Genomic DNA, 57,671 nt, shown 5'->3' with positions numbered 1-57,671 from the left:
CTGTGAAGGCACCTTATTTGAGAATCCCTGTCCGTTCCTGGAAAGAAGGTTATTGGGTGTAGAGTGGGTTTTAGTTTTTGAAGCACGGAGGTATTGAAAAGCCCAGATGATCTCTTTGGAATTCTGCCCTGCATAACTAAACAAAGCGCCAAAGTTGTCGTGCAGGCTGTAAACATTCAGGTCCATCACCGCTTTCGCGGCATCTGCAGCTTCGGCCCACCTGCCATTGTTCAATGCGGTGCGCGCTTTTATTGCCAGTGCGGCACCTCTGCTTGCTCTTCCTACATCAGTTCCGGTATAAACTACCGGAAGATCAGGAGCACATTCCGTTAACTCCTGCATGACGTAATCTACTATCGCTGCTTTCGGAGTTTTGGCAATCTGCGCATCTTCCAGTCTTAACATATGGGTCACCAGTGGTACACCACCGAAATGGTCCGACAGGTATTGATAAGTATAGGCACGCAAAAACCGGGCTTCGGCTTTCGACCGGTTAAATATTGCCGGTGTAGTCTTATCTCTTACTTTTTCAATATTGTCAAGTACAAAATTACATTTGGCAATTACGACGTAAGCCTGGGTCCAGACCTCTCTTGCATAGAGGTTATTGCTGTCGTGATTCCCCTTGCCCAGACTTTGCAGGGCGCTGTTGTTACGGTCCCACCCGATATCAGTGCCATCATCTATCGTAAGGTTCAGGGGCATTCCATCCAGTGGCGAATAGGCAGCATACCTGTACAGGCCATTAACTGCCAGCAGGAGTTCCTCCTGGTTCACGAAAAATGTTTCATCTGAAGGTCCAGACAATGGATTTTTATCCAGGTATCCTTTTTTGCAGGATGGGCTCACTGTTATTAAAACAGCCACCAGTATAGTGAAGTATAAATTTGTTTTCATCTGTTTTATCTTTAAAATGTTGCTTCCAAGCCAAGGCTGTATAACTTAACCTGGGGATAAATACTTCCTGAGCCTACTGGTGCTTCCACATCATATCCGCTAAGAAAGCGGTCAAATGAAGCCAGATTTGAACCATTGGCAAAAAGCCTGAGGCGTTTGATACTCAGTTTTTTTGCGAGGCCGGCAGATAAGGTATATCCCAATTGGATATTTTTGATACGCAAATACGAGGCATCCCTCACCCAGAAACTGGAAGCCTGTTCATTATTCGATTCTCCGAAAGCTAACCTTGGGTATTTCGCATTGGGATTCGCCACTGACCAGCGGTCCTTGTTTTCTTCACGGATCGTCCCACCCAGTGCACCTCCAACGCTGAAAGGCTGAACACCCGGTCCATTCAGGTAACCATTAGCTTTACCCACCCCCTGCAGCAGTACTGATAAATCAAAACCTTTATAGGAAGCCCCAAGGCTGGCCGCATAAGTAAGCCTGGGAATGGTTCCACCAATGATTACTTTATCACGCTCATTGATCAAACCATCACCATTCTGATCTTTGTATTTAATATCGCCCGCCTTCACCGTACCGAATTGTTTGGCATGCGCAGCCACTTCCTCATCAGAAGAGAACAGACCTTGTGCCTCATATCCAAAAAGAGATAAACTGGAATGCCCTTCACGGTTTACCGTAAGTCCGGTCTGGTTAATTCCCTTCATGTCAGCCACTGTATTTTTTACGTCCGACAAATTGAAGCTCATATTGTAATTGAAGTCCTTCAGGCTTCCTTTATAGGCTATACCCAGCTCCCAGCCTGTATTGTCTACTGTACCTGCATTTTGATTGGGCCTGTTCAGGCCGATGATCAAAGGGATATCCAGTAACAACAGGATATCCCGGGTGCGCCTGCGGTAATAGTCGGCCGTTATGCTCAGGTGATTAAAAAGCGTCAGGTCAATACCTATATTTTTTTCTTCAGTGGTCTCCCAGGATATGTTTTTATTAGAGAGGTCATTTAACGCCACGGTGTTCACAATCTGCTTACCCATAGCTGTGGATTCAAGTACCAGTGCAGCTGTAGAAGGATAAGTTCCTATGTTCTGATTGCCAAGTTTTCCCCAGGAAAACCTCAGTTTCGCTTCATTGATGGTCTTTTTCAATCCACTGAAAAAACCTTCTTCTGAAATTCTCCATCCTGCCGAAGCAGAGGGAAAGAATCCATATTTATTGCCCTTTGAAAAGCGGGAGGAGCCATCATAGCGTGCGTTCAGTTCCAACAGGTATTTCCCTTTATAACTGTAATTGAATCTACTGAACAGTGATTGTAATGCCCATTCCTCCGCACTGCCTTTGGCCTGTTGGTTCGAAGCTGAGCCACCATCCAGCACAGGATATTCCGGAAGAACATAGGTATCCCGGTAAGCAGAAATCCATTCTGCATAAAAATCTTCTCTGGACCCACCAACCAGCAATTTAAAGGTATGGTCTTTTAGGTTTTTACTTGCAGTGAGCGTAGCCCGGAGATTGTTAAAGAAAGACTGTGTCTGCGACTGATTCAGGGAAGTCAGCGCCGGAGTACGGAAACTGAGACTGCCATTGGGCAGGTAAGACTGAATTGCTTTTCTAAAGTTCTTGCCAGAGGAAAGTGCATATTTTGGAGAATAAGCGGCTTCTGCTTCCAGCCATTCCAGTGGTTTATAATTGACAATGGCATTGATACTTCCAAATGGCGCTCTTGTTCTGTTCGTGCCTCCGTCTTTACTGGCCGACATCGGATTGTTACCATTCCAGCCTACGCCCCATTGACCGCTTTCATTAACCCCAATCAGGTTTGCGGGAAGGCCATTCATCCATTGGAAGATTTCACCGGAACCGACAGCGGGATCAGTCGTGATCGCATTAACATATTGCAGATCGATCTTTGCTTTCAGCTTGTCCGAAAAAGTAATGTCGGCATTATTGCGTATCGTATACCGTTTGAAGCTTGAATTTTCAATGATTCCTTTCTGATCAAAAAGGCCAAAAGAGCCCAGCATTCTCACTTTTTGCGTGCCTCCCTGAATGGTAAGAAAATGGCTTTGCTGCAAACCAGATCCGGTTAAGGTTTCCTTTTGCCAGTCTGTATTCGGATACAGATCCGAATTAACGCCATTCTGTTCACGGTATTTCTGAACCAATGCATCTGCGTAAAGAGGCGTACGGCCCGTATTTACATAGGCCTCATTGATCAGCAGCATGTAATCCAGGGCATTCACCAATTTTGGCATATTGGTTGGATCCTGCCATCCGATATAATTGTTATAGGAAATGCTGACCTGATCTGCTGTTGCTCTCCTGGTGGTGATCAGGATTACACCGTTCGCAGCTCTGGAACCATAAATGGAAGAAGAAGCTGCATCTTTAAGTACGGAGATGGATTCAATCAGGTTGGGATCTATATTGTTCATGGAGCCTTCGATTCCATCGATCATCACCAGGGGATTGGCGCCATTAAATGCAGTAGGATCACTGGCAGAAGCGCTTATGGTACCTACCCCCCGAATGCGGATATTTCCTCCATCAGCGCCGGGCCTCCCGGAGCTTTGTTTCACCGTAACACCGGGTGCCATCCCCTGCAAGGCAGCAGAAGTCTGACCCATGGGCCGTGCAGCCAGCTCCTTTCCGGAAACCATGGAAACTGCTCCGGTAAGGTTTACTTTTTTCTGAGTTCCATAGCCCACCACCACGACCTCAGCCAGGTCGGCATTGTCTTCCAACAGTTTTACATCAAGTGTAGCCTGACTGCCAACCGTTATTTCCTGGCTATTATAGCCTACATAGGAAAACACCAGAGCAGTACCGGCCGGAGCCTCAATTACATAACGGCCCTGCGTATCTGTCACTGTTCCTAAATTGACCTCTTTCCGTCTGATGCTGACACCAGGTAAAGGACTTCCGGTTCCATCCGTTACCGTTCCCCTGAGCTGCTGTGCCTTGTCCACATTAGCGGGTTCCGCTTTACGTTGTTGAACTGGGGCTGCTGGTGTGGCTCTTTGCAATACAATGTACTTTTCCTTAATCAGCCAGTCCAGCTGTCTGTCCTTCAAAATACGATTCATGACCGTGTTCAGCGCTTCTCCGGTAAAATCCACAGAGATGAGTTCTGAATCGTCCAACAGCTTGTTGCTGTAAAATACGGTGAATCCCGTTTGCTTCTTTATAGATTTGAATACTTCGGCCAGGCTGATGTTCCTGCCTTTAAGATTGATCTTGCTGTTACTCGTCTGGCTTTGGCCCGCTAAGGCCAGCAGCAGCAAGAAAACAACCGGCAACACAAGCCGGCCCGATCGGGTAAGTTGTTTAAGCATACATTTAGGTTTATAAAAGGTTTGCCTAATGACGCTGCACTTGCCCAAATGGGTGAATGGAATTTTAAAAAAATTTACCGGAAGGTCAGCGTCCCATTTTTAAGCTCTGCTTTAATACCTGAAGATAGCTGTAAATTAGCAATGACGACCTCGATTGGCAGTTTTTTATCGATCTCTCCGGTAAAAGTCTGTTCCGCAACTTCAGGTGTTTGCCAGGCGATCTTTACGTCAAACCAACGGCTAATCACGGCTGCAATCTCGGACAAAGGTTGTTTATGAAAAAAATAAGTTCCGTTTCTCCAGGAAAGTGCATCCTGTACCTCAAATGGTCTGGTCTGTAAGTTGCCCCGCTCAAGTATGGCTTCCTGCCCCGGCTTTAATTTAATGCTTTGATTTTTAGTCGTGGCCGACACAGAACCCGCGACCAGGGCAGCTGCAAAACGCCCCTGTTCGTAGGCATTAACATTAAAGGAGGTTCCGTGAACATGAATGTCCGGGCCGGTAGTATGCACTATAAATTCCTGTTTTGGGTTTTTCGTAACCTCGAAGTAAGCTTCCCCTGACAAATAAACCTCCCGTGCCTGCTGAGGTCCAAACTGAACGGGAAAGCGCAAACTGGAAGCCGCATTTAGCCAAACCTGTGTGCCGTCTGATAAACGAATCCTGTAGTCTTTTGCAGGGGGCACGATCAGTGTTGCCCATTCCTTATGCCCGGCATTACCGGAGGTATAGCTTAGTTCCTTTTGATTGGCATTAAAATGGGTCTGCCCTACCGTAACAATACGATCAGAGGATAGGTCAACGGCAGTACCATTTTCGGTTTTAAGGTGTACCTGTTTAGCGATTTTTTCGGGAAGCACTAATGCAGTATCTGATGGAGCACTAAAATACCATACAAAAGGAAGCGCAAATATCAATACTGCAGCTGCACCATAAAGCAGCAGCCGGTTCCGGTTAAAAAACGAATCTGACATTTCATTAAAACGAGGCTCAGTTTTATCCCATGCGGCATCCGCATCTAATCCCGATAAAAATGAACTTCCTTTGGCACTTTTCATTTTCACAAGTAAAGTTTCCCAGAATTCCCTCAGCGCGGCATCCTGCTCAATCGCTTGTTCAGCAATGAAGTTATCCTCCTCACTAATTGTCCCGGTGATCTTTTCAAATAAAAGTCCCTGTATGTATTCCTTGTTATATTCCATTACTAACTATTAGACGCATTTATTCCCAGTTCAGGTGAATGTTCATTTAAAATTGATCAGTTTTTTTTGTAAAGCCTTTACTGCAAGCTTTAAATGTGTTTTTATTGAATTCACCGAAAGCCCCATCTCGTGTGCTGCCTCCTTATATTTTTTATCTTCTATATACACCAGCTTAAATGCTTTCTGTCGTTGAACGGGCAGTTCATTAAAAGCCAGGTTAAGGTTATCCTCATTTCTGTCCGATTCAGTCTCTTCTTCTTGTATCGGCTCATCAAGGCTAAGGCTATATTCATTGAGTCTGCGTTCCGAAACCTTTCTTTTTCTAAGATACATGATACACTGGTTGTGTACTGCCCGAAGTAAATAAGCATTTAAAGAAGTATTAATGCTATGAAACCGGGCTTTTTGCCAAATGGAAACAAACAAGGTCTGAACCAGATCTTCCGCCTCCATCTCGTCGTCAAGCATAAAATAAGCTTTTGCAGAGAGCATTTTATAATACTTCTTAAATATGGCTTCATAGGCAGAGTGATCTCCATTCCTGAGCCGATCTAATAAGATTTGGTCTTCGTCCCTCATACACAATGTTTAACAATATAAAAGTTAGCGGACAAAAAAGCAAATGGAAATAAAAGACCATTCCATCCAGGACAGGCTATCCTGGATTATCCTGAAAAGGTTAAAAGTGTTGAGAGCTGGAATTTCCATATTCAGAGGTTACGCTTAACAACATCTGGCAATACATTTTGTTTAAATTACTAAACAAAAACATAAACAAATGAAACATTAGTCATATTCATTTGTTCCTTATGTAGTCAGTATTGATTAACCTGGTACAACCATCAATGCTATTTTGGATTTTTTCTCACCGTACCCTCATCGAAATCATATGAAAACTGGACCTAAACCTGGTTTAAAAAAAAACAATTCTTATATAGCGCATAAGTCGATCATTGCATTTGGATTTATAAAACTAAACAAACCCCGGATCATCCTGAATCCTGGTATTGTGAGGTCTTTGGAAAGTTTACACGCTGCAATTCAGCTGATGTTGAGTACTTCAATGAGCAATTTAAAACTCGTTCCAACCATGATGAAACTGAGCTTATTAATCGAAGGAAAATTGCCTGGAATTCTTGAATTTGAAGATAATATTAATGGGTTTATTTTCGGAAAGGGTTGCATGCTAAAAGAAAATATAGAGGGCTATGTCTGGGCCAATAATGTCTGGGATAACCAAAATTTACATGCCCTTGAGGAACATGCAGGCCATAGTGCCATTTCTAACATTTTATACGCAGAATTTAAGCTTACAAAGCTATTTGATTTCAGATATGCAAGCAATCCATTTCTGGACGTTAACAATTTCAGACAGAAAAGATAAATACATCTGTACCCTAGAATAAACTGTTTTCTGTATCTGTATCTAAATGTTGTTCCTGCCTAGCTTTGTAGTCAAATACCAGGTTATGAATAAACAAAATCATAGAAGTACAAATTTAGAATTTCGAAAAGTGTACCTATCCGACATGAGGTCGGTTATCAATATATATCAACCCACCCAAGGTAAAACCATAAAACTAACCGCAGATTTTGGCCTTCCTTTAAGTATCGTCAGTGAGGATAAAGAGGTCATCGGTTTTGCCTTTGCGACCATCAATGAACAAGATGAAGTGGTATTGAATTCCCGTGGTCTGCAACAAGAGGTTCCTTCCGATATCGGTGATGAGCTAATAGAAGAGGCCAAAAGAACGCTTTATGCTACATTTGGCGACTTACAGGATGACAATACCAAATTAAAGAAATCTATCCATAAATTAGTTGACTGGCTGAACACCTGTCAATAAATTGATATGAAAAAGGAATCCTTATACCTTAAAATTGCGAAAGTAATGGAGGAGCAGATTGCGAGTAAAACTTTAAAACTTGGTGATAAGCTGCCCTCCATCCGAACGGTGCAAAAGCTTTATAATGTAAGTCTGACGACAGTTAAACAGGCCTATCTGGAACTGGAGAGTAAATCACTTATTGAACCCAGAGCCAAATCGGGATATTTTGTGAGCAAAGCCTCGATGAGAAAATTCCTGCTTCCCTCTGTAACCGCACTAAAAACCTCAGCGCAGACAAAGGATCCCGAAGACTTGATCAGCAAGGTTTTCAATACCCTGACCAATGATCAGATTACCCAATTTTCGCTGGGTGTCCCGGACAAAAGTCTATTGCCCATCGCAAAACTGAACAAGGGCGTGATTAGTGTCGTACAGCGATTGGCTGATGGCGGGACAAGTTACGAACCGGTACAGGGCAATCTTAACCTCAGAAGATCGGTCGCCAAATGGTCCTATGTATTGGAAGGCAAAATTACTGAAGATGATATTGTAACGACCTCCGGTGCAATGAACGCTATTTTTAACTGCCTGATGGCCGTGACGAAACCCGGTGATACCGTGGCTATAGAAAGCCCGGTTTATTTTGGGATCCTGCAAATCATAAAATCATTGGGATTAAAAGCGATAGAAATCCCAACACATCCCATCACAGGGGTGGATTTAGAGGCCATAAAAAAAGTACTGCCCCGGTTAAATGCCTGCTGCTTTATCAGCAATTTCAGTAACCCATTGGGTTGTATGATGCCGGAGGAACATAAAAAGGAACTCGTAAGAATGCTGACCGAATACGATATCCCTTTAATTGAGGACGACTTGTATGGCAACCTTTTCTTTGGCGCGACAAGGCCCAAGCCATGCAAAGCTTTTGACGAGGCCGGAATCGTGATGTGGTGCGGATCAGTGTCTAAAACGCTGGCACCGGGCTATCGGGTAGGCTGGGTTGCTCCGGGAAAATATAAAGAGAAAATCATCAGGCAAAAGTTATTACAGACGATTTCCACCCCTACCTTATATCAGGAAGTGATTGCTGATTTTCTGGAACACGGCAGGTATGACCACCATTTACGGACCATCAGAAGTAAGCTGTATACCAATTGTCTGAAATACCAGGGGGCAATAGAAGCGTATTTCCCTAATAACACCAAAATCTCTCAGCCTCAGGGTGGTTTCATGTTATGGTTAGAGCTGGACCAGAAAATTGATACCGCAAAATTGTATGACCGGGCACTCCAGCAAAATATAAGTTTTGCACCCGGCAGGATGTTCAGTCAATACAACCAATACAACAATTGTATGCGACTGAATTTTGCCCTGGGATGGAACGTTAAGTTGGAGGCTGACCTTAAACGTCTGGGTAAGATTGTTAAAGCAGCGATTTAAATGCTATAAGAGAAAGAGAGAATTTCCAAAGTGAAATTCTCTCTTTCAACAGCTTCTATTGATCTAAAAACTGAGTACAGCATTTAAAAACATAAAGATCATGACTTCGGGTTGAAGATCGTTTCAAGTTTTTTGGAAAGTTCCTCCCCACGCAGATATTTCGCAATGATTTTACCTTCGGGATTAATAAGGAAATTCATTGGTATGGCTTTTACTTCGTATAACAGTCCTGCTTCGTTATCCCAACCCTTCATGTCACCAACCTGCTTCCAGCTTAATTTATCATCTTCTATTGCTTTTAGCCACTTCGCTTTATCACTGGCTTTGTCCATAGAAACACCCAATATCTCAAAGCCCTTTGATTTGTATTGCTCATATGCCTTTACCAAATTTGGATTTTCTCTTCTACAAGGCGCACACCAGGAAGCCCAAAAATCGATCAGAACGTATTTACCACGATAATCAGATAATTTCACCATCTTTCCATCTACGCCGGGCTGAGCAAAATCAGCAGCTTCAACACCTTCCAGCGTTTTTTTAAGTGTAGCAATTTTTTCAGCGACCTGCTTGCCAAGATAAGATGACCTTAGATTTTCGTTGATGGTCAGGAAAACTTTTTCCAGTGCGAGTATATCAAAATCAGGCTTTACTAATGAGCTAAGTGCCATTACCGACATATACTGATCAGGATTTTTAGTAATGTAAGACATCTTCGCCTCAAGGATTTCATTTTCAATGTCTTTTGCCCGTATCTCCAGCGTCTGGATATAAGCCTGATCTTGTTTTTTTGCCTCTGGTTGCGCATTAAATTCTGTGTTTAGCGCCTCGTATTTGTCATAGATCGGTTTTAGGTAAGCGGTTACCTTATCATTTTCCGCATTCAATGCCGAACCGGTTATCACCGCTTTTGAGATGGAATCTTTACTCGTAAGTGTAATCGTCTCATTTGAAAGCAGGATCGGTTTTACATCATAGGTTCGCACCTTGCCAGGATGGTCTGGCGTTGCATCATGTCTGACACGCAGATGAGCTTCCATTGGAGATTCCATCACCCCTTTGAATTGAAATTTCCCGTTTGTCAGAAAAGTGGAGTCGAGCTGCATTTTATCACCAAATCTCACCATCAGAAAAGCTTTTGCTGGTTTATTTAGCTTGCCAATCTGCCCATTAATTGTGTATCCCGTTTGTGCAGCAAGACCTAAAGGTGCCATTCCCGCTAATAAACATAAAATTGTCTTTCTCATTTTTCTCATTTCTTAATTTTGCAGTATTACTTCTTTTTATTTAATTTTTTAGGCTTCTCCTGCCCCTTCAACAGCCGGTTATACAAGGCCTGATCTTTCAAAACGGACACTGCGAACAAGAAACTACCATTGGCTTCATTACGCACCCTTAATGGAAAGTCTGTTCCACTGTAAACCAGTGTAGCTATCTGTGCTTTCAGCTCTACGGCAAGTACTTTACGTGCAGAGACGTCTGATTTATCCGGCATTTGAATCTTTCTTCTGCCTGCATCAGCAAAAAGCTGGTCAAGCACATCGGCAGGCGCAACGAATGCGGCATTAAATGCAGCAAAATCCGGGTAGCCTGCAAGCAAGGCCACACGATGCTGTTGTACATAGTCGAAGCTGGTTTTCGTAACCAATCCGCTATTCATAATATTACCCATCCATACACTATATTCATTTGTATCAATTGGTACAAACCGATCTGGCATAATACCACCACCGCCATATACTGTTCTTTTATTTTTCATAGTGGTATACTTCAAAGAATCAGGGAAACTAAAATGTCCTTCTTCCTTTAGCTCACCTGATGCCATCCGACGCTTAAAATCTTCATAGTAGTCGGCTTTTCCTTTAACATATGACTTTTGGATTGACCGTCCTGAAGGGGTGTAATAACGCGCGCCTGTTAACTGTAAAACAGCGCCATCGGCCATGGTGAATGGCCTTTGCATCAAGCCTTTTCCAAAGCTTCTGCGTCCAATCACTACAGCTCTGTCCCAATCCTGCAAAGCACCGGTTACAATTTCGCTGGACGAAGCGGTAGACTCATCAATCAACACCACCATATTGCCTTCCATAAACTGACCAAAACCGCCGGTCGCATAATGGTCCTTTACCCCATCATTTCCTACAGCATAGAAAACCATGGTTTCTTTAGGCAGAAACTCATCTGCAACACCTATGGCCGCTTCCACATAACCACCACCATTTCCCTGCAAATCAAGAATTAGTTTTTTCATTCCCTGTTCTTTTAGCTTTTTTAGCGCTGCATCCATCTCCCTGCGTGTAGAAGCACTGAAAATGGATAGGGAGATATAGCCAGTTTCCTTGTCCACCATATAACTGGAATGCACGGAAAGGTCTGCAATTTGCTCGCGCATAATGGTTAATCTGGCAGGAACAGTATTGCCCTGGTGCATCACATCCAGTACAACTTCTTTCCCTTTCTCCCCTCTCAACATCATCATTACCTGCTGGTTCTTTATTCCCTTTCCAAAAATACCCTGACCATCAATTGCGGTGATGCGGTCGCCTAATCTTAACCCGGCCCGCAAAGCCGGACCTTCGGGATTCAACCCAGTAACGAACGTACTGTCGTTTACCATCATGAAACTGATGCCAATGCCTGCGAAACTGCCACTCATTGCACCTTTCATTGCTTCAGCTTCCTCTCTGTTGATGTAACTGGAATGCGGATCAAGATCGCTAACCATAGCTTTAATCGCTGCATCTACCAGACGTTCGTCCTGCACTTCATCCACATAATTCTTTTGAATCAGCTTCAATGCTTCTTCAAATTTGAATTTAGGGTTCATCTGTCCCTGGGCCGAAAAAGCAAGCATTGAGCCCAATACAGATAGTGTAATTTTATATATGTTTCTCATCGTCTTTATTTTTCTGCTCTCAATATTTCTATCGCCATCGACAACTCGTCCATCAGCTGACTCGGGCTACCGGAATAACCTTCAGAACTATAGCGTACTATACCATTTTTGACAATAATCTTGCGGGGGATACCTGAAGAGTTAAACAAAGGAGTCAGGCTTTTGAATACCTGATTCTGCTCGCCTTTTTCACCAACCGCATCATGCAATAAGTTGAAACGAAACCCTTTACTCTTCACATAGTCTACCGATTTTTTCTTATAGTCACCGAATTGCATTGTGCCAATCATATAAATTGCTACTGCTGCATCATTCGCATACTTGTCTACCAGCAATTGCATACCAGGAAAAGCCATGATGCAAGGTCTGCACCAGGTTGCCCAAAAATCAATCACTACAATCTTGTCTTTCCAATCTGCAGAGTTTACCATTTTACCCTCTGCATTTTCCAATGAGAAAGGAATCAGTGGATGGCTCACCATATTTTCCATCACATGATGGCGCATGGCACTTAAGGCATCTAAAGACTTCAGTGAAGCCAGATAGTTGTCGTATCCCTGAACAAGGCCATTGTGTTCTGCCAGGTAAATCTCTTTCAGTTTATCGAACATTAATGGGGTAACCGCATTGCTTTTTATGCTTGCTTCCAGCAAAGGTTTGATTTCTTTCAGATTGCCTAATTTCTCCAGTATATACAAATGCATCTCATTCAGATCAGCATTAGCATATTTCTTGTCTTCAGGAAGCTCCTGCAAATAATCAGCGGCTTCCTGATAAGTCCCAGCAGCTTTACACAAAGAAATGTGCGTAAAAATCCTATCGCTCAACTGCTCCTTCACATTTTGGTTTATCAGCGAATCATTGCCAGCAAAATCCTCCCTGTAGGAACCATCATTTTTCCGTTCCAGCAGATAAGGCATGATCTTACTGCTTAAAGGCAAAAGTGCCTTCTTTTCCTCGTCAGATCCCATCATTTCTGTCTTTGTCAGATTCCAGCGGTAAATTTCGTTGGCCGTTTTGAAATCGATGTGCTTAAACAAGGTCAGGAATTTATCAAAATCTTTATTCTCGAAATACGCAGTCGCTAAGGCACGGTACACCGTATAATAGATGTAGGCTTGGGAGCCTGGATTTTCACGCCATTTTTCCAGTGGAAACTCTTCCAGGAAATGCTCCAGGCCAGCTACAAACTTCATCTGATCTTTTTCCTGATTCGCGCGCTGAAAACTGATGAATCTCGCGGTATTTCCTTTGGGAAAACGGGACTTAATTTCCGATTGCAACTGTTCTGCACGAAGGGTATCTTTAATGGTAAACTGATAGTAGCGCTGTATATCGGACAACTGATCTTCAGTAGGGATTGCGCCCCGAATCTGTGATTCCTTTTTCAGCAAGCGCTCCACTCTTGCACCGTCCTTTTCAGGCGTAGCAAATAGTCTTAATTCGTCTGTCGCAACACAAAGCATTGCCTCTCCCAGGTAATTTCCTTGTACCGGTTTGTTTTTAGGGCTCAGCACCTGGCTGTAAAATCCATTCCCGCCGTTATTATCGGCAGCTTCAGGCTGGTCTGCATTTCCCTGAAAAAACCTTAAGGTTAAAAAGGAAACGTCTGCAGGCAATACCAGATTGCCGGTCCAGCTTCCGTTTACTTTGCTCAGCGTAATGGGATGGGCTTTCCATTGAGTGGCATTATGAAAAAGGAGTACCACGGCCGATACCTCATCACTAAATTCAAGGTCAGTTCCTCTGGCATCATACTTCAGTGTTAATTGTTTACCCGCGACTGGTAAAGCGGGGTTCAGGTTTAATCTATGTTTACTGTCCTGTGCATAGCTAAATATGGACAGAAGGACAAATAAGGTGCTAAAAAGTGTTTTTTTCATTTATCTTGGGCTTTGTTGTATTTCAGGGTTGAGGTCCAGCACCGCAGGTGCAATTGGGTAGATGTACCGATTACTGCCTGGACTTAAAGTATATTGTTGTCCGAGGAACGTACGCACATAAGGCTTTGCAAATTCAGGATCCAGGTTTAATCTGCGTTGGTCAAACCAACGCAAACCAGTTCCCATCAGTTCCCTTCTGCGTTCGTTGATCACAGCCGGGAGCAGATCAGCAGGACCGGAAACCGACAGTTCCTGGTAATCAGCCACTTTGATTCTCGTTTTTCTAAGTTTATTTAATAGTTCCAATGTTTTCGATACATCGCCGGCCCGGGCATATACTTCTGCCCTGTTGAGCATCATTTCCGGTACAGAAAGACCGGTATGGCTGGCAAATTCATTAAACTGAGGACGGATGTATGCGGTGCCCGGCACGCCAAAAGTTGTACCGGTAAACAGTTCCCGCCTAACATCTCCGGGAGTAAACAAGTTGATCAGCTCCGGATTCAGCTGAGAAAAGAAACTTCCTGCAGAAAGCCTTGACAGCAAAACTTCCGGGTCCTCATGTCTTCTCGGAAAAGATGCAGTGTTTCCAATATACGTTTCCAAAGTGTTGAGCGAACTGTTAATCGCCAGGGCTTTATCTGCATATTCTCCCGCAAGATTAAAGTTCCTCATATATAGGTGAGTTCTCGACAATAAAGCATACGCGGATACTTTTGCAGCATGTCCATTATTGGTTCCCCTATCAGGCAATGAAGGAATAGCTTGTTCCACATCTGAAATTATCTGCTCATATATCTTTTTAAGACTACTGCGTTCCAGTTTCTGAAACAAATCAGGAGTCGTCAATAAAGGAATGCCAACCTGACTTTGCGCTTTTGCCGGATCGTAAACCTCGCCATATTGATTGGCCAGCATCAGATAGGCAAATGCCCTTTGCACCAGTGCCTCGGCATAAATTTCCTTCTTCTGTGCATCAGTCCCCTTCTGGCTGGACATTACACTAAAAATAATCTCATTACAGGTATAGATACTTTTATAGAGGTTATTCCATCCAATGTCTGATTGTGTATCACCATAAAAAGCCGAACCCCATACATATGCCGCTTTGATTTCGGCAGCCATAGAATTTTGATGGTTCAGGTCTGTGCTGGCCATGTCATCATTGGTTACCAGCGGAAGAATATAAGATTTCTCAAAGTTGCCCCGGTTGTTCACGAGGTACTGAAAGTCTTCCGTATATTTCAAAGTACGTTCACCGTACCGGTCCACCTCGACGTATTTTCTGCAGGAGGAGCTGATGGCTACGAGGAACAGGCCAAGACAGATTTTATAAGTTAATTTTTTCATTTTAAATATCTTTGAATGCGCCCGGTTAGAACGATGTGTTAATACTGATAAAAAATGCTTTCGCCGGTGCCAGGTTATTGTAATTGGTACTGGCCATATAGAGTGGGTCTACCCCATATTTATTTTTTCGCCAAAGCAGGCCCAGGTTTCTTACACTGGCATTAATTGAAGCCGATTTAAAGGGGGTACGTTTCAGCAGTTCAGTAGTTGCAATATAGCCTAAGGAGATCTGCTGTAAGCGAATGTAACTTCCACTTATCATGAGGATGTCTGCATTTTTATACCTGTTCAGGCTATTGAAACTGATGTCTTTTAAGCCGGGAACGTTGGTGAACTTTTCATCTCCGGCCTGCTTCCAGCGCAGGGCCAGGTCAGACTGCATCCCGATAGCGCCCTGATAAGGTGAATAATCCGGATAGCTCTCCACTGAAGGCTTTCTGATCACGTTGCCCATCGCATAGGAGATCCTCACCCCCATGGTGAATTGCCTGAACCTGAAATCGTTGTTAAATCCACCGAAATAAGGCGCAGTAGCCCTACCCATGTACACCAGGTCATCCGAAGTCAGCTGGTTATTACCTACGTTTGCATTCAGGATTTCACCATTCTTGTTGAATATCCGGGACTGGCCTTTCTCATCAAGCCCTGCCCACCTGTAGGCATACACGTAATCCATTGGTAAACCTACTGTAGGTAAAGACGAATTGATGATGTTGCCGGTTGTATTTTTCTTAAACCTGTTGTCGGTTACTTCGTTTGTGTTATAAGAGAAATTGAAGACGGAATTCCACGAATAATTTTTGTGGCTGATCACATTTGCACGCATCCCCAACTCGAAACCGTGGCTCTTCATACTCGCGCTATTGAACTGCAGCATTGTCCAGCCATAGGTGGAGTTATAAGGAAGGTTGTATAAAATATCAGATGTCCTTTTAGCATAGGCATCTATATTAAATGCCAGTCGGTTGTTCAGTATGCCAAAGTCAACCCCAAAGTTAAAGGATTTAACTTTTTCCCAGGAAATCTGAGTGTTTGCAGGACTTTCGATTTCGGCAGTAGTTTCGTTTGTCAGGTTGTCCAAACTGGTGTTGATCTTGACGACGCTCCCTGATCCGGTGGGCAAAGTTCCGGCAACACCGTAAGTTAGTCTGAAATTAAGTGCACTAAGCCAGTTGAGGTCTTTAACGAAAGGCTCCATTTTAGCATTCCATTTAAAACCTGCAGACCATAGTGGTTTTGCGCGCTGGTTGCGGGACGCGCCTGTAATGGTAAAATCGTCAAAGCGAAGACTTCCTGATGCCACATATTTCCCATTCAGAAAAGACAAGCCAATATTGGAATAATACGATAATGCACGACTGATATTTTTTCTGAGCGTGTTGTTATAAGTCAGTGTTGATTGCCATCCATCTACATTGTCGTACGGCACCGTTGGATTAACAATCCGATCCTGGTAAATGTCTTCATTGAAACCGTAACGTTGCTGAGAAGAATACTGGTGTCTATTTTGACGAATTTCTGCCCCACCGAGGAAAGCAATGTTCAACAGATCACCTATATTCCTATCCACATTAACCTGAGATCTCAGACTATATTCCCATCCATTATAATTGCTCAGTCCTAAAACACCTCCATATGGAATACCGGTTACCAGTTTCCCGCTACTCTTGTCTAAGGTAGTCGCGTAGTTCAACATGTCACGGACCCCATAACTGTCAACCATATCCACATTGTTCGTCTCCTCAATGTTGCGCTGCAACATTCCGGAAACTACGAAATTCACGCCATCAATAATTTTAGTATCTGCCCCCATGTTGAAACGCAACTGATTAGACTGCAGATTATAATCAGTTTTATCCAGTTCATCCAATGCCGAATAACGCCATGACAGGTATCCCTTGTTCATGAAATCCTGAACTACCTCATCTCTATAGCGGATAGCGCGGGAGATGTTGTTTCCGTTGGCATCCCGGAGTAGCTGATAGGGTCTTAAACCTTTTTCTCCAAGTCCCATTGCATCGAGAGCTGCAGGGTTATTGACGCTGTTGGAATAGTTATAGTTCAGTCCAAAACTCAGGTCCAGGCGGTCATTGAACAATTTACTGTTCAGGTTAGAATTCACAAAGAAACTTTCCGCCTTGTTACCACGGAACACAGGAATGTCTTTGGTATAATTGGTAGACAGGTAATAGCTGCTTTTGCTGGCTCCGCCGGATAGAGAAAGGTTATATTGCTGAGAAACTGCCCTTTGCAACAAAAGATCCCTGATCTGGCTCCTGTTGTCAATCTGTCCCAGGGCCGCCAGGGCCGCGTCGCGTTCTGCTGCTGTAGCGGTGCCACGGTCTACTTTAAACATCCATTCCAGGGCTTCACTCTGAGGTCTGTTAGAATTAAAACTCGCCCAGCTTGGTTTTTCGGCCGGATCTGCTATAAACCCCAAATCTTTCAGTTCGCGTTCCAGGTCAATGTACTGCGCACTGTTCATCGCCTTAATGTTGTTCAGATCAGCCGGAGCAGAAATGCTTAGGTTGGTGCCAAAACTAATTACCGGAGCTGTATTCTTTCCTTTTTTCGTTTCAATGACGATGACCCCATTTGCGGCCTTCGCACCCCAGATGGAAGCGGCAGCAGCATCTTTCAGCACCGTTATGCTCTCAATGTCATCCGGATTAAACCGGTTCAGAATGGCGCTTCCGCTGGTCCCATTACCCGAAGCCAGGTAAGATAAAGCAGGACGACGATCTTCGTTATCCATTACCGGAAATCCGTCGATAACAATTAAAGGGCTTACGCTGGTTCCTAAACCAAAGCTGTTTTTTCCGCGGATGCTGATGGTATTGTTTCTTAAGTCGACATCCAGCCCCGGAGTTAACCCTTCCAGTTTCTCCAGGAGATTAACTGAAGGCACCTCTTTCATCTCCTTCGCACTAATGACGCCATAAGCGCCGGTAGCACGTTCTTTTGGTATTTTGGCATATCCTGTAGAGACAACCGCAACTTCCTCCAGCATATTCTGCTCACTATAAAGCGTGGCATTTATCACATTGCTTTTTCCCAAGGCAATCTTTTTTGGTTGCATACCCACGTAAGTAAATACAATGGCATCGGCAGGCCCCAGTAAACGCAGGTTGTAGCTGCCATCGCTGCTGCTGATCACTCCTTGCCTAACCGCCATCCCCTCCGGAAATACGGTCACACCAATTAATGGCCTACCCTTTTCGTCGGTAACCTTTCCTGAAATGGTTCTATAATTTGGTTCCGGTATATTTTGCCGGGCAGCTTCCTGTTGCTGTTCATCTTCGCGTGTATCTCTGATGATGGTATAGTAATTTTCCTGAACGTACAGGAAAAGCATTTTATTTGGGTATAATACTCTTTTCAACACATTTTCTACCGGTTCTGAAGCTAATAATGGCAGCTTCAAACTGACCTTCACATTATTGATAAGGTCAGCCTGGTAAGAAAATTTGGTACCGTAGACTTTCTGAATCTCGGTTAATGCCCTTTGAAGTGTAATTTGCTCTTGTGCCAGCAGGGGTTGTGCAAAGGCCACAGTGAGAAATACTCCCAGGATAATCAGTAGTTTTCTTTTCATTTAGTTTGGTTTGGTTTATGGTTTAGGATTTCGGTTGAGCGTTAGGCTATCATTAGTGTGTGATCATAAGCTGGTTTTTATTTTTAATAATTTTTACATCGAATACTTTCTCTACGACAAAGAGGATATCTTCCGGACTACCGGACGGGATGGTACCCGAAAGTCGCCTTCCTGTCAGATCTGATGCGTTGATTGTAACCTGATAGCCATAAGTATCTTCCAAGATTTCAGCGATATCTTTTAATGTATACCCATCAACATGCAATTCTTTCTTTGTCCAGGATTGATTTGCCACTGCATTTTTTTGCAGTTCCTTTTGAATTTGTTTGCCATCGTATACAAAAACATCCCCTGGTTTCATGATTTTGGAAAAAGCTGACACTCCTGTTTTTTCAATTCTCAGACTTCCTTCCAGCAGAGATATTTCCGTTTGCCCACGCCTGTCTTTAATGTTAAACTTTGTGCCCAACACGGTCAGTTCAATACCGTTAACGTGTACCTTAAATGAATCTGCTTCCTGGAACCTGTTTTTAAGGGCTACATGTTTTACGGTAAATGCAGCTTCTCCCTGCAGCCATATTTCCCTTGGCTTGTCAGAACGCCAGTCGCGAACGTAATGAATCTTACTGTTCCCGTTCAATGTAGCTACTGACGCATCCGGAAGGGTAATGCTACGCAGTTCTCCGTATCTGGATTGAACAACCTGTTTACCCTGTTGCATCAGTTCGGCGACCATGAAATAGACCATCAGGACTGCGGCAACAGCCGAGGCCCACTTACCTACGCGTTTAAGCGGAATCACATATTTAACTGTGATGTGCTCATGTCTGGCAATACGTTCGCTGATTTGCTGCCATGAGGGCTCACTGCTATTTTCAGGCGTGTATACCTGCTGTGCATGCAACATCACAATCCAGTTCTCCGCTTCGTTCATATCAACGGCACGATCGGGATGTCTCGACAAAACGTCCTGCCAATAGGCTTTACTTCCTTCGTCGGGATGCAAAATGTAGTGGATAAAGTTTTCATCCTCAAAAAAATCCAGCGTATCATAGCTGCTGTAGTCAGTTGCATTCAAGTCATTCATGATTTGTTAATGATATATACACACGGGATTCAGATTTTACCCCAGTCAATTTATTTTTTTTTTGAGGGCGGTAAATTATCCACGTAAGCAGGCTACTTCCTGGAGAGATCCAGCAAATAAAGTATCACCAGGTAATCAAACCTGGGAAGATGTTGTTTAAGCGCATCGATTGCCCGATAGAGCAGTTTATAAGTCGCTTTCGTTGAAAGTTGCATTACCTCCGCAATTTCATTAAAATCCATTTCTTCAAAGTACCGCAAATGGATTACCTCACGCTGACGCGGAGTCATTTTACCAAGTGCAATAGCGAGGTTGTGTTGAATCTTAATGGTACGTTCAGAACTGATCATGCGATGGTCATGGCCCAGCTCTATTTCAAACCCGATTTTTTCTTCCGTTGCAGGAAAAGCCATAATTCTGGGGGCATAATCTAATTTTCTGATCAGTCTCCGTCTAAAAGCTTTGTAGATATAATTCTTTACAGAATCGGTGGGATTAATCCGTTCTTTGTCTACCCAAAGTTTAACAAACAGGTCCTGGATCACATCTTCTATGATATGATCATCCGGTGTAAACTTATGTCCGTAGTTAAAGAGGAGTTTGTAATAGGTATCAAATATAAACTTTAGCGCGCGCTCATCCCCGTACCTAAATTCATCCCATGCCTTTTGCTCAGTGGTCATATTATATTTTACTATTTACAAAAAATTCCGGGAAGAATGTTCAAAGATGAAGAAATGTTTTGAGGAACAGATAAAAAAGGCAAAATAAGGGTTAGTTCAATTCAATGGACACTCCGTGCATTTTCAATTATGCTTTTTATAGACCTGTCCAGTTCGTTTGCGGATGCACTCAGGTAGGTCAGCAGCTGGGTATCGGGAAGCTCTGTAGGTTTAGCACTGATGAGTGCTGTCAATGATAAAATATTTGCAAGCGGTTTTCTTACAGAATGGGATTGAGTCCAGGCAATTTCGCGGAGTTGCTGGTTCTGAGCTTCAATAGCCTCAAGATAATTGACTTCCTTAGTGATGTCACGAATAATGAGCAGAGAGGCTTGTTTACCCCCAAAAATAATGATATCGGACCGCACTTCCACACGAAATGTCTCGCCGTTCCTGCGACGATGTCTGGTGATGACTTTTAAAGGCTGACCGATGTTCAAATCTGGAATAAAATGTCGCTCCGGCGGCGTCATATCCTCTTCCACTTTAATGTCGGAGAAATTCATTGTTAAGAATTCATCCGTGTCATACCCATACTCTAACATCGCTGCTTCGTTGACCTGGAGGAACTTTAACGTATCGGGATCAAGTACAATCATAGGTAATGGACTAAGAAAAAAAAGACGTTTATAGTTTGCTTCCGATTCTTTAATCAATTCATCATTAAGCGTTCCTTTAGCTGTTTCCTGCCTTAGCAGATACTTTAATTTAAACCTGGTCGTCATCGCTTTCTCCATGTGAGAAATCATTTTGTTGATCAGGGCTGTGATCACCAAACACAGGAAAATCAGGTTGGCAATGAACGCAATCCAAATCCCGACATTATAAGGACTTGCAACTCTGGTTTCCAGCAAATTTAAGGTCCGCAGGGTTACACAGCCTATGCATACCACCAGATTCATCGCAATCGCCCAATACGCCAGATTTTTCGGCAATAGCAATGCAACCAATACACTCAGTGCCAACAGGTAAACCATCCCAAGTCCGAACAGTCCCAGATATAGCATCAATATCAGGGAAAGGCCGTAGATCATCAGAAAAACGATGATTTTGCGCATCAATAAATTCCAGCTCTTTTTTAGCACAATCATCCCGGTAGCTACAGCTGTAAATACGCCGAAGCAGGCAAATATATAATAACCTTCTACGATAGAAATCCAAATTCCGGGAACTATAGCGACAAGACAGAAAGGGAGCAGATAGGTAATAAAATTCGTAAAAAGCTTTTCCTTCCAATAAACAACATGTTCAGAAGCAAGGCTGTGATCCGTATGGGTAGATGCGCTGACAAAGGTTTTATAATTGGACCAGTAAAGCGACATCATTGTCGTAATATCTTTCAGGTACATAGGCGTCATTATTTAACGAATCTACTTCAATTCCAGCACTACCACCGAAAATGGCGGAAGTTTAATTTTCAATTTCCCCTCTTTTAAAACCGCAGCTTTAAAGGCCGCCGGTTTAATGGCTTCCGGGTTTTCGAACGTATTATGATCATCGACTTTTGCAGCAGTCAGAATACGCCCGGAAACAGATTTATAAGTTTTTCCGGCCAAGTCAATTTGTATTTCTTCTTCTTTATTTCTATTGACGTTGACCACAGAAATATGCGTCAGACCGGCGGCATCCTTTGATGCCGACACAGAAACTGAGGGCAGTTTCTCATTGCCAAAAACATAATCGGCTGTTTTAACCTCTACCGGGATTAAAGTGGCATCCTGATGTACTTTATACATTTCCATTACGTGGTAGGTTGGAGAAAGCAACATTTTTTCTCCGCTGGTCAGAATTACCGCCTGTAAAACATTGACACATTGTGCAAGATTCGCTATTTTAACACGGTCGCTATGGTTATTGAAAATATTTAACGTGGCCCCTGCAATCATCGCATCACGCATGGTGCTCTGCTGGTATAAAAATCCTGGATTTGTTCCTTTTTCCACATCATACCATCCGCCCCATTCATCCACTACCAGGCTGACTTTCTTTTTGGGATCATATTTATCCATGATTGCCGTATGTTTGGTAATCAGCTCCTCCATACGCAACGCACTTTTCATGGTATCGAAATATTGCTGCTCGGTAAATCCTGTAGCAGGACCTTTTTTATCCCAGTTCGGAACCGAATAATGGTGTAAAGCAACACCATCCATCATATTCAGCGGAATTCCCTTCATCAAAGTCTCCGTCCAATGGTAATCATCGCCATTAGCACCTGAGGCTATTTTATATAAATTTTTTCCTTCCATAAAAGTGGCATACTTACGGTATTCGCCCACATAATATTCAGGGGTCATATTTCCTCCGCAACCCCAGGCTTCGTTTCCTACTCCCCAGAATTTTACCTCCCATGGTTTTTCCTGTCCGTTTTTAACGCGTAGGTCAGACATCGGGCTCCGGCCCTCAAAATTCACATACTGCACCCAATCTGCCAGTTCCTGCACCGTTCCACTTCCGGTATTCCCGGCGAGGTAAGGCTCTGTCCCCAGAAGCTTACACATATTCAAAAAATCGTGGGTTCCAAAACTATTGTCTTCGGTAACCCCACCCCACATCGTGTTTACAACTGAAGGACGCTGATCTTTGGGGCCTATCCCATCTTTCCAATGGTAGCGGTCGGCAAAACAGCCACCTGGCCATCTCAGGTTTGGAATATTGAGATTCTTTAAAGCAGCAACAATGTCATTTCTTACCCCTGCTGTATTTGGGATTTTGGAATTCTCCCCTACATAAAATCCATCGTAAATACAGCGGCCGAGGTGTTCCGCAAAGTGTCCGTAAATGTGTTTACTAATTTGTCCCGAGGGCTGGTCTGCTTTTAAGGTTACGGTAGTTTGCTGTGCGATCAGCGACTGGCCGCTGCTCAGAATAAGCAGGGAAAGGCTCAGCGTATGAAATAGGTTTTTCTTGAACGTCATATACCGAATGTATACAATTATTATTAATTGTCAAATAGACGTTTATGAAAAATCCATTTGACAATTAATAAAACTAAGAAGCTTTGTTATGGTTAAGTTTACCGATGATAAAATAAACCGGAATGCCAATCAAAGTGATGATCAATCCCGGCCAGGTGAAGCGGGGTTTGTAAATGATCAATAACACACAGAATGCCAGTCCCATCACGATATAGATCAATGGTAAAACCGGATATCCGAATGCTTTATAAGGACGTTCTATATCCGGACGCTTTTTCCTGAGGATAAAGATCCCTCCTATCGTTAGCATGTAAAACATCACCACCACAAAGGAGATCATGTCCAGCAGGTCTCCATATTTGCCACTAAGGCACCAGAGGCAAGCCACAAAACATTGGATCCAGAGGCCAAAAGCCGGTACAGAATTCTTGTTCAGCGTACCTACTTTTTTAAAGAAAAGGCCGTCTTTCGCCATCGAATAGTATACCCTCGCCCCCGCCATGATCAGTCCGTTATTACATCCGAAAGTAGACACCATGATCATCAATGCGATGATCACCGTTCCTGAGGAGCCGAAAATCACCTGGGCAGCAGAAACGGCCACCCTGTCCTTATCGGCGTGTCCGATGTCATGAAGAGAAAGGACACCTGTATACATGATATTGGTTAAGATGTATAAGACAGTGACCATGATCGTACCCAGGGCGAGACTTAAGCCTACATTTCGCTTCGGATTTTTAATCTCACCAGCCACAAAGGTTACATTGTGCCAGGAGTCGCTGCTGAAAATGGAACCGACCATCGCTGCCGCAATGGCACCAAAAGCAGCCAGGGTAGTATATTCAGCTATTCCCGTTGATCCTGCGAGTGGTTTTAATTCCCAGGCATCCTTCCAGTTGAGCTCCCAGACCTCTTTTTTCATAAAGAACAAACCAAATACAATCAGGCCGAAGAGGCTGAGCAACTTGGCAAGCGTAAAAAAAGTCTGGATCGATTTTCCTGCATTTACTCCCCTGCTGTTCACATAAGTTAACACCACAATAATGACAATTGCCAGCAGTTGTGCCGGAGAAATCTGCAGAAAGCCAAGATCAGCAATCACCCGGTCTTCGCTAAATTGGGGCAGCAGATAGGCGGTAAATTTTGCAAAAGCAACCCCCACCGCAGCGATTGTTGCCGTTTGAATGACCGTAAAAAAACTCCAGCCATACAGGAAACTCACCAAGGGGTTGTAAGCCTCTTTCAGATACACATACTGCCCTCCTGCTTTCGGATACATGGAGCTCAATTCTCCATAACTTAAAGCCGCAGTTAAGGTCATGAATCCGGTGATCAGCCAGACCACCAGCAACCATCCCGAGCTCCCCACATTTCTGGTAATGTCTGCACTGACAATAAATATTCCGGATCCGATCATACTGCCCGCAACGAGCATCGTTGCATCGATTAGCCGGAGTGAAGGCTTAAATTCTGTAGGTTGCTGTTTCATACCGGATTATTTATTGAAATTGTAAAATTGCCATTGAGAGGTGAAATCCCTTTTCAGGGACTGTCCGGTTAAGGTTGCCCGGACCATTTCTATAGGAATCAGGTTTTCCTTCATTACCCGTTCATGAAACTCCGTATAAGTCATTTTTCCGCTGTCTACCAGTTCGTGTTTTAGCGCCATCAATTGCAATCCTCCAATCATATAAGCCACCTGATATAATGGACTATAGCCCCCTTCGAATGACCTGCGCACTTCCCCTTCGGCATTGGCTGGTTCGTGCCCTACGCGGTCTACCAGGAAGTCAACACACTGCCCTGGTGACCATTTGCCCAAATGATAATTGAGCGAGAAAATGATTCTTGCACAACGGTGCATTCTCCAGAATAACATTCCGATGCGCTCTTCCGGGCTTTTAGCAAAACCTTTATCATACAAAAGCAGTTCCCAGTACAGGGTCCATCCTTCAATTCCAAAAGGTGTGGTAAAAAGTTCCCGGTAATTCTTGTACCTGCTATTCATATAATATTGCAGGTGATGACCCGGCAATAATTCATGTTGTACTGTTCCCCTTGAAAAGTAAGGATTGTTGCCCCGCATGCTCATCAATTTATCTCCGTCAGTCATGCCCGCTGTTGGATAGGAAATACTGATTTCCCGGCCTCCGGTAAAAAATGGATTGACCAGCTGTCTTTCTGCCGACATCATGACCATGCCCCAGGTTTCTTTTGCCAGCTCAGGAATGTTCATTAAATTCTGTTTTTTGATAAAATCCAGTGCATCGTCCTGCAATTGTACAATCAGTTCAGGCTGCTTGCCAGGTGCGACAAAACTCTGTTTAACTTTCTCCTGGGCTTTTTTCCAATCTTTCCCAAACCCCATTTCTGCAGAAGCTTTTAACAACTCCTGATCACAAAAGGCAAATTCCTTCTCCGCGATTTTCAGGAGTTCTTCCGGGCTATAGGGAATCATTTCCGCCTTTAATTGTGCGGTCAGGTCTGCCTGTCCGATTGGATTTCCTTTTATGCCATAATTGCTGTCTTTTTGAACAGGTGCTTCGCTTTGTTTTTCGGAAAACAGGGAAGCATAATTGTCTAAAGCCTGAATCAATGTTTCATAAGGTTTAGGCAGCCACCAATCGAACAAAGGATCATAGCCTTTGTAAAATTCGTAAACACCTTTTAATCTCGTCTTCAGGCCGTATATCACCTCTTTGATGTTTTTTATCTTCGCTTTGTTCAGCGTTGTTTTGTTGATCGATGTGGCATTAAAAGCCCCGACCTCTTTTGTAATCGCATTTAACTTCGCGGCTACGGCCGGCCAATCCATGGCTTTCCCCCTACGTCTATCCTTTTCAATCGCATAAATTCCAGGTGCAAAAGAAATGTATTTAAGGATCGCCTTTTCATTGAGCTCTGCTTTTTCCAATTCTGCGATTTCGCTCCTGATCTCTTTTTTCAGCAAGAGGTAATCTACTTTTCCATATACACTGAAGGCATCAAATTCCAGCTGCTCCATTCTTTTCAGGTATTCTTTTTGAACGCTGAGCAGGCGGCTCCGTTGCTCGGGCGAATAATAGACCCGGGCAATCTCCGGATAAGTGCCCTCGATCACATACGGCCAGTAAAAATCCCGGATGGCTTTGACATCCTGTTGGTAGGTAATGATGGTGGTCCCCATTTCACTGGTTTGTTCATAGAGGCTGGATGTAGCTTTTTCCTGGGAAAAAATAACTGAGGGCAGCAGGCACATCATCAGAAGTAATTGGTATGGTTTATTCATTTAGTGATCTTTGTTTTGGTTCGTCTTAGCTGTTGAGTATTAATGTACAGCTATTAAATGCCAGTCAGGAATTCTACAGTAAACTGGTTAGAATACGGTCAAAAGGCGTTAATATCTGTCGCAATTGACAGGATTTGTTTATCCTGCAATGCTGGTGATGCGACTTACATTATTGTATTCGTCGATATAGGCTCTTGGCGAGCGCCCGATTAAATTCTTGAATACCCGGTTGAAGTTGGCGATGCTGTTGAAACCGGCTTTATAAGCAATGCCTGAAATGCAATCTGGTTTATCATCAGAGACCAGACTTTTACAGGCATCATTGATCCGCACTTCATTTAAAAAAGAGATGAAGGTATGTCCGGTATGTTTTTTAAAATAACGGCAAAAAGCCTGAGGGGTCATATAAGCTGCATTGGCTACATCTTCCAGATCGATCCGGTTGTTATAATTGCGCATAATGAAGTTAATGATGTTGCTGAGCCTCATGCCTTCATGTTCTGAAAGATTGGAAGAGTAAAAGTCAGGGCAAAGAGGTTCTACCTCCTCTTCTACACTTTGAAGTCCCTCCATTAAACTTAGAAAAGCAAATAAAACAGCCGATCCGGTTGCTTCATGCAGGTTCTGCATCCGTTCGGATAACAGTGCGGCATAGCTTTCAGGAATTTTAAAGCCATGTTTGTTGTTTTTCAAAAAGGAGCTGGCGGTGTTCAATTCAGGCATTTTGAACAAACCTGATAATCGTCCATTAGGATTGAAATAAACAGAACTGGCCTTAATACATTTACTCTCATCCCCCATAAAATACTCGGGATTACTCTTGAATAAATGAGGCAGGTTTGCTCCGATTAAAAACAGATCCCCGGAACGAAAGGCATGCATGTTATTGCCAGCAATCAGCGTACCCTCTCCCCGTTCCACCCAGGTGATTTGCCACTCCTCATGACGGTGGAGGTATTGATAAAAATAAGGTAACTCAATTTGTTCGGAGATTACACTTTTATCATCCGGTACAAGCAAAGTAAAAGGAAGCACTTTCATGGTCGGTTGTTTTGGTTAACGGTTTGGTTGTTGAGCATCAATTCTGCATTAATGTACAGATATTAACAGGTAGTCAAGAATTCAATAACAAACAGGTTAAAATCCGGTCAACACGTGCTAATATACGTCAAGTTAACGTTTATTAATTGCTATAAATAAGCTTCCCTATCCAATTGTTAAAATACAAGTAGTATCTGCAAAATAAAGGCAATATCTCCGGTCAAAAATATCCTGTTCGATTAAAGCGGATGTCTTTTTCCGCTTTGATTAGCGTATCAAAGAAATTAATTTTACTTTAGGCGTATAAACGATAAAACTAATTACCGATGAAGAGAACTTTTTTAAATCAGGAAGGAGAATCGAACAAGCTTTGGACGGTTGAAGTATCTGGTGCAAGCTATACGGTTACATTTGGTAAAGTGGGTGCAAAAGCCAGGGAAAATACGAAGCAGTTCACTGATGAGAGTAGTTGTATCAAAGAAGTGGAAAAGCTGATTCTGGATAAACAACGCAGCGGTTACAAAGAATTATCGGCAGGTCAGGCCATTCCTGAAAAGACAGCATTAACCTACAGGCCAATGGACGAGGAGTTATTCTGGGAGATCATTGCCACTTTCAATTGGAAAAAAACCGGAGATGACGATGCCGTAATGAAACCCGCTTTAAAACAACTGGTCGCAATGAAAGTGGAAGACATCCAGCAATTCGCTGAAATTCTTTCAGAAAAGTTATACCAGCTTGATGGCCTTGCTTATGCTTCCAATATCGGTCCGGATTCTTATAAAGATGGGAAGCATTTTTCGGTGGATTATTTCCTATACGTCCGGTGCTGTGTCGTTGCAAATGGAAAAGAATATTATGAACGGGTACTCAATGACCCGACTGAAATGCCGGAAGAAATGGATTTTGAAGCATTGCTATATCTGGCAGATGAAGCCTATAATAAAAAGATGGGAACAGAAGATGAAAATTTGTTTACCAGGCTTTCATTTGAAACCTTTAGCAATGAAAAAGGCTGGCCGGCATGAAGCCAGACAGATAAATAAAATCACCGGCCAGATGGAACTGACCGGTGGCTTTTATTTCTTTTGAATGATCTTAAAATCGCGGAAAGAACCATATCCGCTTTGCGTTCCGTAAGTGGCTTGATATACCCCCACTTTTAGCACCGGACCAAGGTCCGGCCGATCGATCGGGCTACCAGGTAAATCATTCCAGATTACACCATCACTGCTCCCACGCAGATAAAACACATTAGCACTGCGTTGAATTTGCAGGTGTTTGTAAAAACCCCATGCAGCTGCATTATTGGTCTGCACACGTCCGTTTTTATCCAGACTGGTCACCATGTTTCCAACGCCCCAACCCGGAAAAATGCTATTCTGTAAAAGAAGGTCCTGATCGCCCAGAACCATCAATCCCGCATCATTGGCACCGTTGGCTTTCTTTTCTTTCAGTCCGCTGACATCAGCTACCGTTACCTCTGCGATAAAATCGCCAGTGATCTGCTGATACAAAAACGGCCCTTTGTTCTCATTGCCATCCCATTTCGTATCGGTGGAAGCCAAAGTCAAAGTACCGTTTTCCGTTTTTGCCAGATCTGCTTTTCCCAGTAATCCAGCCCAGATTGATGTAGTGGTGCCTTTTAAATAATCTTTAGCCACACTAAAATCATCCTGATATATCTTAAAAAGACCGGGTGCTGTCGAAACCTTTACAGGACTTGCAGGTAAAGTCACATTGCCATAACTGTCTCTTACTTTCAGGGTATAGCGATAAGATCTGTTCCCGGCTACTTTAAAATCTGTATACTCCTTGTTGTTGATCCAGCCGGAACGATGTACCTGGCCTTTGTCGTCTGTTGCCGAATAATCATACTGAAGCATCCCTCCGGGAAGCTGAACCTCAGCCGCAGACAGGCGTACCAGTCCCGGACTTAAAGCGATGGGTTGCTTTTCAAAAGAAGCGACTGTTGCTGACACAGGGGTATTTTCTTTCCATTTCTGATATAAACCTGTGATGGCCAATGCACTCAGCTCATGATCGTAAACGACAATGGAAGCAATCCCATTTACAGCAACATCCGGTTTCAAAAACGGACCTTCAAAATCCTTTGAGGGATTCAGCACGCCGTCTATATAGGTCTGTACACCTGCCTTGTTGTAAACTTTTGTAAGCTGATGCCATTTTAGGTCTCCAAATTGTTTAGCCGCCAGCACAGCAACCATACTATAGGAACTCCGCTCCTTCCCGAGTCGCTCCAGCAAGGTATTCCATCGCTCAGCAAGTACGGTTTGTGCATTTTCTTTTACCTGAACAGCCAGCTTAGCCGAAAGATCATTTACAAAAGTCTGGTCAGACAGGTCATTTAAATCACCGGGAAGATAACCTTCATTTTTCCAGTTGTTTAGCGGCCCATAGTTTAACTTAGCTGCATCCAGATAAACCGCAATATCAGATTTACCTGGTTCCTTAGAAAGGGCAATCACTTCAGCCTCGCTAAGCGGTACATCATAAACTTTCAATGAGGAGATCGCGCCTGAGAAAAAAGCAGTAGCATCATCATTCCTGCCGAGCATAAAGTTTTTCAGATTGGCGATAAACAACATTTTTAGCTCCTGATGATCCAATATGCCATCCACATACAGCTTTTCATTTGTCCCGTCAAAGACCACTGCAATATGATGCCATTTTCCTGCTTCAGGCAGGGTTTGATAAGCCATATCCGGCCATCCCCAATGGGCTGCTGCGCCGAAGCGTTTATTGCTTCCATAGCCGATACTGGCATTGGTAATGTCTATGCCACCTCTCCTTGTCCAGGACAACACCGGTTCTTCGTCCTGGATGGACTCATTATAAACCCACATGGCAACCGAAAAACTACTGTTGCCCAGCATGGATTCCGGAGCTTTGAAGTCGGCAGTCATACTTGATTTACCGGGAAAAACGATGGCTTTTCTTCCGGCCAGCATTTCTACCGAAGGAGAGAGACCTTTATCAGTAAAAAACTGTCCGCCCAGCTTGCCTTTATTGTGCCACTCTTTTACTGCAGTACCGATCTCCATGGCATCCGCATCCAGGTCTATCAATAGTCCTCCGGGTTTTAAAGTCGTCAGTGCTGAAGGTTTTTTCGCTTCCACCAACATTTTAGGATGGTAGCTGTCGTTCTCAAAAGCCTTAAAGTTCCAGATTGCTTTATTCAAACCCGGATATTCCGTATTCAAAATGGTGATTCGCAGATACCTTGCTTTTACATTCCCAATATCGATCATCGGGCTGCCATGTGTGGTATTGTTGCGCTGATCAGCAAAGACCACCCACTTAACCCCATCTAATGAAGATTCGATCAGGTACTGGTAATACCAGGTTGCATATTCAAACTGGGTGTGCACACTTTTGATCTGCTTAACAGCTCCCATATCAACGCTCAAAAAGGATGCTGCTGAATTGTGTTCAGGTTTCCATAAAGTGCCATTGTTCTGGTCTACTGCAAACTCCGGCTTAAATTCCTCACTATATGAGGAGGAGGCCGTTACCTTTGCGCCAAACAGCAGGTCCGGAAAAGCGTTGGCATTTTTAGCCAGATAACCTACTCCATTGTGGCTCGGAATCAGTTTTTCGATATTTCCATCCGCGTCAAAGACCAATTTATCGGCTGCAACCTGTCTGTGGTATCCCCCACCGGAATGAGGATTGTTGTGACGATGGTAAACGAGGTAAAAATCCTTTCCCTCCTGTAATACAGATTGGTGACCCGGCCCATGGACCGTGCCATCTGCGCTGGTCACAAGAATGGGGTTATTTTTTCCGTATTCAAAAGGCCCCATCGGTCCCGTTTTGCTGACCGCATATTGCACCCTATACGTATCATCTTCACATCTTCCCGACGAATAGGTCAGGTAATACATCCCATTCCGCTTGAACATAAAGGGAGCTTCAAAGAAATCTTTGGCTATCGTGTTTGGAATCTTATCCAACCGGGCAAAAGATTTCATATCTGCGTTAAACAGACCGACTCCGCAACCGTGGTTGGGATAAATGCCCCATGTACCCCAGAAAAAGTACATTTGATCATCGTCGTCCCTGAACGTCTGACCATCGAGGGTAATCACATCGGGCACCAGAAAATTACGGACTACAGGTTCGCCAGCTGGCAACAGGGATGTCCAGGGACCGACAGGCGACGATGATTTCGCGCCAAAGATCTCGACAGGCTGGCAATAGTACAGGTAGTACATTCCGTCCTTTGCCTGCGTCACATCCGGTGCCCAGTAATGATGTGTGGTTGGCCAGTTCATGTCCTGCAGACTCCAGTTCACAAAATCCTTAGAAATCCATACCTGGGATGGCCCAAAGCCACCACCGTTTCCATCGGTGGTGGCGTACAGGTAATAAGTATCTCCAAATTTCTTTATCGTCGGATCTGCAAAATAACCCGGTATGATCGGGTTGCCCGCTCCCGGGTCCTGGTGTTTTTTTATTTGTGCAAAGCAGGTTTCTCCAATGAACAGCAGGAAAAATAAAATCTTTTTTATCATTTCACTTTCCATTCATGAATGCCCGAGGATTGTTCCAGTGGGAGTTGAACCTCAAGTTTCAGCGCTTTGGTATTTACTGGTTTAAACTTAATCACATTAAACTGGTCTTTAGCGATTCCTGAGTCAGTGATGACTTCAACCGGCAGCCATTTGCCTTCTTTCAAGTACAATAGCTTATAGGAAAGCGGGATCTTGCAGCCTCCCCAAGGTTGATCGTCGTACCAATAAACACCTGATTCTGAAACCGTATGTGCTTCCGCAAAATCATACTGCACATATTCTGTGCTGTTCTTTTTTGGCCACCAATGCAGATACGGATAATTGGTATCTTTTGAATCTGCGGGCTCGTACTGATCTCTGATCGCTTCCAGCAAACGTGAGTTGTCTGAAGAAGAACTCACCTTGCTTAACGAAGCAATTGTTGGTGCAGGTTGTGGCCTCGCCGAGGAAGCCTCATAGGGAATCCAAACCGTCATGTCGCTCGGTCCGCGATTGGCCCAGGCATAGTATGGAATGGCAGTCACCTTTTGCTTTACCTGGATCAGTTCTTCTGAATTCAGCTGTCTTTTGGTCCCCGTTCCTTCTACGGAAATCTCCTGAATTTCGTTTAATTTATCCTTGTTAAATGCGGTCGTTACCTTTGCGTTTTTGTCGACCATAATGTTTTGAACCAATCCGTCTTTGTTGTCTGGTCCTTCCAGGCAATACACGATTGGTCCGCGCTGAAAAGCAAATCTGCCCACATCGTCTTTTACCTTTGCATTGGCCACTACCTTTTCTACCTCCATTGGCAAATCAAGGGTCAGCTGATCTCCTTTTTTCCATTTACGTTCCACAACCGCATAACCTTTGATCATTTTATACGTAGCAGGTTGTCCGTTAAGTAATAATTTGAAAGATGCTTTAGACGGATCCATATAGCTGTAAAGGTCACCCGGTACCGGCGACTGCGCAGCCCATCCCGGGATGCGGATATGAAGGGCAAAATTAGCCGATTTTGCAGGGTTAACGCTAATGTCTACTTTTCCATTCCAGGGATAGCCTGTGGTCTGGCTAAGGGAGACCTTAGTTGCTTTAAGACTGACATCAGCCTTATTGCTCATAAACAAATTCACATAGAGGTCGTTGTTATTCTGTGCATACACATAACCCGGCACCGAAGGTAAAAACCGCGTCATGTTGGAAATGCAACAAGCACAGGAAAACCAGGCGCTACGCTGATGCTGGTGCATAGAAGCCAGTGGATTCGGATAAAAAAACCGGTCGCCACTTAAAGACACTCCGGAAAGCAAGCCATTGTACAGTGTTCTTTCCAGAACGTCCATATATTTGGCGTCACCATGCAACTGGAACATTCTGCTGTTCCAGTAAATATTGGCGATGGCTGCACAGGTTTCTGCATAGGCAGACATGTTTGGCAACTGGTAAGCCTCGCCAAATGCTTCTCCTGCACCTGTAGCACCGATACCGCCAGTGATGTATAACTTTTTATAGACCACATCCTCCCATATTTTATCGATGGCATTCAGGTAATTCTGATCACCGGTCAATGCGGCAACATCCGCCATACCGGTATACATATAGGTGGCACGTACGGCATGACCTACAGCGGTCTTCTGATCAACCACTTTCGCATTTGCCTGGTTGTATGCATCGCCCTTAGGCCCTCTCACATCCAGAAAAAACTTAGCCAGGTCCAGGTATTTCTGGTTCCCTGTAATGCGGTAAAGACGGACCAGACCAATTTCGACAATCTGATGTCCGGGATAGATCTCCAATTTTCCGGGGCCAAAAACTTTAACCAGCAGGTCTGCATTTTTAAGGGCGATGTCGAGCAAGGTCCGTTTACCCGTTGCCTCATAATAGGCGGTTGCAGATTCGTATAAATGTCCGGCATTGTACAGTTCATGGCTCAGGTCCTCTTCCTTTTCCCATCTTTTACTTCCAATCCATTCATGAGGTTTCTTCACATTTGCCGTGCGGAACGTAAATAAATAACCGTCCTTTTCCTGAGCTTTGCCAATGATGGTAATCAATGAATCGATGTACAGCTCCATCGCCGGATCTTTCTTCACCTGCATGGCATATGAAGCACCCTCAATTACTTTATATACATCCGTATCATCAAAGGTAAACTGAGAAAGTTTACCCTCTTTTTTTTCATGAGAGGCCATTAAAAAATTATCTATCCGTCCATTTTCTTCACACTTCTGCAAAGTATAAGGAATGGTAACCGAAGCATTAACCTGCATTTTTGGTGCCCAGAACTGGTCATTTACATGGACATGCGTAAAGGCAACAGGTTGTATCGGATAGTCTTTCTTCTGCTGTGCCCTGGCCGGAAGTACAGCGGTTCCGGCGGTCAGCATCAGGAGCAATGATTTCATTTTAGTCAGTTTCATAATTGTGTTTTCTTAAAGATATTGTCGTTCTCTACTATTGCGCATCCCACCAAAGCCTATCGGTTATCTTTGCCGATTGCTGGGGTTGAGGATTGGTTCTCATTTCAGTTTCAGGGTATAGTAATCTTCTTGGAATGGCAGACAATGCACCGTCTACCGCTGTGATTGACGGATATCCCGTTCTCCTCCAGTCATTGTAGTTTTCAAGGTTAAAGAAACTGCCAACGCTCTTTTCCTCCATAATTCGTTGTAACGCATTTCCTGTGCTCAGCGTGCCTCTTAAACTAAGATAAGTAGTAATTTCAGGATTAGAAACCCCAACTTTAAGCATGTGTTGTCTGATGCCTTCCTGATAAACAGGCTGTGCCAGACTGGCTCCGGATTTAATCAGGGTAGCTTCCGCTTTGAGAAATAATGCCTCCGTATAATTTACCAGGTAAGCCGCCGCGCCAATCCCCGCATAAAAATCTGTAGGATAAGAATATTCGGAGAGCGTTCCCGGCGCTGTCCCTACCCTTCTTCCAGTATATAAACCAGTAGATTGCGCAGGTTTTACCAGCTTTGTTAAGCGTGGATCATTTCTCGTTTTAAATCCTTCCACATAGGTTTGGTTCAACAGATTGGTGGACACCGGGTTGAAAACCGTATAAAGGATGCTTTCTGCACCCGCCGCTCCGCTATATTGAAATTTCAAATCATCATCATTGGCTTCCATTCCCTGAGCCAGTGCCGCTAAGGCAAGATCTGCCTGGGCCTGTGCATTGTAGCCCGGCGCTTTGGTCAGGTGCATGTGATAACGTGCTTTTAGCGTATAAGCCAGCTTCTTCCATTTATTCATATCACCTTTATAGAAATAATCCTCGCCAGCGGGTTTGATTGCGGCGTTTTTACCGATATCCGAGATCGCCTGGTCCAGTAATGACTGCAGGCTTTTATAAATATCCTCCTGTTTATCATAAGCAGGCTTATAATTATCTGCACCTTTGAAAGCCTGCGAATAAGGAACCTCACCCCATATGTCTGTTGCGGTACCTAAAGTATAGGCCGTTAAGATCTTGGCAATTCCTGCATAGTTATGATTTGTACTGGCTTCCGCTTTGTCGTTTAAAAGTTTCAGGTTCTTCAATACGCTGACATAAATATTAAACCAGTCGCCATCCAGATCCCGGTTGAAAATGTTATAATTCCAAAAGCCGGGATTGGGCTGATTTGCCGCGGTCGACTGCATAAAATATTGGACGATGATGCTGGCATTACCTGCATATACGAAATCTGCAATATTCAATTCTGCCGGTGCAAGCAGCAGAGATTCCTGAACATCTGTAGGCAGATTGGGATTGTCATTAACATCAAGTGTTTTCTTACAGCTGCTAAATAAGGCAGCGGTCATTAAAAGTATATATATCGAAATTCTTTTCATGAGTATCTATTTATGAATGAGTGAATAATTTTAGAAACCTAATTTCAGTGAAAAACCGATGGAGCGTGAAGTAGGCGTAGTAAAATTATAGATCGCTCTGTCGCCATTTCCTGTACCTCCGGTACTCACTTCCGGATCCGGGCCGTGAAAATCCGGTGCATGAATCCAAAGGTTTCTTCCGGTTACCGTGAATGAAGCGGTTTTAAATGGCGCCTTTTTAAATAAGGAAGGAGACAGGTTGTAAGACAGGCTTACATTTCTAAGTTTGATGTAACTGCCATCTTCGATGATATGCTCATAAATCCCGCTAACCGCCTGATAATAGGCTTGCGCGCTCACCTCTTTTGTATTTGGAAGGCCAGTAGTTTCATTAACCCCGGCAGCAACTATCGGGTTTCTGTTTTCCGTGGCTTTTGAAGTTCCATAAAACAAGGCCAGCGATTCGAAATCATTTTGAACATCACCTCCTCCTTTAACGTCAAAGAAGAAACTTAAGCTCAATTGTTTATACCTGAAGGTATTCGTCATTCCGCCTAACCAATCCGGATTAGGATCACCAACCACACCTAACTCAGCACTCGTAAAAGGGAGTCCATTGTCATTAATTAAGATCTGGCCTGATGCAGAGCGGGCATATTTTGCACCGTAAAAAACTCCTGCGGGGTAGCCTACTCTAAAGCGGTCTACATTCGTCAATCCTTTTTCATCGTTGATCTCCAGGACCTTATTTCGGATGCGTGAAAAGTTCAGGGAAACATCCCAGTTAAAGTCTTTTGTTTTGATGGCAGTTCCCGTTAAAAACAATTCAATACCACGGTTTCTGATCACGGCAGAATTCACCGTCGTCCCGCTAAATCCTGTAGCCGCAGAAATCTCTACAGAAGGAATGATCCCGTCTTCCGATTTTCTGGAGAAATAAGAACCTTCGAAAGACAGGCGGTTGTTGAAAAACTTCAGTTCCAGCCCCGTTTCAAATTCTTTTAAGGTCTCGTTGATCAGATATGGATTAGACAATGTTCCGCTTTGCATAAATCCGGCTTGTCCCTGGAATGGGAAATCTGTACTTCCGATGGCGGTGCCTCGACTTGGAGAATAATAAGGCGTATTTAAGGCATAAGGGCCTACCAGGTCATTTCCCACGGTAGCATAAGAAAGTCTGACTTTACCAAAGTTCATGATCTTAGTTGCCTTTTCCGGCATAAAGCGGCTAAAGATAAAACCTAATGCTGCAGAGCCATAAGGATAAAACTGTTCGTCTTTAAAAAGTTTGGAACTGCCATCGTAACGACCGGTCAGTGATAAGATCAGGAACTTGTCGTACTCCAGGTTGGCCTGTGCATAGAAGCCCAGTTTTCTTTCCAGGTAATTTGCTTCTGAGCTCGTCACGGTTGATCCGCCACTAACATTATAGAATTTCTTTATCTGCAGGCCATTCGCATTCAAGGCGATCGCCTGAGAATAAATCGAGTTGAAGTTATTCCCGAGTAAAAGGTCGGCATCAAGTTTACCAAATTGCTTCCTGGCGTTGATTAACAAATCATGGTTGATCTGACGGTAATTTATGTTTTGATCTCTAATGAGTCCGGCTTTACCGATCGCAGGACTAGGGTTTTCCCAAAATTTGATTTGCTCTACTGACACATCAGCTCCAACCCTTTCCGTAATCGTAAGCCATTTGGTGGGCGTATAATTTACCGTGGCTACCGGTAAAAAGCGGTTCACCAGATCTTTGTTATCCATATTATCCAGCGTCCATAAAGGTGCATTCCTGGAGAAACGGAACAGGCGCATGGTACCATCAGGATTGTAAACAGGATAAGGATTCCAGGATACCGGCTGGTATAAAACCAGGGCAATTGGGCCTTGAGAATTTCCTTCCGGTAATCGGTGTTGCAGGGAGTTGCTATAGCCCAGCTGAAAGCTGGTCGTCAGGTTATCATAGGCTTTGGCCGTATACTTAGCCAGGAAGGAATGTCTTTTAAAATCGTTTCCCGGATTGATCCCCGTTTGATTGAAATTAGAATAGGAAAGGAAATAAGAAGAGGATTCCCCTCCTCCGCTGATATTTAAACTGTTATTGAAGGTCCTTCCCGTTCTGAAGAAATCATAAGGATCGTATTTAGGTGCTAAGGCACCATTAACTTTCAGCGTATCCATTCTCGGGCCCCATGAAGTACTTGTTTTTTGATCTTCACCATTCGCGAAAACACCATTATTTCCCTGAGCAAAAGTGGTTTGGCGTTCCGGGTTAATGCCTTTTTCAAATGAATAATCAGACATGAAGTTTATCGAAGGTCTTTTGTTAAATCCGCCGCTTTTGGTTGTGATGATGATCGCACCACCTGCACCTCTGGAACCGTAAAGTGCAGTCGCAGCTGCTCCCTTTAAAATGTTGACATTTTCTATATTATTGGGATCCACATCTATGATTCTGCTGATTCCTGCACCTGCAGGATCTCCTCCCACACTCGTTTCGGAATTGTCCATTGGAACCCCATCGATGACATATAAAGGAGAAGAATTTTGTGTGGAGATGTCGCCGCGAATCACGACTCTGGAAGAAGATCCTGCAATACCGCTGGTGCTCGTGATCTGGACCCCGGCAACTTTACCGGTCAGTGAATTCAACAGGCTGGGTTCTTTGGCTCTTGACAGCTCTTCTGCTTTAATTTCCTGGCTGCTATACGTTAACAAGCGTTTTTCACGTTTCACCCCTATCGCCGTGACCACTACTTCCTCCAGTTTATTCACATCTTCTGAAAGTGTGATGTTGAGCGATGTCTGGTCCTTCAGCTGCACTTCCTTCGTTACATAGCCAATTGCCGAAACGGTTAAGGTGGAGGCCCCGTTATAGGTCATGTTAAAGTTTCCGTTAACATCTGTTTTAGTGACTGCAGCAACACCTTTTAGTCGGAGGCTGGCGCCTGGCACAGGCAGCTGGTCTGCAGTGACAACCTTGCCTTTTAAATTTGTCTGGGCGTAAGATGTCAGACAAAAAAATACCTGAAAAAGTATTAAACAGGCTAGCTTAAATGATAGAATTATTCTCATATCGAGTGGTTTATGGTTAGATTGGGCTTAGTCGGCCGTTGTAAAAGTATACAACGGCCTGACTTTTAAATGCTCAAAATTTAACCAGATGAGATTGTATCTTAACCCTCGGTATGTTTACTTACTTTAAATTATTATTTACCTGATCCAGGATCGGTCTGGCAAGTCCGGATAAAACAGTCTGTTCCGGTTTGTTCAGTTCCAATACCACAATTTCATTTTTCCCTTTCTTTAACCATTCTGCAGGCAGGTAAAGTGTTTGTTGTGGGCCCACTTCCCAGTATTTACCAAGATTATTGCCGTTTACCCAAACCATACCTTTTCCCCATTTCTGCATGTCCAGATAAGTATCTGCTGTGTTTTTCAGGGTAAATGTTCCTTTTCTGACTACCGGAGTATTACCGGCCTTGTAGGCACTTTTGAATTTCAGTTGCTTAACTTCGTTGAAAGGCAGTTTAAACATTGTCCAGTTTTTAACTTCAGTACCTGCAAAACTAACCGATGTGGTGATTCCCTTTTTGTTTTTAAGCAGGTTCGGTCCGAAGTTGATCCTTCCCAGGTTTTCTACTAAAATATCCAGTGTTACTTTTCCTTTTGGCAGCGTAATCGACAGGCTGTCCTGAGCATGGCGGCGATCCAGGATACCCACGCGTTTTCCATTGATCATGATGACCGCATAATCTCTCAGTTCTTTGATTTTCAGCGTTCCTGTTTTGCCGCCATTTAAGGTACTGCGGTACCAGACAAATCCATAGGCCTGATTCAGGTCTTCGAAAGTCATGGGTTTAAGGTTACGTACAGGATTTGTTAAAAGCTCAGCAACTTTGATCGCAGATTGAAACTGAATTGCCGGAATTGCCATGGAAGGTTTAGCGGCGGGAACCTCAGGAAGTGTTTGTCCGGCTGGGAGATTGCTTTGAATCACGGCCCTGAACTTCATAAACTTATCCGTCGCATTGCCGGCTTCATCCAACGGGGCATCATAGTCGTAACTGCTGATCTGAGGTTCATAAGGCGTGGTCTCTTTATAATTGGCGCCATTCATAAAGCCCCGGGTGCTGCCTCCGTGGAACATATACATGTTGATGGAGATGCCTGCTTTTAACACGGCGTCCAGTTTACCGGTATACTTTTCTGCAGGAACGGTATGATGAGGTGTTCCCCACCAGTCGAACCATGCAGGATACCATTCGGCAATAAAAAACGGACCTTTACCTTCGTTTAAGGCCTTGATTTTGCTTTTTACGATGGCAGGATTGTCCTGTCCGTTGATGGCTGGTAATAAGCCCGGCAAATGTCCATTGCTCAGGTCTGCTTCCGGATCGCAGGTGTACAATAATCCATCAAATCCGGCTTCCTTAAACAACTCCCGGTTGATGGAAAGGTATTCTTTATCGTTGCTGTAAGAGCCATATTCGTTCTCGACCTGTACCATCAGGATGTTGCCACCATGGTTGATCTGTAAAGGCGCCAGTTGTTTACCGACTGCTTTGATATAGGTTTCATATTCTTTGAGGTACTGCTTTTCTTTACTTCTTACCTCCAGGCCTTTTTCATTTTGCAGCCAGTAAGGATATCCTCCAAACTCCCATTCTGCGCAAACGTAAGGGCTGGGCCTCAGGATCACCCAAAGGCCTTCTTCTTTGGCAATTCTTACAAATGCGGCAATGTCATTGTTCCCGCTGAAATCGAATTTGTTCTTTTCAGGTTCATGCAGGTTCCAGAATACATAGGTGCCGATTGTATTCAGTCCCATGGCTTTCGCCATTTTCATGCGCTGTCTCCATGCTGCTCTGGGAACTCTGGGGTAATGGATTTCTCCGGAGATGATCTGGAAAGGTTTGTTATCCAGCAGAAAGGTACTGTCGCTCAGGGCGAAAGTATGTTGCTGGGCATTGGCTTTTTCGGTATTGGTGACTATCGCTAAAGGAAGGGCTAGCAGGCAAACCAGGTATCTTAAAGTTTTCATTTGGGCTTGATTAGATTTTATCGGTTATAAGTGTGGTGATCGATTCCGGCAGAATCCGGATGGAATTGGAATTGACTGTTCCGGCCGCCAGACTCAAACCAGATGAGGTGGTATATGTTTTTATTTTTCTTTGTTTTTTGCTGATCCCCTCGATTTCCAGAGCAATTGCTTCCTTTCGGGTGTTGACAATTACAGTGACGATTTTACCCGCATGGCTATAGCTTGAGGTATACACCTGATCGCCATTTTCCATTTTTATTGGTAACCGGCGACTTCCCTCAGGGATGAAACGGCTATAATTTCCCATTCCCCAAAGCATTTTGCTTTCCACAACGTTCCCGTCGTTTTTGTCTTTGTTTTTATCCCTGTCGATGTACACCAAACCATCTTTATAATCTCCTGCTGAAATGGCCAGCCACCATTGCCAGGAAGTGGCATTGGCATAACTGAAGTCATGGTGCATCAATTTTGCAATAAACAGTGCGGTGGTCATTCCTGTGTCCCTGCCCTCTCCTTTCAACAGGCTATCGCCAAGAACGCAATACTCTGACATCCAAAACCGAAGTTTTTTTACTTTTGCCACTTCAGCGGCCACCTTTGTTCTGATGCGGATGGAACGTTCTTCAGAACTCGTGGTAAAATAGCTATGTCCTGAAATGCTCCGGTCCAGATTGGATAAATCCGCAAGATAACCCGGTGATCCGGCATTGAAAAAGTAAGAGATCTGCTGGCTTTTAGGGGTATCTTTATGATCGGTCAGGTAATCCAGCTGTCCGGCATCGGCAATTTGTATTTTAGTATTTACGCCGCCATTCTTTAAAACCGGGCTCAATGTCCTGACCAGTTCTGCGATTTCTGCATTGGTATAAGGACAGCCTTCCTGCTTGCCTTCATCCCATTTCCATTGGGGCTCATTTACCGGGCTAAGGTAATCTAAAGTGATGCCGCTCTGCTTTTTTATGATTTGAATCGTCTTCAGGAGATCCTGAGCAAAAGCATTTTTCTTACTGAAATCAAGGTTACTTTTTCCATCGCCGGAATAGGCTTTTCCGTTTTTGGTAAAGTTAACATGCGGGCTGTTGACAAAACCCAGAAATTTCTTTACCCCTCTTGCCTTGGCCGCATGCATGAACCACATCTGCCCTCGCATTGCAGCCTCATCATAGGTTCCGTCCAGCTTCAAAAAGGAAGCTTGTCTGCGGGATTTATCTCTGATTCCGCTTGCTGTACCCTGCTGGTCACTTCCGGCACCGATGCTAAAACGCCATAAGTTCAGTCCGATTCCCAGCGGATTTCCTTTGGCATCAAAGTCATTGCTGAATAAAAGATCAGCCATTTTCTTTTTTTTCTCTTCCGGCCAAAGGCCGGCATACTGACAGGTCCAGGCATCGGAAGCTCCGAACCCTTCTATCGTTTGCATCGGATGAGCAACGTCTATCCGGATCTTAACGGGAAGCGCATTCTGGCTTTTCGTCAAGACCGGCAGCAGCAGCAAAACGGCAAAGGTCATCTTAACCATGACCCGACTTTTATTCTTATACATATCTTCTCAATTGGGATAAAAAACATCCGGAAAGCCAGGCTTTCCGGAGTTTAGGTATTCAGGTGCGTGTATTCAGGTGTGTGTATTTAAAAATCCTAATAAAGGGGATTTTGGTCCAGCTTATTGCCCGATGCAAGGATTTCCGCCCTCGGGATCGGCAACCAGTAATGTTTGGGTTCAAACTTGCGTCCATCCAGTGCGATTTTACTGGCAAAACTGAAACTGCCATCGGCATTTTTAGTGATGATGACTCCGCGGCAAGGCAGGTTTTCGGTTACCTCTGCAATTTTCCATCTTCTTACATCGTAAAAACGGTGTTCTTCGAATGCCAGTTCAATCTGACGTTCATGTCTGATTGCAATACGCATATCGTCTTTTCCCACAGCAATTACAGCCGGCATGTTTACACCTGTTCTGGCGCGGATCATATTGATGGCCTGACGGGCGCTGAAAGAAGCTCCGGCAGGAACGGCATCAGGACCATAGGCTTCATTCGAAGCTTCTGCAAAATTGAGCAGGATTTCCGCATACCTGAAATAGATCCAGGGTTGAAAACCGGCATTTCCCCATGGATTTTGCAATGGATAAGCATCATTCATGAACTTTTTAAGGTAGTAACCGGTTTTAGTCGTATTCCAGTTGTCGTTTCCATCTCTGCTGTCTTTTCCACCCGGAATAAAGGTTTCGATATTACGTTCGCGGTAAGCCGCGCCATTGTACAATATCGTCGCCTTAAAACGTGGATCACGGTTTTCATAAGGTTTTGCAGGATCGTATAAGGGGTTTGTTGCATTTGCAGGCAAGCCATTGGTCAGGTCATAGGCCTCCACCATCGTCTGTGTAGGCGTATTTCCTGCCCATCCCCCATAACCATTTGGTCCGTTTGCAATTTCCAGGTGCACATGATTGGCATTTTTGGTGTATACCCGTTCGAATATAGATTCTGTGCTTTGGTTGATCAGGAACATATTCCCGTAACCGCCCTGGTAAATATTGTATTTGTTCAGTGCGATCACCTGTTGTGCTGCATTAACGGCAGCGTCCCAGGTACCTGCAGCATACAATGGACTCGCGGCATATAAGGTTAATCTGGATTTCAGTGCCAGCGCTGCACCTTTTGTAGCTCTACCCCCAACCCAGCTTCCGCTATTGTCCTGAGGCAATTTTGAGGCCGCATCGTCCAGCTGAGCAACCACATAATCAATACCTTCTTTGATCGTTGCCCGTTTAAACAAGGCAGGATCTTGTAAGTCGTCTTTTAATCCCATCACCTTGTCGCCCATCAGCACTACTTTTCCATAGTTTCTGATCAGGTCCTGATAGCGGAATGCCCTGATGAATTTGATTTCGCCCTCCAGCATCGTTTTATGTGCAGCACTCATCTGGATCTTCGCCAGTACCGTCAATGCGTAATTACATTCACGGATACTGCGGTAACTTCTGCCCCAAATCACGCCCAATGCACCCAGACTTTCCGGTGCCAGCTGCCCTCTTTGGATGATCCAGGTGGCATCGTCATTGTTGTAGATGGATTCGTCTGTTAACGAACTCCACATGCTGTATTCAAAGCCACGGCCAAATCCGGGATTTGTACCATCGGCTTCTTTATCCTGAAGCTTTGTTCCAATGTATTCGTTGGTCACAAAAGCTTCAAATACTGCCGTATCCGATTCCAGTGTATTGGTAGGAATCCGGTCTGTTGCTGTTACGTCCAGAAAATCTTTTTTACATGAACTCAGTGCCAGTACACCGCTTATTAGAATAAAAACTGGTATGCTATATTTGTACTTCATTTTGACAAGATTTAAAATTTAACGTTTGCACCTAAATTGATGATCCTTTGCTGAGGGTAAAACTGACCGCTCTCGCTGTTTCCTTCCGGATCATAATCTTTTACTTTGGTGATGGTAAACAAGTTGAATGCACTTGCAAATAACCGGACTCCCGAAATTTTGATCTTCGACAGGAACTCCCCTTTCAGGTTATACGCCAGCTCCACGTTTTTAAGTCGCAGGAAAGAAGCGTTGTTTAGCCAGAAGGTATTTCTATACCCTCCGCCACTGATCGCATTGGATGCGCGTTCGGTTACTTTCGGATAACTGCCATTCGGATTGGTCGGACTAAACCTGTTGTCTGCCCAGCTGCTGTAGAAGTTCCCGATGCTGCCTGATTCCGGTAATACATACTGACTTACCTGTGTCTGGCCTGCAAACAAAACCGACAGGTCGAAGTTTTTATAAGAAGCATTGAAGTTAAAACCGTAAGTGATCTGAGGGATATTGCCATATTTCTGACGCGTCATATCATCCGCATTCAGAACACCATCACCATTAAAATCCTGGAATTTCAGGTCACCTACCTTCGCACCCGGAACATGTGGGTAACTGTCCAGGTCTGCCTGTGTACGGAACATTCCGATGCTGTTGTACAATAAATAGCTGTTTAAAGGACCTCCGGTTTCTCTTTGATAAGCCAAAGTACCGGATGCTTCATCCACAAAGATGATTTTGCTTTTTGCATAAGTGAAATTACCGGACAGGCCCCAGTTGAATTCAGACCCATGGTGGGCATAACCCAATGTACCTTCAAAACCTTCGCTGTTTACTTTACCAATGTTTTCTGAAGGAACCAAAGGATTGTAATTTGCACTTTTATCATTGTAAGGATTCACAATTCCGGATGAGCCTGGAAGAGAAGCATTTCTTGCTGCCAGGATATCAGACCTTTGTTGTTTGAAATAGATCGCCTCCAATGTAAAATTTTGTAAGAAAGTGGCATTGATACCAATATCCAGCTTTTTAGATACTTCCCAGGTGATGTCCGGGTTGGCCAGTTTAGATAAACCTACTCCCGGTTGAATCGTTGGGGTTCCACCTGGTGCCTGTGCGACAAATCCGTTGTTGATCAAAATGTAATTGTCGTAGAACTGGAATCCTTTTACATTGTCATTTCCCAGTGAACCATAGGAAGCCCTCAGTTTCAGTTCGTCAAAGAACTTCACGTTTTCACTAAACCATCTTTCTTTATTGATGCGCCATCCGGCAGAAACCGATGGAAAAGATCCCCACTGCTTCCCTTTCGCAAAAATGGACGATCCATCGCGGCGAAGCTGACCTTCAAACAGGTATTTATCATCATAAGAATAGGCGATTCTGCTGATGATACTTCTGCGGGTATAATTAGAGCTATAACCAGAATTCAGAAAATCTGTTGCTGCTGTTCCACCCTGCGACAATTCCGGCAATTGGGTAGACAGGTAATTGAAACGTTCTGCATCAAAATACTCGATGTTGTTTTTACTTTGTTCAAAACCTACAAAAGCATTGATGTCGTGAAGACCGAAGCGACGTGCGAAGTTCAGCTTCACATTGGAAGTTAGCAGGTATTCTCTTTGCTGAGATTCTTTAAGCGTTGCTTTTTTGTTGTTACCACCATAGATATCAGACTTATAGGAGTCGGAAGAAGCTTGGTATTCGTACAATAGATACGGTTTATTAAAAGTTTTAGTGAAGACATTCGATTTATCGACAGAGAAAAATCCATCTGCTGACAATCCTTCGATCCCAGGGATCTGGTAACTGCCTTTCAGGATCGCATTCAATACCTGTGTAGGGTTATTGCTGGTTCCTCCTAAATCTGTGGCCAATACTGCGGGGTTTGCCCCTTCGATCCCTCTGGTAGGAAATCCATTCGGATAGAATGCAGCTACAATTGGTTTGGCCCTGTAAATGGAACGGAACAAATCGCCTGCACCCGTGATCGGGAATTTCCTATTTTCTTCTCTTCCCGCAAGTGACAAGCCTACTTTAAGTCGTTTGCTCACGTTGGCATCCACATTTGAACGGAAATTGTATTGTTTGTAATTGGCTACGCCGTTTTTATACAAGCCGTCCTGATTGATCATCCCCAGTGAGACATAGTATTTCACATCTTCAGTTCCTCCGGTTACGGACAGGCTATGTTGATTTTGTTTGGTGACATCTTTAAGGACGGTTTTTGCCCAGTCTGTATTTGGAAAAAGCAAAGGGTCAGAACCGTCTCTGAATTTCTGGATTTGCGCTTCGCTATAAGATTGGTTCATGCCTCCTGAAGGACTGGAATCGAAATTGATCTCATTCATCAGCTGTGCATAGGTTGCCGCATCTGCAAGTTTAGGTAAACGTGTTGGTGAACTAAAACCCTGGTTAAAGCTATAGCTGATGGAAGGTTTTCCGGTTTTCCCTCTTTTGGTCGTTACCAGGATGACCCCGTTTGCAGCACGGTTTCCATAAATCGCAGCCGAGGCATCTTTTAATACAGAAACACTTTCAATGTCGTTCGGATCCAGACGTTCCAGTCCGCCGATTTGTCCGGGAATTCCATCAACCACTACCAGTACGCTATTGCTACCTGTTGTCGCTTGTCCGCGGATGGTAATGTTTGAACCGTCATAACCAGGCTCTCCACCTCTGTTATTGACGATTACCCCGGAAAACCTTCCTGCAAGTGAATTGGACAAATTGGGTTGTGGACTTTTTACCAGGTCTGCGCCTTTGATCTGAGAGATCGATCCGGTTACGGTTTCCTTCTTTTGTGTACCATAACCAACAACGATCAGTTCGTTTAATGATCTGGAATCGGGTGATAGTCTTGCATCGAGCACTGCCTTACCTCCAACAGGAAGTTCCAGTTTGGTATAGCCTATGTAGCTAAATATAAGCACCGCATTGTCGGCAGGAACTTTAATGGAATACTTTCCCAATGCATCGGTCATTGCAGCGGTTGTCGTCCCTTTTACAAGTACGCTGACGCCCGGCAATGTACCTCCCTTTTCATCGTAGACAGTTCCGGTTATTACATTTTGGCGAAAATTGACCGTCAGTCCCTCGGAAGCTTTTGTGGACTGGGCAGAAAGCAGCAGCGCATTTATAGCGGTTACTACGAGGGCCCTTTTTGTCATCAGCCAAAACGGAGCATACACGTTTTGTATAACTTTTCTCATATCGTTTATATTTGGTTTTAGGATTAGCTCATCAACTGTTACACCTAAAATCTTATGGAATCTGACTGTGCGCACAGCGTAATTACAGATCTGGGTATCGTGTTGACGAAAGCTAAATTCGATGGTTTTAAACGGAATTCAGGGGGGCAAACTGAGAATATGTGAGGGGTAAAAATGCGGTTTTAGTGGTAAAAGCCTTAAAAACGGCAGAACGGGGGTAATTTAATCCGGGAGCAGGAAGCCGGATTATTTTTTCTTGAGCTCTTTACTCAGGGTGATGTTGTTGGAAAAGTTCTTCCGGTATTTCCGGATGTAATCTGAAGGGTTCATGTGGAACAGTTTATTGAATTGTTCCCTGAAATATTTGATGTCGTTGATGCCGACCATAAACATTGTTTCCGAAATGGTGTTGTCTGTATTGATAAAAATTTCTGCTGCTTTTCTCAGACGAATAAAACGAATGAAGCTATTGGAAGACCTCCCGGAAATGGACTTTATTTTATTGAACAAGCTGGAACGGGAAATGCCAATTTCCTCCGCAAGTACCTGGATAGTAAAATTGGGATCGGTAATGTGTTGCTCTACGATCCGGATACATTCCTGCAGAAAATCCCGGTATTCTGCAGAGATTTTTGAGGTCGTAGGGTTCAGGGTGATCTCGTTATAGAAATACTTCTGCAGGCTGTTCTTGCTTTTCAGGATTCCGGCCACCCTGGCGATGAGTAAGTCTTTGTCGAAAGGTTTGCTGATGTAATCGTCTGCTCCGGTTTCCAGACCTTTCAGTTTAATCTCCGGGGAAGAACTGGCGGTAAGCAATACTACCGGAATATGGCTTAAAGCAGGATCCTCTTTCACCAGGCTACAGATTTCAATGCCGCTGATGCCTTGCATCATCACATCACTGATGATAAAATCAGGCAGCAGCTCCCTGATCATCGTCATCCCCTCTTCTCCGCTTGTGGCCACATGCAAATGATAATAAGGTTTGAAAATGCTCAGCAGATAATCCCTGATCGATTTATTATCATCGATGATCAGTATCGTTTTCTTTTCTGAAGCCAGTGCTTCGTCCTGCGGTTCGGCAGTGACCCGTTCTTCTTCAGCCCTTGTATGGTCTTGTTCTTCTGCCAGCTCCATCAGCAACATGGAACTGCTTTCAGACACGGGAATCACCTGATCGGGATGGATGTGGTGTTTTCCTTTCTTCAGGCTGATGACAAAAGTAGTCCCTTCATTGGGTACACTTGTATACGTGATGGATCCACCATGATTTTCTATGAAATTACGAACCAGGAACAATCCGATTCCAAAACCGGTTCTCAAAGAACTGTTTTCATCCGTTTCCTGGTAAAACCTGTTGTAAATTTTCTCCCCTGCCGCTTCCGGGATGCCACAACCCGTGTCGATCACCTTAATGCTCAGCTGATCCTGGATTTCCAGGATTTCAAGTCTTACGCTCCCTCCTTCGGGTGTAAACTTAATCGCATTCGACAACAGGTTAAATATGGCGATCTCCAGTTTCTCGCGGTCTGCATAGATCCAGATGTGATCTGATGAGCTTACAAAATCGTAGGCAATCCCTCTGGAATTGGCCTGATGGGAAAAGCAGAGGTAAACTTCCTTGCAGAGGTTGACGATGTCCAGATCTGCGGCCTTTAGTTTGTCTGCCTGAGCATCCGCTTTCCTGAAGAGCAAGAGCTGATCTACCAGACTCAATAACCTTTTTGCATTCCGGTAGACGATATTGAGGTTACTCGTATCCACATCTTTATCGTCATGGTACAGCAATTCCTTAATCGGATTGATGATCAGCGTTAAAGGCGTACGGAACTCGTGAGAGATGTTCGTAAAGAAAGAGAGTTTCTTTTCATTGAGTTCTTTTTCTTTTTCACTTTCTATACTCGCTACTTTTATTTTGTATTTCAGGTCGGCCTGTTTATTTCGATAAAGCAGGTACAGGTAGATGAGCAGCGCAATTGTGGCTGCATAGAGCGTGTAAGCCCACCAGGTCCAGTACCAAGGCGGACGAATGTTGATGATCAATACCTTTCCCTGTTCGTTCCAGACGCCATCGTTATTGGAGGCCCTGATGTGGAATTGATAAGTGCCCGGATTTAAGTTCGTATAGGTGGCTTTTCTCTGTGTTCCGACCTGATTCCACTTTTTATCAAAGCCAACCAATTTATAGGCATATTCATTTTTTTCCGGATAGCGGTAGTTGAGTCCGACGAATTCAAAGGAGAACACGCTTTGCTCATAATCAAGCGTCAATTCAGTGCTAAGGTTCAGGTTTTGTTTTAATGGTCCGTTTGGATCAGGGACCACAGATTTATTAAACAACTGAAAATCTGTAATATAAACAGGAGGAATAATTTTATTGAGTGGAATGGCCAGGGGATCAAACCTGATCAGGCCCAATGCTCCTGCGAGGTAAATGTCTTTGCCGTCGTTCAGCAGTACGGAGTTCACATACACCCCATCCGCCTCATCAAAATTCCGGACCTTCATGCTTTTAGGATCAAATCTCGAAAGTCCGCTTTCCGTAGCCACCCAGATGTTCCCATTGCGGTCTTCTGCAATGTCCCTGAATACATTGCTCGCAAAGCCATCCTTTTTTGAGTAGACCACAAATTTCTGATCCTTAGCTTCAAATCTATTCAATCCATCTGGTGTAGCTACCCAAATGTTTTGCCGGGAATCCTGAAACAGCGCTCTGATGATGTTGCTGCTGATTCTGCCATTGGAACGTTCCTCTGAACGGAAAACCTCGAAACGTTCTGTTCGCGGATTGAAACGGTTCAGACCGCCTCCATAAGTCCCGATCCAGATGTCTCCTTTCTGATCCTTTAACAAGGAATATAAGTGGTTATTGCTCAGGGCATATTTATCATTCTTATTGCTGTAATAATGTTTGAAGGTATGGTTATGGCTGTTGTAAACTTTAAGCCCGGCATCGGTAGCCAGGTAATAGATTCCTGGTTCAACCTCCAGGATATCCCGGAAAACATCTTCATTAAACAGGCTCCCCAAAGCGGAATGATGGTCATGATGCGAAAATGTTTTCCCCTGTGGGTCATAACTGTCAAATCCATCTTCCGTCAGGATCCACAGCGTTCCTTTAGCATCGAAATAAAGCTTACTGATGTCGTTACTTTCCAGGCTGTTGGGTGTTCCATTTTTCCTGAATGCCGAGAGTTTTCCGGATTTGTAATCGAAGGTGTACAATCCTTTATTCGTCCCCACCCAGATCTGATCATCTTTACTGGCAAGGCTTTTCACTTCGGCACCGCCAAGCTGAAGCGCTTTCAGGTCGAATTTGTATTGTTTGCTGTCGATCTTTATAAAGCCATTTTTTGCATTGATCCAGATGATGCCGTCCCGGTCTTTATAGGCATCGCCAAAGGCATAGTTGACCAGATTTTTTATCGGCTCCCATTTGTTATTTTCTGTATCCAGCCAATGAAAACCATTGCTTCCGCCAACCAGTAAAGTATTACCCGATACCGGTAGGATGCTATAAATGCCCGGATTGTTTTTATCCGGAGCTTTAATGGCGCTGAAGGTATTATTTTTAAGGTCAAATCGAAACAATCCGCTCCAATAGGTACCTACCCAGATCGCTCCTTTTTCATCATAAGCGATTGCCCATACATCGTTCGGATTTTTAAGTCCCGGCAGTTGTTTTTGTGGAAAGTTTTTGAATTGCTGTGTACGTTTATCGAAACTGTTTAATCCCCCACTCCAGTTCCCCAGCCATAGCCTGCCCTGTCCGTCTTCAATAATTGAGTTGACAGATTTACCCACCATGGCATTTGGTGATTTTTGATTGGGCTGATAAACGGTAAAGGATTTTGTGGCTTCCTGGTATTTGTTAAAGCCATCATCAGTTCCTACCCAGATGACCCCCTGTTTATCGCAAAGCAGAGACCATATTTTGTTGTTACTGATCGAGGAAGCGACGGATTCGTTGTGGTAAAAGGACTGGAACTTTTCGGTCAGCGGATCCATTAAATTTAATCCGTCCATCGTTCCTACCCATAGTCTGCCTTTGCGGTCTTCTACGATCGTACTGATGAAGTTATTGCTGATCGAGGACCTATCGCCGGGCCTATGGTAAAATATTTTGAAAGTATAACCATCAAAACGGCAAAGCCCATTTTCCGTGCCTACCCAGATAAACCCTCTTTTATCCTTAAAGGTAGCCGTCGTATTTTTAGAAGGAAGGCCATCAGAAATGGTATAGGTTTTAAGCGCGTAATTGCCATAGGGAGACTTGCCATTCTCTGCCGGCCATGACTGCGCTTTAAGGTTTGCAGACTGCACCAAAAAATACGCAACAAGAATAAGAATTGGCAGTAAACGCATTTTTTGGCTGGCTGTTGTTTTTTTAGGATTCAAATGTAACAAAATAGTCGGTGGACCAGCCATATTAAACAAAATCGCCAGCACAATCTTTCCTCAGTTGAACCGGAGAGAGAAGTATGCTGACGAAAACAGGGATTATAGGGTATTAAGGGTATTGTGTTGTTAATTAAGTGGTGTATCAGGGCGTATAAGCCCCGCTGTAGGACGTCATTCCATCTTTTCGCATTGCTTCAATAATGAGACAGTTGTAGACATAATCCCAGCTGGAAGTCACCTCCGAATTCTGGTTCAAGCCATAAGGCCACCAATGTTGTGCATCGCCACTCAGCTGCACATCAACACTGCTGTTCTGGATTTTCTTCAATAATGCATTGACATGCTCGCCCTGGTATTTACCACCTGAAATTTTCCCGGACCACCAGGCAGAAGTTCCTGTTCCCAGCGTATGGTTCATTTCATGCAGCATAGTTCTGATGTTCTGCACACCTGTGCTTGCACCAAACCTCATCCAGCCTTCATTGTTGGCATCGGCAGTTGGTACTCCCGGGTCATAATTCAGGTAAACATGTTTGGTTGCGGAGGTAAAGTTTTTGATGTACCAGCTGGCACTATCTATTGGCATTTGCAGGCGATCATAGGCCGCCAATTGCGCTTCAGTAGGGTTTGTTGCTTTATTAAAGGTATAAGTCATTTTACCTGCCGGAATCGTTTTAAAGGTCACATCAGCACTATAGCTAACGCCTTTCGCATTGATGGCATAAGCCCGGACATGGTAATCTGTTTTTTCGTTCAATCCTTTGATCATCGTCCGGAATTTACCAAGTCCTGTGCTGTTGTGCTTTAACTTATTATTGGCCACCGTCGGGTTCGCTGTGGTACTCCAGCAAATTCCTTTCTCAGTCACTGCATTGCCACCATCGGTCAGCACCTCAACATCTGTCGCAGCGAGGGTTGATCCGATGATAAACATTGGGGTAAAGGAGAAAGTCGCGCTGACTACATCTGCGGTATTGAGTTCGATTTCATTACCATAAGCAATTCCGACACTATTTTTAGCGAATGCCCTGACATAGTATTTGGTAGAGGCCGTTAGTCCGCTGAGCCTTGCGATAAATTCACCTGAACCTGACACGCTTGTTGGCGCAACGGTCAGACCGGCGATGGTCGGATTAGGGTTCGTGCCATAACAGATTCCTCTTTCCGTAACCGATGCTCCTCCATTGGCCGAGATCATTCCTCCGGTGGTTGCTGAAACCGTGGTAATGCTGGTAAATGCGGTGGTGGTCAGGGTCGGAATAATTGCTGTACTTAGCGATGATTCCGTGTTTTCTTTTTTGATGGGAAGTACTCCCTTCTTACAACTTCCCGCGACTACCGATAAAATTACAAGATTGAATATCAACAATTTAGTTTTCATAATATTTATTAATGATTTAATTAGAATAGGCGGCTACATAGACATTTCTTCCCTTCATTACTGCGGTCTTTAAAGACCGGGCTGCGGTACCACTATCCCCTCCCATTTGCATATTGATGATCAGCCAGAAAGGCTTGTCGACAAAGTTTGCGGTGTGCGTATCAGTCTTCACATTGTCGACGTAATATTCAATGCTGACATCGGTGGATGAGGTCTTTTCCATCACAATTTTATAGTTGTGCCAGTCCTGGGGCTTAGGAACTGCGCTTAACTTATTTTGCCAGGACAGGTGTTTCCAATCCGGTCCGGTAGCGGTGTTTTGCCAGGTGGTATCTGTGCCTTTAAACTCCATGATGTCACTTTCCGGCGGCCAGCTTTCTGAGCCTGTGATCCAGAATGCGGGCCATGTCCCTTTAGTTGAAGGCACCTGAAAATCACCACTGATGACCCATCTGGGTTTCGCTCCAGTGACCATTATTTTCTCTTTCAGGTGCACTGCTCCGGAATGATAAAAGATCCTTAGTTTGGGATCAGCAGTGCTCTTGCCTTCCCAGGCTTCGTGGCGATTTGCCTTAATTTGCAGCACACCTCCGGAAAGGATGGAGACCTGTTTTTTATACATCCTTGCGGCACCGTTGTGGTCTGTGCCCCAGGGATAGAACATATTCCAGCGTGATTTAAATTTAGCCGGACTGTTAAACGAACCCGAGTCGAGTAAAATGATTGGTTTTTGAGTGTCGGATGCTACTGAGGGCATTGGGCTTTGCTGTGCAATTGCGGCTTGTTTTGTGCTGAAAAGCAGGGACATCAAACTGATGAAATATATCTTTTTGTGGCGCATGATTGATAAATAAGGAGATTAGTTTTTAGTGGAGCACTAAAGTTCCCCGGAGTTCAGCATCTGTATTGAGCTACGTGCTGAACTCCGGGGTCCTTCGATTCAGAACAGGTTACAAATTCTGAATGGTATAAAGGCGAACGTTTCCAATTTTAGTATAATAGCCATTGGCCGGCATTGAAGCAGCAAAACCGATCGACACCTGGGTGGTTTGCGTTAAGGTAAATTCTAACTTCACTGTGGCAGTGGCCGGTTGAGGATTTAAGATTCCATATTTAATGGCAGCAGTTGGAATATCGGCAACCAGCGGTAATGAGCTACCTGCTGCTACTGCGATATACCGAGTTCCTCCTGCATTCTGATCGAGACCATTTGCTTCAAAAGAATAGGTTCCCGCAGGCAGACTAACCGTTTGATAAATCAATGCATCGGTTATCCCCGGAAGTCCCCAGCCCGCTTCGAAGGAAATCATCCCCGAGCCATTTCTGAATTCATAACTCCCGTAAGTATTGTTCACGTTCTTTGCTCCGGCACTTGTGGTCCAGTCGGCCACCAAACCCCATCTGGAATTGTCCCAGCTAGATCTGGAAAAATTGCCACCGGCATTCTTAAGATAGGTATTGGTCACGTTTATTTTGAGGAATGCAGGTGCCACGATCTGTCTTGTGCTGACCGCCGAGTAAAAGGTATCGACGCTGATCGTGTCCGGTAAAAACAGCGTTTTGTAATTGATCGTGGAACCATATTTGAAATCCTTCAAAGCGATTCTGGAAGAATCTATAGGAATTCTGACTGTGGCCGACTGGTTGTTGAGCTTGGTATACGTGATATCCGTCGCAAATACACCGGTTAAACGGTCCATACCCAACCAATTCAGGGTAGTAATACCCGTAGTTTCATCCGTCTTTGCATCCGTAATGTCTCTGTTTGTCAACCCAGCCTGGTATCGGCTTCCATAAGTACGTCCGGAAGTATTTACCGGGATTGAACGGTTTCCTGCCGCATCATAAGTATAGATCAAAAAGTTCTGAAAACCTTCAGTGGCAATATTGACAAACCGATGAATCGTATCAGCGATCATTTCTTTCGTCACGGGTATCACCAGGGAATCTTTTTTATTGTTCCAGAAGACCCTGCATTCAACAATTTTCGGATCTGAAGTGATCATGCCTTTGATCATGACCCGGTTCTTACCGGAGTAAACTTTCACGGAATCCAGTTTACCGATATAGGAAATCTCGCCATCTTTAACGAACTCTTTGTACTTATCCGCCTTTTCGCAAGAAGCAAGCGTTATCGCCATCATCGCAAGCAGCACTAAACGAGGCAGCTTAAACAGGCGATTTAATATATTATGTTTCATCTTTATAAGATTAAATTTCGGGGTCATTAACTATCTTGGATCACCATAAACCTGAACTTCAGCCACTGACATAAAGGTGGTACCCTGCCAGTTTTTATTGTTCTTGATGCGGAGGTACCGCACTTTAGGTGCACCAATTTTGAGGCTGTAACTGAATCCGGCATTTGCAGCGGCATAATCCTCTCCTGTTTGCACACCGTAAGCACTTCCTGATGGTTTTTTGGCCTGGAAGGTGCCCATAAGGGTCCAGTTGTTAAAGCTGCCATCAGCTGGCGGATTATCAGAACCCCATATTTCGAATTGGTTTACCCCACCTCCATAATAGTAGGTTCTTCCCGCGTTCAGGTATTCAGGATAATCCCAGATCACGATCCTGCTCAAAGTGGCCGGCTTACCCAGGTCAAAGGTGACCCATTGAGGCGTCAGGATGGTCGTCTTTGTCAGGGAAATCCTTGGCCAGTCCATGATATTTCCATCCCACATATAACTCAGGCTGGTAGAAGTATATTCCTGTGTGGCATCCGTAGGTAAGGTAATCGGACGATAATCCGTTTTAGGTAGTGCCGTCTCATAAAGTGGCTTCAGCGTCGCATACAAGGTATCGCTGTAGTTGAGCCAGCGGTCTCTGATCGTGACCGCAAACTTCTGTGACACGGTATCAAAACCACGTACCGACTGATCAATGTCAATCACTTTGGTATAGATATTTTTCGCACTGGGAACGTATTTTCCATCTTTCTGAACCAGGACTTCAATGGCAAGATCAGACTGAAAAGTATTCTTTGCCGTCAGCTTGATACCAGCAAAATCAGCGATCACCCCCAGGCTTCTATATACAGACCAGATGGCATTCTCCAGCGGTTTAACTTTAACCTCTACAGGTGTGGAAGCGACTTCACTGCGATTTACCGAATAAAGTTTAACCGTGTGTTCGTCTGTATCACCGAAACCAACTACTTCAAGTGAGCTGTTGTAGATCGATGATTTGACCTCGTACTCCTTTCCACTGTTTAGTGTATAGACTGCTTTTACGTATAAAAGATCTTTTTCATTTGGTAAAGAGTAGGTGATCTTGGCCTTTCCAGGACCATTTTCCACACTTATATTCGACACTATACCTGGTGGGGTCTGATTGTCTGTTAAAGGCAACAGCTCATCTTCTTTACAACCTTGGCTAAGTATGATCAGTCCCAGAAAAAAGGAGACCAGCTTTATCATATTATTGTTTCTCATGTTCTTTAATTTAATTACCATCCTGGATTTTGCGTCAGTTTTGGGTTAACGGTGATATCATAAGTCCTGATTGGCCACAGGTAATCTCTTGGTGCGATAAAACTCTGAGGGTAAATGGTCCTTACTTTATAATACTCCTGTTCTGTACCCTGAGATACACTCCAACCGGTAATGTTTTGATTGAACATCTCGGTCGCCTTTTTCCATCTCAGAATATCCCAATAACGGCTGCCTTCGAATGCCAGCTCTATTAAGCGTTCCTGGTGGATGATTTCGCGCATTCCTGTCTGATTGCCAAATTTTGTTGGATTGCTTGAATAATCGGTCCATGCTTTTTGAACATCTAACAATCCCGCGCGCTTACGAACACGGTTGATATAGTCAAAAACCTCCGCATCAGGTGCAGACAGCGTCTCGTTTAAGGCTTCAGCATATATCAGGTAAAGGTCTGCCAGTCTGACTTGTGGCCATGGATAGGCACGATAGGAAATATTGGAAGAAGTACTTGCCATGTTCCAGTCGACCACCTTTTTGATGAAATATCCGGTTTCATTATACCAGCCGTAATTATTAGCGCCGGCAAGCTGAACAGATTTACCTTCCAAAACATAAGTAGCTGAATCTGAACTCGTAGGGCTATCGTATTTATACCAGACCCCGCCATCAAACCCAAGGTCAGCATAAAACCTCGGCTCTCTGTCGAAATTGAGACGTGCTGTGGTATAACCTTGCTTTACATGAAAGCGCTCTCTTCTGATGGCCGTTCTTAAGGAATATTTGTTATTAAAATTCAGGGTTTTATCCTCGTTGATGGGCACACCATTAACGGTATAGAACTGTTCAGCAATTTTTATGGGTACACTCAATTGCTGTCTGGCAGTACCGACACCAATATTGGTATTGATTCTCGCCATTGCATTTCTTTGCAGGCCTTCTGCCGCTAAAGAATTAGGATTCGCCCATACATGCTCAGCATTCCATCTTTCAGTAAATGCATTGCGGATGGACATTTGTCTTTTAGTGGTATCAGAAAGTTTAAATGCAGATACCGGAAATTCATACAGTTTAAAACCTGCAGCTGT

The 57,671-nt window shown here is 44.1% G+C and carries 34 protein-coding genes (2 of these 34 cut by a window edge); 4 read left to right on the top strand and 30 right to left on the bottom strand.

Annotated features, from left to right (window positions below):
* The 4 genes from AAFF35_RS12140 to AAFF35_RS12125 form a co-directional block, all read right to left on the bottom strand.
* Positions 1-897, bottom strand: partial view of a RagB/SusD family nutrient uptake outer membrane protein gene (locus tag AAFF35_RS12140; RefSeq protein WP_342332774.1) — the 5' portion only. 786 nt of this gene lie to the left of the window's left edge; 897 of the gene's 1,683 nt are visible here — the first part of the coding sequence; it begins with the start codon at positions 895-897; its stop codon lies beyond the left edge, outside the window.
* Between the two features lie 11 nt (positions 898-908).
* Positions 909-4,241 (bottom strand): TonB-dependent receptor, encoded by a 3,333-nt coding sequence (locus tag AAFF35_RS12135; RefSeq protein ID WP_342332773.1) that lies wholly within the window; start codon positions 4,239-4,241, stop codon positions 909-911.
* A gap of 74 nt (positions 4,242-4,315) precedes the next feature.
* Positions 4,316-5,443 (bottom strand): FecR domain-containing protein, encoded by a 1,128-nt coding sequence (locus AAFF35_RS12130; RefSeq protein WP_342332772.1) that lies wholly within the window; start codon positions 5,441-5,443, stop codon positions 4,316-4,318.
* Positions 5,444-5,485: 42 nt separating this feature from the next.
* On the bottom strand, positions 5,486-6,022 hold the full coding sequence (locus AAFF35_RS12125; protein ID WP_342332771.1) for a sigma-70 family RNA polymerase sigma factor: 537 nt from the start codon (positions 6,020-6,022) through the stop codon (positions 5,486-5,488).
* Between the two features lie 310 nt (positions 6,023-6,332).
* Between AAFF35_RS12125 and AAFF35_RS12120 the strand changes: the two genes are divergently transcribed.
* The 3 genes from AAFF35_RS12120 (at position 6,333) to AAFF35_RS12110 (ending at position 8,712) form a co-directional block, all read left to right on the top strand.
* The gene (locus AAFF35_RS12120) at positions 6,333-6,827 is read left to right on the top strand and encodes a hypothetical protein (protein ID WP_342332770.1); all 495 of its coding nucleotides are present in this window, start codon (positions 6,333-6,335) and stop codon (positions 6,825-6,827) included.
* Between the two features lie 85 nt (positions 6,828-6,912).
* Positions 6,913-7,290: a hypothetical protein gene (locus tag AAFF35_RS12115; protein WP_342332769.1), complete on the top strand. Its 378-nt coding sequence runs from the start codon at positions 6,913-6,915 to the stop codon at positions 7,288-7,290.
* Between the two features lie 6 nt (positions 7,291-7,296).
* Entirely contained in the window at positions 7,297-8,712 is a 1,416-nt protein-coding gene (locus tag AAFF35_RS12110; protein WP_342332768.1) for a PLP-dependent aminotransferase family protein, read from the top strand.
* A 98-nt stretch (positions 8,713-8,810) separates the two neighbouring features.
* On the opposite strand, the gene AAFF35_RS12105 is transcribed toward AAFF35_RS12110, so the two are convergent.
* The 12 genes from AAFF35_RS12105 to AAFF35_RS12050 all read right to left on the bottom strand — a co-directional run bounded on the left by AAFF35_RS12105 (position 8,811) and on the right by AAFF35_RS12050 (position 27,469).
* Positions 8,811-9,956 (bottom strand): TlpA disulfide reductase family protein, encoded by a 1,146-nt coding sequence (locus AAFF35_RS12105; protein ID WP_342332767.1) that lies wholly within the window; start codon positions 9,954-9,956, stop codon positions 8,811-8,813.
* A gap of 26 nt (positions 9,957-9,982) precedes the next feature.
* Positions 9,983-11,605, bottom strand: a complete 1,623-nt coding sequence (locus tag AAFF35_RS12100; RefSeq protein ID WP_342332766.1) for a S41 family peptidase — start codon at positions 11,603-11,605, stop codon at positions 9,983-9,985.
* A gap of 5 nt (positions 11,606-11,610) precedes the next feature.
* Positions 11,611-13,488, bottom strand: a complete 1,878-nt coding sequence (locus AAFF35_RS12095; RefSeq protein ID WP_342332765.1) for a TlpA disulfide reductase family protein — start codon at positions 13,486-13,488, stop codon at positions 11,611-11,613.
* Positions 13,489-14,838 (bottom strand): RagB/SusD family nutrient uptake outer membrane protein, encoded by a 1,350-nt coding sequence (locus tag AAFF35_RS12090; RefSeq protein WP_342332764.1) that lies wholly within the window; start codon positions 14,836-14,838, stop codon positions 13,489-13,491.
* Between the two features lie 25 nt (positions 14,839-14,863).
* Complete coding sequence (locus tag AAFF35_RS12085) at positions 14,864-18,433, bottom strand: SusC/RagA family TonB-linked outer membrane protein (protein ID WP_342332763.1); 3,570 nt, start codon at positions 18,431-18,433, stop codon at positions 14,864-14,866.
* A gap of 52 nt (positions 18,434-18,485) precedes the next feature.
* Complete coding sequence (locus AAFF35_RS12080; protein ID WP_342332762.1) at positions 18,486-19,520, bottom strand: FecR domain-containing protein; 1,035 nt, start codon at positions 19,518-19,520, stop codon at positions 18,486-18,488.
* A 92-nt stretch (positions 19,521-19,612) separates the two neighbouring features.
* The gene (locus AAFF35_RS12075) at positions 19,613-20,203 is read right to left on the bottom strand and encodes a sigma-70 family RNA polymerase sigma factor (RefSeq protein WP_342332761.1); all 591 of its coding nucleotides are present in this window, start codon (positions 20,201-20,203) and stop codon (positions 19,613-19,615) included.
* A gap of 101 nt (positions 20,204-20,304) precedes the next feature.
* A complete protein-coding gene (locus AAFF35_RS12070) occupies positions 20,305-21,591 on the bottom strand; it encodes a PAS domain S-box protein (protein WP_342332760.1) in 1,287 nt (428 codons plus the stop codon).
* A gap of 21 nt (positions 21,592-21,612) precedes the next feature.
* Complete coding sequence (locus AAFF35_RS12065) at positions 21,613-23,160, bottom strand: alpha-N-arabinofuranosidase (RefSeq protein WP_342332759.1); 1,548 nt, start codon at positions 23,158-23,160, stop codon at positions 21,613-21,615.
* A gap of 73 nt (positions 23,161-23,233) precedes the next feature.
* On the bottom strand, positions 23,234-24,649 hold the full coding sequence (locus AAFF35_RS12060) for an amino acid permease (RefSeq protein ID WP_342332758.1): 1,416 nt from the start codon (positions 24,647-24,649) through the stop codon (positions 23,234-23,236).
* Positions 24,650-24,655: 6 nt separating this feature from the next.
* Positions 24,656-26,428: a DUF885 family protein gene (locus tag AAFF35_RS12055; RefSeq protein WP_342332757.1), complete on the bottom strand. Its 1,773-nt coding sequence runs from the start codon at positions 26,426-26,428 to the stop codon at positions 24,656-24,658.
* 138 nt (positions 26,429-26,566) lie between these two features.
* Positions 26,567-27,469, bottom strand: coding sequence for an AraC family transcriptional regulator (locus AAFF35_RS12050; RefSeq protein WP_342332756.1), 903 nt, complete (start codon positions 27,467-27,469; stop codon positions 26,567-26,569).
* A 326-nt stretch (positions 27,470-27,795) separates the two neighbouring features.
* On the opposite strand from AAFF35_RS12050, the gene AAFF35_RS12045 reads away from it, so the two are divergent.
* On the top strand, positions 27,796-28,497 hold the full coding sequence (locus AAFF35_RS12045; protein WP_342332755.1) for a DUF4240 domain-containing protein: 702 nt from the start codon (positions 27,796-27,798) through the stop codon (positions 28,495-28,497).
* Between the two features lie 51 nt (positions 28,498-28,548).
* Here the strand turns inward: AAFF35_RS12045 and AAFF35_RS12040 are convergent, their stop codons facing one another.
* The 14 genes from AAFF35_RS12040 to AAFF35_RS11975 all read right to left on the bottom strand — a co-directional run.
* Entirely contained in the window at positions 28,549-32,007 is a 3,459-nt protein-coding gene (locus AAFF35_RS12040) for a family 43 glycosylhydrolase (RefSeq protein ID WP_342332754.1), read from the bottom strand.
* Complete coding sequence (locus tag AAFF35_RS12035; protein WP_342332753.1) at positions 32,004-34,409, bottom strand: glycoside hydrolase family 127 protein; 2,406 nt, start codon at positions 34,407-34,409, stop codon at positions 32,004-32,006. The genes AAFF35_RS12040 and AAFF35_RS12035 overlap by 4 nt, the downstream gene beginning before the upstream one ends.
* Before the next feature lie 34 nt (positions 34,410-34,443).
* On the bottom strand, positions 34,444-35,829 hold the full coding sequence (locus AAFF35_RS12030; RefSeq protein ID WP_342332752.1) for a SusD/RagB family nutrient-binding outer membrane lipoprotein: 1,386 nt from the start codon (positions 35,827-35,829) through the stop codon (positions 34,444-34,446).
* A gap of 30 nt (positions 35,830-35,859) precedes the next feature.
* A complete protein-coding gene (locus AAFF35_RS12025; protein ID WP_342332751.1) occupies positions 35,860-38,880 on the bottom strand; it encodes a SusC/RagA family TonB-linked outer membrane protein in 3,021 nt (1,006 codons plus the stop codon).
* 121 nt (positions 38,881-39,001) lie between these two features.
* Positions 39,002-40,849: a beta-galactosidase family protein gene (locus tag AAFF35_RS12020; protein WP_342332750.1), complete on the bottom strand. Its 1,848-nt coding sequence runs from the start codon at positions 40,847-40,849 to the stop codon at positions 39,002-39,004.
* Between the two features lie 10 nt (positions 40,850-40,859).
* Positions 40,860-42,392: a glycoside hydrolase gene (locus AAFF35_RS12015; protein WP_342332749.1), complete on the bottom strand. Its 1,533-nt coding sequence runs from the start codon at positions 42,390-42,392 to the stop codon at positions 40,860-40,862.
* A 95-nt stretch (positions 42,393-42,487) separates the two neighbouring features.
* The gene (locus AAFF35_RS12010) at positions 42,488-44,185 is read right to left on the bottom strand and encodes a RagB/SusD family nutrient uptake outer membrane protein (protein ID WP_342332748.1); all 1,698 of its coding nucleotides are present in this window, start codon (positions 44,183-44,185) and stop codon (positions 42,488-42,490) included.
* Between the two features lie 11 nt (positions 44,186-44,196).
* Positions 44,197-47,373 (bottom strand): TonB-dependent receptor, encoded by a 3,177-nt coding sequence (locus AAFF35_RS12005; protein WP_342332747.1) that lies wholly within the window; start codon positions 47,371-47,373, stop codon positions 44,197-44,199.
* Positions 47,374-47,619: 246 nt separating this feature from the next.
* Positions 47,620-51,738, bottom strand: a complete 4,119-nt coding sequence (locus tag AAFF35_RS12000) for a two-component regulator propeller domain-containing protein (protein WP_342332746.1) — start codon at positions 51,736-51,738, stop codon at positions 47,620-47,622.
* 178 nt (positions 51,739-51,916) lie between these two features.
* Positions 51,917-53,155: a hypothetical protein gene (locus AAFF35_RS11995; RefSeq protein ID WP_342332745.1), complete on the bottom strand. Its 1,239-nt coding sequence runs from the start codon at positions 53,153-53,155 to the stop codon at positions 51,917-51,919.
* A 16-nt stretch (positions 53,156-53,171) separates the two neighbouring features.
* Complete coding sequence (locus AAFF35_RS11990) at positions 53,172-53,996, bottom strand: glycoside hydrolase (RefSeq protein ID WP_342332744.1); 825 nt, start codon at positions 53,994-53,996, stop codon at positions 53,172-53,174.
* A gap of 109 nt (positions 53,997-54,105) precedes the next feature.
* Positions 54,106-55,356: a DUF4998 domain-containing protein gene (locus AAFF35_RS11985; RefSeq protein ID WP_342332743.1), complete on the bottom strand. Its 1,251-nt coding sequence runs from the start codon at positions 55,354-55,356 to the stop codon at positions 54,106-54,108.
* 30 nt (positions 55,357-55,386) lie between these two features.
* Entirely contained in the window at positions 55,387-56,589 is a 1,203-nt protein-coding gene (locus AAFF35_RS11980; protein ID WP_342332742.1) for a DUF5000 domain-containing lipoprotein, read from the bottom strand.
* A gap of 14 nt (positions 56,590-56,603) precedes the next feature.
* A protein-coding gene (locus tag AAFF35_RS11975; RefSeq protein WP_342332741.1) for a RagB/SusD family nutrient uptake outer membrane protein crosses the window boundary here: on the bottom strand, positions 56,604-57,671 show its 3' portion. It continues 909 nt past the right edge of the window; the window shows 1,068 of its 1,977 coding nt (coding positions 910-1,977); its start codon lies off the right edge, out of view; it ends in the stop codon at positions 56,604-56,606.

This window comes from Pedobacter sp. FW305-3-2-15-E-R2A2 (assembly GCF_038446955.1).
Lineage (GTDB): Bacteria > Bacteroidota > Bacteroidia > Sphingobacteriales > Sphingobacteriaceae > Pedobacter.
This window is presented reverse-complemented; position numbering and strand designations above follow the sequence as displayed.

Coding starts and splice junctions, on each gene's coding strand:
- AAFF35_RS12045 (WP_342332755.1), top strand. CDS start 27,796: ATGAAGAGAACTTTTTTAAATCAGGAAGGAGAATCGAACAAGCTTTGG.
- AAFF35_RS12035 (WP_342332753.1), bottom strand. CDS start 34,409: ATGAAACTGACTAAAATGAAATCATTGCTCCTGATGCTGACCGCCGGA.
- AAFF35_RS12130 (WP_342332772.1), bottom strand. CDS start 5,443: ATGGAATATAACAAGGAATACATACAGGGACTTTTATTTGAAAAGATC.
- AAFF35_RS12120 (WP_342332770.1), top strand. CDS start 6,333: ATGAAAACTGGACCTAAACCTGGTTTAAAAAAAAACAATTCTTATATA.
- AAFF35_RS12115 (WP_342332769.1), top strand. CDS start 6,913: ATGAATAAACAAAATCATAGAAGTACAAATTTAGAATTTCGAAAAGTG.
- AAFF35_RS12020 (WP_342332750.1), bottom strand. CDS start 40,849: ATGAAAACTTTAAGATACCTGGTTTGCCTGCTAGCCCTTCCTTTAGCG.
- AAFF35_RS12085 (WP_342332763.1), bottom strand. CDS start 18,433: ATGAAAAGAAAACTACTGATTATCCTGGGAGTATTTCTCACTGTGGCC.
- AAFF35_RS11985 (WP_342332743.1), bottom strand. CDS start 55,356: ATGAAACATAATATATTAAATCGCCTGTTTAAGCTGCCTCGTTTAGTG.
- AAFF35_RS12010 (WP_342332748.1), bottom strand. CDS start 44,185: ATGAAGTACAAATATAGCATACCAGTTTTTATTCTAATAAGCGGTGTA.
- AAFF35_RS12065 (WP_342332759.1), bottom strand. CDS start 23,160: ATGACGTTCAAGAAAAACCTATTTCATACGCTGAGCCTTTCCCTGCTT.
- AAFF35_RS12015 (WP_342332749.1), bottom strand. CDS start 42,392: ATGTATAAGAATAAAAGTCGGGTCATGGTTAAGATGACCTTTGCCGTT.
- AAFF35_RS12125 (WP_342332771.1), bottom strand. CDS start 6,022: ATGAGGGACGAAGACCAAATCTTATTAGATCGGCTCAGGAATGGAGAT.
- AAFF35_RS12055 (WP_342332757.1), bottom strand. CDS start 26,428: ATGAATAAACCATACCAATTACTTCTGATGATGTGCCTGCTGCCCTCA.
- AAFF35_RS12095 (WP_342332765.1), bottom strand. CDS start 13,488: ATGAAAAAAACACTTTTTAGCACCTTATTTGTCCTTCTGTCCATATTT.
- AAFF35_RS12100 (WP_342332766.1), bottom strand. CDS start 11,605: ATGAGAAACATATATAAAATTACACTATCTGTATTGGGCTCAATGCTT.
- AAFF35_RS12070 (WP_342332760.1), bottom strand. CDS start 21,591: ATGTACCTGAAAGATATTACGACAATGATGTCGCTTTACTGGTCCAAT.
- AAFF35_RS12110 (WP_342332768.1), top strand. CDS start 7,297: ATGAAAAAGGAATCCTTATACCTTAAAATTGCGAAAGTAATGGAGGAG.
- AAFF35_RS12050 (WP_342332756.1), bottom strand. CDS start 27,469: ATGAAAGTGCTTCCTTTTACTTTGCTTGTACCGGATGATAAAAGTGTA.
- AAFF35_RS11980 (WP_342332742.1), bottom strand. CDS start 56,589: ATGAGAAACAATAATATGATAAAGCTGGTCTCCTTTTTTCTGGGACTG.
- AAFF35_RS12105 (WP_342332767.1), bottom strand. CDS start 9,956: ATGAGAAAGACAATTTTATGTTTATTAGCGGGAATGGCACCTTTAGGT.
- AAFF35_RS12135 (WP_342332773.1), bottom strand. CDS start 4,241: ATGCTTAAACAACTTACCCGATCGGGCCGGCTTGTGTTGCCGGTTGTT.
- AAFF35_RS12000 (WP_342332746.1), bottom strand. CDS start 51,738: ATGCGTTTACTGCCAATTCTTATTCTTGTTGCGTATTTTTTGGTGCAG.
- AAFF35_RS12075 (WP_342332761.1), bottom strand. CDS start 20,203: ATGACCACTGAGCAAAAGGCATGGGATGAATTTAGGTACGGGGATGAG.
- AAFF35_RS11995 (WP_342332745.1), bottom strand. CDS start 53,155: ATGAAAACTAAATTGTTGATATTCAATCTTGTAATTTTATCGGTAGTC.
- AAFF35_RS12025 (WP_342332751.1), bottom strand. CDS start 38,880: ATGAGAATAATTCTATCATTTAAGCTAGCCTGTTTAATACTTTTTCAG.
- AAFF35_RS12040 (WP_342332754.1), bottom strand. CDS start 32,007: ATGATAAAAAAGATTTTATTTTTCCTGCTGTTCATTGGAGAAACCTGC.
- AAFF35_RS12030 (WP_342332752.1), bottom strand. CDS start 35,829: ATGAAAAGAATTTCGATATATATACTTTTAATGACCGCTGCCTTATTT.
- AAFF35_RS12005 (WP_342332747.1), bottom strand. CDS start 47,373: ATGAGAAAAGTTATACAAAACGTGTATGCTCCGTTTTGGCTGATGACA.
- AAFF35_RS12080 (WP_342332762.1), bottom strand. CDS start 19,520: ATGAATGACTTGAATGCAACTGACTACAGCAGCTATGATACGCTGGAT.
- AAFF35_RS11990 (WP_342332744.1), bottom strand. CDS start 53,996: ATGCGCCACAAAAAGATATATTTCATCAGTTTGATGTCCCTGCTTTTC.
- AAFF35_RS12060 (WP_342332758.1), bottom strand. CDS start 24,649: ATGAAACAGCAACCTACAGAATTTAAGCCTTCACTCCGGCTAATCGAT.
- AAFF35_RS12090 (WP_342332764.1), bottom strand. CDS start 14,838: ATGAAAAAATTAACTTATAAAATCTGTCTTGGCCTGTTCCTCGTAGCC.